Annotated in this window: 46 protein-coding genes and 1 pseudogene (2 of these 47 cut by a window edge); 26 read left to right on the plus strand and 21 right to left on the minus strand. The window is 71.5% G+C overall.

Annotated elements, in window-relative coordinates:
- From hydA to ACFWJX_RS01990, 3 genes are all read left to right on the plus strand, one after another.
- On the plus strand, positions 1-397 hold the 3' portion of the coding sequence (gene hydA, locus ACFWJX_RS01980) for a dihydropyrimidinase (protein WP_383235361.1). The gene continues 1,004 nt to the left of window position 1, outside the view; only the last 397 of its 1,401 coding nucleotides appear in the window; the start codon falls outside the window, past its left edge; the stop codon is at positions 395-397.
- 10 nt (positions 398-407) lie between these two features.
- Positions 408-1,427, plus strand: coding sequence for a TIGR03842 family LLM class F420-dependent oxidoreductase (locus tag ACFWJX_RS01985; protein WP_383235364.1), 1,020 nt, complete (start codon positions 408-410; stop codon positions 1,425-1,427).
- 155 nt (positions 1,428-1,582) lie between these two features.
- Positions 1,583-3,109, plus strand: a complete 1,527-nt coding sequence (locus ACFWJX_RS01990) for an NCS1 family nucleobase:cation symporter-1 (RefSeq protein WP_383235367.1) — start codon at positions 1,583-1,585, stop codon at positions 3,107-3,109.
- A gap of 96 nt (positions 3,110-3,205) precedes the next feature.
- Here the strand turns inward: ACFWJX_RS01990 and ACFWJX_RS01995 are convergent, their stop codons facing one another.
- From ACFWJX_RS01995 to ACFWJX_RS02005, 3 genes are all read right to left on the minus strand, one after another.
- Complete coding sequence (locus tag ACFWJX_RS01995) at positions 3,206-3,871, minus strand: hypothetical protein (RefSeq protein WP_383235370.1); 666 nt, start codon at positions 3,869-3,871, stop codon at positions 3,206-3,208.
- A gap of 198 nt (positions 3,872-4,069) precedes the next feature.
- The gene (locus ACFWJX_RS02000; protein WP_383235373.1) at positions 4,070-4,483 is read right to left on the minus strand and encodes an SRPBCC family protein; all 414 of its coding nucleotides are present in this window, start codon (positions 4,481-4,483) and stop codon (positions 4,070-4,072) included.
- A gap of 149 nt (positions 4,484-4,632) precedes the next feature.
- Positions 4,633-4,827: a DUF2795 domain-containing protein gene (locus ACFWJX_RS02005; RefSeq protein ID WP_383235376.1), complete on the minus strand. Its 195-nt coding sequence runs from the start codon at positions 4,825-4,827 to the stop codon at positions 4,633-4,635.
- Positions 4,828-5,063: 236 nt separating this feature from the next.
- Between ACFWJX_RS02005 and ACFWJX_RS02010 the strand changes: the two genes are divergently transcribed.
- From ACFWJX_RS02010 to ACFWJX_RS02045, 8 genes are all read left to right on the plus strand, one after another.
- A complete protein-coding gene (locus ACFWJX_RS02010) occupies positions 5,064-6,851 on the plus strand; it encodes a gamma-glutamyltransferase family protein (protein WP_383235917.1) in 1,788 nt (595 codons plus the stop codon).
- A gap of 118 nt (positions 6,852-6,969) precedes the next feature.
- Positions 6,970-7,818 (plus strand): inositol monophosphatase family protein, encoded by an 849-nt coding sequence (locus tag ACFWJX_RS02015; RefSeq protein ID WP_383235379.1) that lies wholly within the window; start codon positions 6,970-6,972, stop codon positions 7,816-7,818.
- Positions 7,819-7,959: 141 nt separating this feature from the next.
- On the plus strand, positions 7,960-9,372 hold the full coding sequence (locus tag ACFWJX_RS02020; RefSeq protein WP_383235382.1) for a phytoene desaturase family protein: 1,413 nt from the start codon (positions 7,960-7,962) through the stop codon (positions 9,370-9,372).
- A 74-nt stretch (positions 9,373-9,446) separates the two neighbouring features.
- Positions 9,447-9,956: an O-acetyl-ADP-ribose deacetylase gene (locus ACFWJX_RS02025; protein WP_383235385.1), complete on the plus strand. Its 510-nt coding sequence runs from the start codon at positions 9,447-9,449 to the stop codon at positions 9,954-9,956.
- Positions 9,957-10,394: 438 nt separating this feature from the next.
- On the plus strand, positions 10,395-14,612 hold the full coding sequence (locus ACFWJX_RS02030) for a molybdopterin-dependent oxidoreductase (protein ID WP_383235388.1): 4,218 nt from the start codon (positions 10,395-10,397) through the stop codon (positions 14,610-14,612).
- Between the two features lie 161 nt (positions 14,613-14,773).
- Positions 14,774-18,676, plus strand: coding sequence for a glycoside hydrolase family 2 TIM barrel-domain containing protein (locus ACFWJX_RS02035; protein WP_383235391.1), 3,903 nt, complete (start codon positions 14,774-14,776; stop codon positions 18,674-18,676).
- 155 nt (positions 18,677-18,831) lie between these two features.
- Positions 18,832-20,244, plus strand: coding sequence for a dihydrolipoyl dehydrogenase (gene lpdA / locus ACFWJX_RS02040; protein ID WP_383235394.1), 1,413 nt, complete (start codon positions 18,832-18,834; stop codon positions 20,242-20,244).
- A 112-nt stretch (positions 20,245-20,356) separates the two neighbouring features.
- On the plus strand, positions 20,357-20,974 hold the full coding sequence (locus tag ACFWJX_RS02045; RefSeq protein ID WP_383235397.1) for a hypothetical protein: 618 nt from the start codon (positions 20,357-20,359) through the stop codon (positions 20,972-20,974).
- Between the two features lie 50 nt (positions 20,975-21,024).
- Here ACFWJX_RS02045 and ACFWJX_RS02050 read toward each other — a convergent pair whose 3' ends face one another.
- Positions 21,025-21,381, minus strand: a complete 357-nt coding sequence (locus ACFWJX_RS02050) for an ArsR/SmtB family transcription factor (RefSeq protein ID WP_383235400.1) — start codon at positions 21,379-21,381, stop codon at positions 21,025-21,027.
- Between the two features lie 56 nt (positions 21,382-21,437).
- On the opposite strand from ACFWJX_RS02050, the gene ACFWJX_RS02055 reads away from it, so the two are divergent.
- The 4 genes from ACFWJX_RS02055 to ACFWJX_RS02070 all read left to right on the plus strand — a co-directional run bounded on the left by ACFWJX_RS02055 (position 21,438) and on the right by ACFWJX_RS02070 (position 27,564).
- Positions 21,438-23,609, plus strand: coding sequence for a heavy metal translocating P-type ATPase (locus ACFWJX_RS02055; RefSeq protein WP_383235919.1), 2,172 nt, complete (start codon positions 21,438-21,440; stop codon positions 23,607-23,609).
- Positions 23,610-23,689: 80 nt separating this feature from the next.
- The gene (locus tag ACFWJX_RS02060) at positions 23,690-25,255 is read left to right on the plus strand and encodes an AlkA N-terminal domain-containing protein (protein ID WP_383235403.1); all 1,566 of its coding nucleotides are present in this window, start codon (positions 23,690-23,692) and stop codon (positions 25,253-25,255) included.
- A 23-nt stretch (positions 25,256-25,278) separates the two neighbouring features.
- On the plus strand, positions 25,279-25,770 hold the full coding sequence (locus tag ACFWJX_RS02065; RefSeq protein ID WP_383235406.1) for a methylated-DNA--[protein]-cysteine S-methyltransferase: 492 nt from the start codon (positions 25,279-25,281) through the stop codon (positions 25,768-25,770).
- A gap of 231 nt (positions 25,771-26,001) precedes the next feature.
- A complete protein-coding gene (locus ACFWJX_RS02070; protein ID WP_383235409.1) occupies positions 26,002-27,564 on the plus strand; it encodes a carbohydrate-binding protein in 1,563 nt (520 codons plus the stop codon).
- Positions 27,565-27,650: 86 nt separating this feature from the next.
- Here the strand turns inward: ACFWJX_RS02070 and ACFWJX_RS02075 are convergent.
- Positions 27,651-27,948, minus strand: a pseudogene (locus tag ACFWJX_RS02075) (Sir2 family NAD-dependent protein deacetylase); the annotation flags it as partial.
- A 76-nt stretch (positions 27,949-28,024) separates the two neighbouring features.
- Between ACFWJX_RS02075 and ACFWJX_RS02080 the strand changes: the two are divergent.
- On the plus strand, positions 28,025-28,261 hold the full coding sequence (locus ACFWJX_RS02080; RefSeq protein ID WP_383235922.1) for a type II toxin-antitoxin system VapB family antitoxin: 237 nt from the start codon (positions 28,025-28,027) through the stop codon (positions 28,259-28,261).
- 31 nt (positions 28,262-28,292) lie between these two features.
- Here ACFWJX_RS02080 and ACFWJX_RS02085 read toward each other — a convergent pair whose 3' ends face one another.
- Together ACFWJX_RS02085 and ACFWJX_RS02090 are read right to left on the minus strand one after the other, a co-directional pair.
- Positions 28,293-28,784, minus strand: coding sequence for an NUDIX domain-containing protein (locus ACFWJX_RS02085; protein WP_383235412.1), 492 nt, complete (start codon positions 28,782-28,784; stop codon positions 28,293-28,295).
- Between the two features lie 92 nt (positions 28,785-28,876).
- Complete coding sequence (locus ACFWJX_RS02090) at positions 28,877-29,953, minus strand: ADP-ribosylglycohydrolase family protein (RefSeq protein ID WP_383235415.1); 1,077 nt, start codon at positions 29,951-29,953, stop codon at positions 28,877-28,879.
- Positions 29,954-30,351: 398 nt separating this feature from the next.
- Between ACFWJX_RS02090 and ACFWJX_RS02095 the strand changes: the two genes are divergently transcribed.
- Positions 30,352-31,470, plus strand: coding sequence for a glycerate kinase (locus ACFWJX_RS02095; protein WP_383235925.1), 1,119 nt, complete (start codon positions 30,352-30,354; stop codon positions 31,468-31,470).
- Between the two features lie 163 nt (positions 31,471-31,633).
- On the opposite strand, the gene pssA is transcribed toward ACFWJX_RS02095, so the two are convergent.
- The 9 genes from pssA to ACFWJX_RS02140 all read right to left on the minus strand — a co-directional run bounded on the left by pssA (position 31,634) and on the right by ACFWJX_RS02140 (position 42,562).
- Positions 31,634-32,452, minus strand: coding sequence for a CDP-diacylglycerol--serine O-phosphatidyltransferase (gene pssA, locus ACFWJX_RS02100; protein ID WP_383235928.1), 819 nt, complete (start codon positions 32,450-32,452; stop codon positions 31,634-31,636).
- Between the two features lie 22 nt (positions 32,453-32,474).
- Positions 32,475-33,131, minus strand: coding sequence for a phosphatidylserine decarboxylase (locus tag ACFWJX_RS02105; protein WP_073496205.1), 657 nt, complete (start codon positions 33,129-33,131; stop codon positions 32,475-32,477).
- A gap of 170 nt (positions 33,132-33,301) precedes the next feature.
- Positions 33,302-34,507, minus strand: coding sequence for an acyl-CoA dehydrogenase family protein (locus tag ACFWJX_RS02110; protein ID WP_383235418.1), 1,206 nt, complete (start codon positions 34,505-34,507; stop codon positions 33,302-33,304).
- Between the two features lie 2 nt (positions 34,508-34,509).
- Complete coding sequence (locus tag ACFWJX_RS02115; protein WP_383235421.1) at positions 34,510-35,022, minus strand: MaoC family dehydratase; 513 nt, start codon at positions 35,020-35,022, stop codon at positions 34,510-34,512.
- Between the two features lie 5 nt (positions 35,023-35,027).
- Complete coding sequence (locus ACFWJX_RS02120; RefSeq protein ID WP_383235424.1) at positions 35,028-35,987, minus strand: HpcH/HpaI aldolase/citrate lyase family protein; 960 nt, start codon at positions 35,985-35,987, stop codon at positions 35,028-35,030.
- Positions 35,984-38,032, minus strand: coding sequence for a protein meaA (locus ACFWJX_RS02125; RefSeq protein WP_383235427.1), 2,049 nt, complete (start codon positions 38,030-38,032; stop codon positions 35,984-35,986). Before ACFWJX_RS02125 ends, ACFWJX_RS02120 begins: the two co-directional genes overlap by 4 nt.
- Before the next feature lie 8 nt (positions 38,033-38,040).
- Complete coding sequence (ccrA, locus tag ACFWJX_RS02130) at positions 38,041-39,384, minus strand: crotonyl-CoA carboxylase/reductase (RefSeq protein WP_383235430.1); 1,344 nt, start codon at positions 39,382-39,384, stop codon at positions 38,041-38,043.
- A 423-nt stretch (positions 39,385-39,807) separates the two neighbouring features.
- Entirely contained in the window at positions 39,808-40,620 is an 813-nt protein-coding gene (locus ACFWJX_RS02135; RefSeq protein WP_383235432.1) for a TetR family transcriptional regulator, read from the minus strand.
- Positions 40,621-40,756: 136 nt separating this feature from the next.
- Positions 40,757-42,562: a 3-hydroxyacyl-CoA dehydrogenase family protein gene (locus ACFWJX_RS02140; protein WP_383235435.1), complete on the minus strand. Its 1,806-nt coding sequence runs from the start codon at positions 42,560-42,562 to the stop codon at positions 40,757-40,759.
- A 400-nt stretch (positions 42,563-42,962) separates the two neighbouring features.
- Here ACFWJX_RS02140 and ACFWJX_RS02145 point away from each other — a divergent pair, with 400 nt between their 5' ends.
- The gene (locus ACFWJX_RS02145; protein WP_383235438.1) at positions 42,963-43,538 is read left to right on the plus strand and encodes an adenylosuccinate lyase; all 576 of its coding nucleotides are present in this window, start codon (positions 42,963-42,965) and stop codon (positions 43,536-43,538) included.
- Between the two features lie 25 nt (positions 43,539-43,563).
- On the opposite strand, the gene ACFWJX_RS02150 is transcribed toward ACFWJX_RS02145, so the two are convergent.
- The 4 genes from ACFWJX_RS02150 to ACFWJX_RS02165 all read right to left on the minus strand — a co-directional run bounded on the left by ACFWJX_RS02150 (position 43,564) and on the right by ACFWJX_RS02165 (position 47,325).
- Complete coding sequence (locus ACFWJX_RS02150) at positions 43,564-44,088, minus strand: GNAT family N-acetyltransferase (RefSeq protein ID WP_383235440.1); 525 nt, start codon at positions 44,086-44,088, stop codon at positions 43,564-43,566.
- Positions 44,085-44,483, minus strand: coding sequence for a RidA family protein (locus ACFWJX_RS02155; RefSeq protein ID WP_383235443.1), 399 nt, complete (start codon positions 44,481-44,483; stop codon positions 44,085-44,087). The genes ACFWJX_RS02150 and ACFWJX_RS02155 overlap by 4 nt, the downstream gene beginning before the upstream one ends.
- Positions 44,484-44,556: 73 nt before the next feature.
- Positions 44,557-46,134, minus strand: coding sequence for an alpha/beta hydrolase (locus ACFWJX_RS02160; protein WP_383235446.1), 1,578 nt, complete (start codon positions 46,132-46,134; stop codon positions 44,557-44,559).
- 135 nt (positions 46,135-46,269) lie between these two features.
- Positions 46,270-47,325, minus strand: coding sequence for an Rv2578c family radical SAM protein (locus ACFWJX_RS02165; protein ID WP_383235449.1), 1,056 nt, complete (start codon positions 47,323-47,325; stop codon positions 46,270-46,272).
- Positions 47,326-47,504: 179 nt separating this feature from the next.
- Between ACFWJX_RS02165 and ACFWJX_RS02170 the strand changes: the two genes are divergently transcribed.
- The 5 genes from ACFWJX_RS02170 (at position 47,505) to ACFWJX_RS02190 (ending at position 54,521) form a co-directional block, all read left to right on the plus strand.
- Positions 47,505-47,948 carry an SRPBCC family protein gene (locus ACFWJX_RS02170; RefSeq protein ID WP_383235453.1) on the plus strand — a complete coding sequence of 148 codons (444 nt, stop codon included), beginning with the start codon at positions 47,505-47,507 and terminating at the stop codon, positions 47,946-47,948.
- Between the two features lie 196 nt (positions 47,949-48,144).
- Positions 48,145-50,550, plus strand: a complete 2,406-nt coding sequence (locus ACFWJX_RS02175; protein ID WP_383235455.1) for an MFS transporter — start codon at positions 48,145-48,147, stop codon at positions 50,548-50,550.
- A 142-nt stretch (positions 50,551-50,692) separates the two neighbouring features.
- Complete coding sequence (locus ACFWJX_RS02180) at positions 50,693-53,194, plus strand: SpoIIE family protein phosphatase (protein WP_383235458.1); 2,502 nt, start codon at positions 50,693-50,695, stop codon at positions 53,192-53,194.
- A 157-nt stretch (positions 53,195-53,351) separates the two neighbouring features.
- Positions 53,352-54,077, plus strand: a complete 726-nt coding sequence (locus tag ACFWJX_RS02185) for a class I SAM-dependent methyltransferase (protein ID WP_383235461.1) — start codon at positions 53,352-53,354, stop codon at positions 54,075-54,077.
- Positions 54,078-54,179: 102 nt separating this feature from the next.
- On the plus strand, positions 54,180-54,521 hold the full coding sequence (locus tag ACFWJX_RS02190) for a DoxX family protein (RefSeq protein WP_383235464.1): 342 nt from the start codon (positions 54,180-54,182) through the stop codon (positions 54,519-54,521).
- A 67-nt stretch (positions 54,522-54,588) separates the two neighbouring features.
- Here the strand turns inward: ACFWJX_RS02190 and ACFWJX_RS02195 are convergent, their stop codons facing one another.
- The gene (locus ACFWJX_RS02195; RefSeq protein WP_383235466.1) at positions 54,589-55,473 is read right to left on the minus strand and encodes a sigma-70 family RNA polymerase sigma factor; all 885 of its coding nucleotides are present in this window, start codon (positions 55,471-55,473) and stop codon (positions 54,589-54,591) included.
- A gap of 185 nt (positions 55,474-55,658) precedes the next feature.
- On the opposite strand from ACFWJX_RS02195, the gene ACFWJX_RS02200 reads away from it, so the two are divergent.
- The 3 genes from ACFWJX_RS02200 to ACFWJX_RS02210 all read left to right on the plus strand — a co-directional run.
- Positions 55,659-56,318, plus strand: a complete 660-nt coding sequence (locus ACFWJX_RS02200; RefSeq protein ID WP_383235469.1) for a hypothetical protein — start codon at positions 55,659-55,661, stop codon at positions 56,316-56,318.
- A 173-nt stretch (positions 56,319-56,491) separates the two neighbouring features.
- The gene (locus tag ACFWJX_RS02205; protein WP_383235472.1) at positions 56,492-57,124 is read left to right on the plus strand and encodes a sigma-70 family RNA polymerase sigma factor; all 633 of its coding nucleotides are present in this window, start codon (positions 56,492-56,494) and stop codon (positions 57,122-57,124) included.
- Positions 57,125-57,253: 129 nt separating this feature from the next.
- Positions 57,254-57,671 carry the 5' portion of a M55 family metallopeptidase gene (locus ACFWJX_RS02210; protein WP_383235475.1) on the plus strand. The gene runs 416 nt beyond the window's last position, so 418 of the gene's 834 nt are visible here — the first part of the coding sequence; the start codon lies at positions 57,254-57,256; its stop codon lies off the right edge, out of view.

Consider the following 57,671-nt stretch of genomic DNA (forward strand, 5'->3'; position numbering starts at 1 on the left):
CGACTTCTCCAAGATCCCCAACGGTCTGCCGGGCGTCGAGAACCGTATGGACCTGCTCCACCAGGCCGTCGTCGACGGACACATCTCGCGACGCCGCTGGATCGAGATCGCCTGCGCCACCCCGGCGCGCATGTTCGGCATGTACCCGAAGAAGGGCACCATCGCCCCGGGCGCCGACGCGGACGTCGTCATCTACGACCCGCACGCCGAGCAGACCGTCTCCGCCGAGACCCACCACATGAACGTCGACTACTCGGCGTACGAGGGCAAGCGCATCACCGGCCGCGTCGAGACGGTCCTCTCGCGCGGCGAGCCCGTCATCACCGAGCGGGAGTACACCGGTCGCGCCGGTCACGGTGTCTACACCCCGCGCTCCACCTGTCAGTACCTCACCTAGGAGTGGCGCCATGGACTTCGGACTCGTCCTGCAGACCGACCCGCCGGCCTCGAAGGTCATCAGCCTGATGCAACGGGCCGAGCACAACGGCTTCACCTACGGATGGACCTTCGACTCGGCCGTGCTCTGGCAGGAGCCGTTCGTGATCTACAGTCAGATCCTCTCGAACACCAGCAGGTTGACGGTCGGACCGATGGTCACCAACCCGGGCACCCGCACCTGGGAGGTCACCGCCTCCACCTTCGCCACCCTCAACGACATGTTCGGCAACCGCACCGTGTGCGGCATCGGCCGCGGCGACTCCGCGATGCGCGTCGCGGGCCGCAAACCCAACACCCTGGCCCGGATCAGCGAGGCCATGAAGGTCATCCGCGCCCTCGGCCGCGGCGACGAGGCCGACCTCGGCGGCACGGTGATCAGGTTCCCGTGGATCAAGCCGGGCGCCGAACTCCCCGTCTGGATGGCCGCGTACGGGCCCAAGGCGTTGAAGATGACCGGCGAGGAGGCCGACGGGTTCATCCTCCAGCTCGCCGACCTGTACCTCACCGAGTACATGGTCAAGGCCGTGAAGGACGCCGCCGTCGCCGCCGGCCGCGACCCCGCCGAGGTGAAGATCTGCGTCGCCGCCCCGGCGTACGTCACCGAGGACGACTCGCCCGAGGCGCTCGCCCACGCCCGTGACCAGTGCCGCTGGTTCGGCGGCATGGTCGGCAACCATGTGGCCGACCTGGTCTCCAAGTACGGCGAGCACTCCGCCGCCGTACCCGACGAACTCACCGACTACATCAAGGCACGCGAGGGCTACGACTACTCGCACCACGGCCGCGCCGACAACCCGGACACCCAGTTCGTGCCCGACGATATCGTCGACCGGTTCTGCCTCATCGGCCCGGTCGAGAAGCACATCGAGAAGCTGAACGCGCTGCGCGAGCTGGGCGTCGACCAGTTCGCCGTCTACGACATGCACGACGCGCAGGAGGCCACCATCGACGCCTACGGCACCCAGGTGATCCCCGCCCTCAACAGCTGAACCGCAGCCGGTAGTTGATGTCCGGTCAGTTACCGGCTCCCCCAGACCCCCCTTCCCGCCGTTCCGGGGAGGGGGCCCAGGGCGCCTTCCCGCGCACCCCCCTCGGTACCGCCCGCACGGCCTCTCCCGTCCCACCTCGTTCGATTGGCCTGCCCATGACCGACACCGCTCCCACGGCCATACCGCCGACCTCACAAGTCACCCTCGCCGACGGCCGGGTGGAGATCGCCCCTGGTTCGCCGCCGCCCAGTGGCCCCTACGCCAACGAGGACCTGCTGCCGGTCCCCGTCGAGAAGCGCACCTGGACCACGTACAACTTCTCCGCGCTCTGGGTCGGCATGGCCCACAACACGGCCTCGTGGACCCTCGCCTCCGGCCTGATCGCCGTCGGCATGGACTGGAAGCAGGCGGTGTTCACCATCGCCCTCGCCAACCTGATCGTGCTGGTGCCGATGCTGCTCACCGGGCACGCGGGACCGAAGTACGGCATCCCCTTCCCGGTCTTCGCCCGCGCCTCCTTCGGCATCCGCGGCGCCAACCTCCCCGCTGTCGTACGGGCGTTGGTGGCGTGCGGCTGGTTCGGCATCCAGACCTGGATCGGCGGCGAGGCGATCTACTTCCTGGCCGGAAAGCTGATCGGCAACGGCTGGAGCGAGGCCGGTCGGTTCGGCGGCCACCCCTGGACCATGTGGCTGTCGTTCGCGATCTTCTGGGCGCTCCAGGTCGCGATCATCTACCGGGGCATGGAGACGATCCGCCGCTTCGAGAACTGGGCGGCGCCCTTCGTCCTCGTCGGCGCGCTCGTGATGCTGATCTGGATGAGCAACAAGGCAGGCGGTTTCGGCCCGCTGCTCGACCAGCCCTCCAAGCTCGGCTGGGGCGCCGACTTCTGGAAGCTGTTCTGGCCGTCCCTCATGGGCATGATCGGCTTCTGGTCGACGCTGTCGCTGAACATCCCCGACTTCACGCGGTACGGAAAGTCGCAGAAAGCGCAGACCTGGGGACAGGCCCTCGGCCTGCCCACGACGATGACGCTCTTCGCGCTCCTGTCGGTGATGGTCACCTCCGGTTCACAGGCCGTGTACGGCGAGACGATCTGGGATCCGGTACAGCTCGCCGCGAAGACGGACAACGTCGTGGGCCTGCTGTTCGCGCTGGTGACCGTGCTGGTGGCGACCCTGTCCGTGAACATCGCGGCCAACCTGGTCTCGCCGGCCTTCGACTTCTCCAACATCGCGCCCCGGAGAATCAGTTTCCGCACCGGTGCGCTCGTCACCTGCGTGCTCGGTGTGCTGATCTTCCCCTGGAAGCTGTACTCCGACCCGGAGGGCTACATCTTCACCTGGCTCGGCCTGGTCGGCGGTCTGCTCGGCACGGTCGCCGGCATCCTCATCGCCGACTACTGGATCCTGCGCCGCGGCAAGCTCGACCTGACCGACCTGTACCGGACGGGCGGCCGTTACTGGTACACCGCCGGCTGGAACTGGCGGGCTGTCGTCGCCTTCGTGGTGGGCGGTGTCCTCGCCGTCGGCGGCGCGAGCTTCGCGCCGCTGATCGACGGCCGTCCCGTCGAGGCGCTGGAGCCGCTGGCCGACTACGGCTGGGCGGTGGGTCTGGGCACCTCGATGGCGCTCTACCTGGCGCTGATGCTGCTGAGAGGACGTGACGAGGCCACCGTGTGACACAGGAGGAACGACGGCAGGGCGGTGGCGGGTGAGAGAACCCCGCCACCGCCCTGTTCCGGTTCCGGTTCCGGGGCAGCCTGCTCCCGGGCAGCCTCAGTTCACCGCGGCGGCCTTCAACGAAGCAACCGCTTCCTTCGCCGCCTTGATCGCACCCTTGTTGATCTCGTCCGTGCTCGGAGCCTTCTTCGACTCGAAGTCGCTGCCGTTGTAGGTAACGACGACAAGCGCATTCGAAACGCGCGCGATCACGGTGCCCTCACGGGTCTGCTGCTTGTCCTCCGTGGTCAGGTTCACCACCGAGTAGCCCTCGTCCCCGAGCCCCGGAACGGCCCCGCCGCCGCCCTTCTCCGTGGTGCGCTCCTTGTACGAGGTGGCGGCGGCCTCGTCGGACTCCGTCAGCTCGAAAGAGACGTCCAGCCAGCGGTACTCGTACCCCTTGAGGGCGTTCCAGGAGCAGGTGCGGCGCAGGGAGGTGTCCGTCGACGGAATCTCCTTGCCCGCCGTCTTCGCCGCCGGCACCAGCGAACTCACCGTCTTGGCGGCCACACTCGTGCAGGGCGCGGGCGCGGCGCCGTACGTCTTCGTCACCGCCGTCGAGGACGGCGCGGACGACTCGGAGCGGGGCTTCTGCGTGTCCTTGGCCGCGGTGTCCTTCGCTGAGTCGGTCGGACCGGACGACATCGCCCAGCCCGCGCAGGCGAGCACGATGACCGGGGTCAGTCGCGCGGTGAGGGCGAGCGGCAGTGGCAGAGAACGCACGGCGCACTTTCGTGGGGGACGGTGCGGACGAGGTCCACGATGCGGACGGGGACGCCAGTTTCACACGACTGCCTGTGGGGCGAAAGGCCGAACTCGCTCCGTGGTGGCGCGGTGACAGGGGAGCGCGGATTTCCCGCCACGGCGGGCGGCACGCCCTGCCCTGGATGCTCCCCAGGCGTCGGCAGGCCCGCTCCCCGGTCAGCCGGCCGTACGGTCCGTAGGCCGCCGCACCTGCTCCTCGAGACGCCGCAGGCTGGTGTCCAGGGCCTCGCTCACGGCCTTCTCGCCCGGATCGTGCCCGGCGTCGAAGAACGACAGATGCACCGTCACCTCGCTGGTGTCGCTGCCGATGCCGGCCACCTGGAGCCAACCCGTGTAGCTGCCCTGGTCGCGGGTGCCCCATTCCAGCCGCATCTGCTCGCGCCGCGCGCGCAACAGGGCCGAGGTGTCCTCGTCGGTACGGTCCTCGTGCACCGTGACGGCGGGCAGGTCCCCGGCTTCGACGTGCAGGGCGTCCGGCAGCCAGGCGTCCATCCGGCCGAAGTCGGCGGCCCGGTCGAAGACGCGCTCGGGCGGTGCGGGCATGGTGCGTGAACGTTCGTACTCGGTCATCGTCGGTACCGTCCTCGGCTCGGGTACGTACAGCGGATCGCGCGTCCGGCCGGCCCGGACGCGAGGTCGGGCCGCACCGTCCGCCGGGGCCGCGCGGCGAGCCACTGGGCCGGCCCGCGACCTCGGCGGGCGTGTCGACGCGGTGGCCCCTAGTCGTTGCCGAAGATGGCCTTCTGCACGTCGTTAGGACCGTCGAACTTCTTCGTCCCCGCGTGCGACAGCTTGTCGACGACCTTCTCGTCGGCGCCGTTGTCGCGGGCCAGGGAGACGAGGTCGTCGCGGCTGGCGGGGTATTCGGCGCCCTTCAGTGCCTTCTGCACATCGATCGGGCTCATGTCGGCCATGGCAGCCTCCTGACGTACGTCGGCGCAGGCGGACCCGCGCGTGGATGCTCCCGGGTACCCAGCGCCGGGAGCGGAAATCGGCCGGCGAGATCGACGGCCGGACCGAAGCGCGCGGGCGGTTCGCGCCGCGGCGGCCGGGGGTACGATCCGGGGCGCTGATCCGACCGGCTGTCACGTCGACGAAGAGGTGAGAAGTGCCGTTCACCACCCGGCCCACGCTCCAGGGCACCTTCGGCATGGTGTCCTCCACCCACTGGCTGGCCTCCCAGTCGGCGATGGCCGTCCTGGAGGACGGCGGCAACGCCTACGACGCCGCCGTGGCCGGAGCCTTCGTGCTGCACGTCGTCGAACCCCACCTCAACGGCCCCGCCGGCGAGGTCCCCGTCCTGCTCGCCCCCGCGGGCGGCGCGGTGCGCGTGCTGTGCGGGCAGGGCGTCGCCCCGGCCGGCGCGACCGTCGCCCACTACCGGGGCCTCGGACTGGACCTCGTCCCCGGCACCGGCCCCCTCGCGGCAGCCGTCCCCGGCGCCTTCGACGCCTGGATGCTCCTGCTGCGCGACCACGGCACCAAGTCCCTCGACGACGTCCTCACGTACGCCATCGGGTACGCCGAGCACGGGCACGCGCCTGTGGAGAACGTCGGCGCGACCGTCGAGACCGTACGCGCGCTGTTCGAGACCGAGTGGACCTCCTCGGCGGACGTCTACCTGCCCGGCGGCGAGGCGCCCCGCCCCGGCCGCCTGCTGCGCAACCCCGCTCTCGCCGCCACCTGGAAGCGGCTCCTCGCCGAGACCGCCGGCGCGGGCGGACGGGAGGCCCGTATCGAGGCGGCGCGGGAGGTCTGGCGGACCGGATTCATCGCCGAGGCCCTCGTCCGCCAGGCACAGCGCCCCACCCTGGACACCAGCGGCGCGCACCACACCGGCACGCTCACGGCCGCCGACCTCGCCGGCTGGTCCGCGACCTACGAGGCGCCGGCGACGTACGACTGGAACGGCTGGACCGTCTGCAAGGCAGGCCCCTGGAGCCAGGGCCCGGTCCTCCTCCAGCAGCTCGCCCTCCTCCCGCCCGAGCTGCCCGCCCACGGCTCCGCCGACTACGTCCACCTCCTCGTCGAGGGCTGCAAGCTCGCCATGGCCGACCGGGAGGCCTGGTACGGCGACGCGGCCGAGGTCCCGCTCGGCGAGCTGCTCTCGGCGCCGTACAACGCCGGCCGGCGCGCGCTGATCGGCGACAAGGCGTCGTACGAGCTGCGGCCGGGCAGCCCCGGCGGACGCGAGCCCCGGCTGAGCGCCCACGCGCGCGTGGTGGCCACGGACGAGCCCGGCTTCAGCCCCATGGGCGCCGGTGAGCCGACCGTCGCGAAGCGTCCGACGTCGCCGGTGCCGGGGGAGCCGGAGACCGCCGCGGACGGGGCCACCCGCGGCGACACCTGCCACCTCGACGTCGTCGACCGCTGGGGCAACATGGTCGCGGCCACACCCAGCGGCGGCTGGCTCCAGTCCAACCCGGTCGTGCCCGAGCTGGGCTTCCCGCTCGGCACCCGGCTGCAGATGACCTGGCTGGAGGAGGGCCTGCCGAACTCCCTCACCCCCGGCCGCCGCCCCCGCACGACCCTCACGCCCTCGCTCGCCCTGCGCCACGGCGTCCCGGTCCTCGCCTTCGGCACCCCCGGCGGCGACCAGCAGGACCAGTGGCAGCTGCACTTCCTCCTCGCCGTCGCCCTTCGCGCGCGCGTGCGCGGCGGCCTCGACCTCCAAGGCGCGATCGACGCCCCGAACTGGCACAACGACGCCTTCCCCGGCTCCTTCTACCCGCGCGGCATGCGGCCGGGCAGCGTGACCGTGGAGTCCCGCATGCCGCACCCCGTCGTCGAGGACCTGCGCGGGCGCGGCCATGACGTGGCCGTCGCCGACGCGTGGTCCGAGGGCCGCCTGTGTGCGGTCGCCCGCGATCCGGAGACCGGAATCCTGTCGGCGGCGGCGAACCCACGGGGGATGCAGGGGTACGCGGTGGGGCGCTGAGGAAGGGGGTGGGGAAGGGGGGAAGGGTGCTTCCGTCTCCTCTTCATCTTCATCCCGATTCCACCCGGTGTGCACCGGCGGGGCGGGAATTGTCAGTGGGGCGTGTTCTCATGGAGACATGATCGGAGACACGGAAACCATCGACGAGTTTCTCGCCCGCCACGCCGGTGATGTGGAGGAAGCGGTCCGCAAGGCCGCCGCCGCGGAGATCATGCCGCGCTTCCGGCAGCTCGCCGCGCACGAGGTGGATCAGAAGGCCGGGCCGCACGACCTGGTCACGGATGCCGACCGCAACGCGGAGCTGTATCTCACCGAGGCCCTCGCCGCCCTGCTGCCCGGCTCGGTCGTCGTCGGCGAGGAGGCGGTGCACGCCAACCCGGCCAGTTACGAGGCGATACAGGGCGACGCCCCGGTGTGGATCGTGGACCCGGTCGACGGCACACGGCAGTTCGTCCACGGCGACGACGGCTTCTGCACCCTGGTCGCGCTCGCCCTGCACGGCGTCGTGCTGGCCTCCTGGACGTACGCCCCCGTCCGCGACCAACTGGCCACCGCCGTGCGCGGCGGCGGCGCCTTCCTGGACGGCGAGCGGCTGTTCGCCGGTCCGCCCGCTCCCGGCCGCGACCTCATGGTGGCGACCTCCCACCCCGACTACACCACCGACGACCAGAAGCGCGCCCTGCTCGGCCTGCGGACGGACGGCGTCGCCCCACGCCCGTGCGGCTCGGCCGGTCTGGAGTATCTCGCCATAGCCCGGGGCGAGTTGGACGCCACGGCCTTCTCCTGGGAGGCCGCCTGGGACCACGCGGCGGGCCTGCTGCTGGTCGAGGAGGCGGGCGGCGCCCATCTCACCGTCACCGGCGAGCCGTTCAGGATCACGGGCGGCAACACCCTGCCGTTCACGGCAGCCCGGGACGCGGCGACGGCACGGCGGGTGACGGGCCTGCTGTCCGGCACACGCCCCTGACCCCTGCCCGCGTTCACGCCCGCACCCATGCCCCGCGCGCACGTCCCACGCCCAGTTCCACCGCGCCGCCGACGCTGTCGTACCCCCGGCATATCCTGAGCCCGGAGGCCGCCGGCCGACGAAGGGGTCCAGGTGTCGTCGATGCTCGATGTCGTCGTGGTGGGAGCGGGGCCGAACGGCCTGACCGCCGCCGTGGAGCTGGCCCGGCGCGGCTTCTCCGTGGCCCTCTTCGAGGCCAGGGACACGGTGGGCGGGGGCGCCCGCACCGAGGAGCTCACCCTCCCCGGCTTCCGCCACGACCCGTGCTCCGCCGCGCACCCCCTGGGCATCAACTCACCCGCGTTCCGCGCTCTGCCCCTCGAGCGGTACGGCCTCGAATGGCTGCACTCCGAGCTGGCCATGGCACACCCCTTCCCCGACGGCAGCGCGGCCGTGCTGTCCCGTTCGGTCGCCGAGACGGCCGCCTCCTTCGGCCCCCGTGACGCGGGCGCGTACCGCAGGCTCGTCGAACCGTTCCTGCCCAGGTGGGACGCACTGGCCCGGGACTTCATGTCCCTGCCGCTGACGGCCCTGCCGCGCGACCCGGTCACCCTCGCCCGCTTCGGCCTGGTCGGCCTGCCCCCGTCCACCTGGCTGACCCGCCGCTTCCGCGACGAGAAGGCCAAGACCCTCTTCGCCGGACTCGTCGCCCACGTCATGGCCCCCCTCGGCGGCTTCGCCACCGGCGCGGTCGGCCTGGTCTTCGCGCTCGCCGGGCACGCCCGCGGCTGGCCGGTGGCCCGCGGCGGCTCCCAGGCCGTCTCGGACGCCCTGGCCGGCTATCTGAAGGACCTCGGCGGCGCCATCCACACCGACTACGAGGTCAAGCGCCTCGACGACCTTCCCCCGGCCCGCGCCTATGTCTTCGACACCTCGCCCACCGCCCTCGCCCGCATCGCCGGCCTCGGCCGCTATTACGAGCGCTACAGGTACGGCGCCGGCGTCTACAAGATCGACTACGCGCTCGACGGCCCGGTCCCCTGGACCGCCGAGGAGGCCCGTCGCGCCACCACGGTCCAGGTCGGCGCGGACAGCGCGGAGATCGGCGCCGCCCTGCGCGCCGCCTCCCGGCAGGGCCGCCCACCGGAGAAGCCGTTCATGATCACGGTGCAGCCCGGGGTCGTCGACCCCACCCGCGCCCCGGCCGGCAAGCACGTCTTCTGGGCGTACGCCCATGTACCCAACGGCTGGACCGGCGACCTCACCGACACCATGGAACGCCAACTGGAGCGCTTCGCGCCGGGGTTCCGCGACCGCGTCCTCGCCCGCGCCGTCGCCGGCCCCGCCGAACTCGCCGCCCGCAACGCCAACTACGTCGGCGGCGACATCGGCACCGGCGCGGCCTCCGGCCTCCAGCTCCTGCTGCGCCCCAGGCTCTCCCTGTTCCCGTACTCCACCCCGCACCCGGCCGTCTTCATCTGCTCCTCGGCCACCCCGCCCGGCCCCGGCGTCCACGGCATGTCGGGACACAACGCGGCCAAGGCGGTCTGGCGGAAGTTGCGGCAGCAGCCATAGCAGCCATAGCGGCCATAGCAGCCGCAGCGCCGTCGTCACAGGGCCACAGGGTTCGCTGAGAGAGGGCAACCGTCATGACCGCCATCACCTTCGTGCGGGGCGACATCACCGCGCAGGCCGTGGACGCCGTCGTCAACGCCGCGAACTCCTCACTGCTGGGCGGCGGCGGCGTCGACGGCGCCATCCACCGCCGCGGCGGACCCGCCATCCTCGAGGACTGCCGCAAACTGCGCGCCTCCCACTACGGCAGAGGCCTGCGCACCGGCCAGGCGGTCGCCACCACCGCCGGCCGGCTCCCCGCCCGCTGGGTGATCCACACCGTCGGCCCCCGCTACAGCACCGAGGAGGACCGCTCGGAGCTGCTGGCCTCCTGCTACCGCGAGTCGCTGCGCGTCGCCGACGAGCTGGGCGCCCGCACGGTCGCCTTCCCCGCCGTGTCCGCCGGCATCTACGGCTGGCCCCTGGACGACGCCGCACGGATCGCCGTGGAGACCGTACGGGCGACGCCGACCGCCGTCGAGGAGATCAGGTTCGTCCTCTTCGACGAGCAGGCGTACACGGCGTTCGCCGCACGACCGGTCTGAGGGAGAACCGCCGGCTCCTCGAACCGTTCCAGGGGACCGCACCCCGACGCCACCACACCCACCACCGCCGGTGACGGCCGCCACGAGCTCGTTGCCGGGGGCTCGCCTGCCGCGGCCGGCCTCGCTCTTCGTGCGCGCGGGCCGTGATCGGTCGGGGCCGAGGGCTCCCCGCGGGCCGCGGCGCGTACCCTGGCGGTGACTCGGCAGGACGCCCCGAACGCGGCTCAGGCTGCCGCGGACCGCGTCCGGTGCCCGGCGGGGACCCTCGTACAGGCCGCCGTACGGCAACCCGCTCACATTCGCCCTCCGACTGCTGTGCGCCGGGATTAACCCCCGGCGGCCGGTCCGGGAGACACCTGTGTAATGCACGGTTCGTACCGTCGCAGAAGGCTCGCAGCGGCTCTCACCAGGCCGATCGTCAGAAAGAAGGGGGCGCCCGTGGCCCTGCCGGACCCGCGGACCGACAGCACGACGAAGGTGCGCACGGTCTGCTCGTACTGCGGTGTCGGCTGCGGCCTGGTCCTCGACGTCGGCCGCGGCCCGGACGGACGCCGTACGGTCCTGAAGGCGTCCGGCGACAAGGAGCACCCGGCGAACCTCGGCCGGCTGTGCACCAAGGGCGCGACCACCGCAGACCTGCTCGCCGCACCGGGCCGGCTCATCACCGCCCTGGTCCGCCCGGACCGCGGCGAGGAACCCGAGCCGACACCCGTCGACGCGGCCGTTGCCGAGACCGCCCGCCGGCTACGGGCGATCGTCGACGAGCACGGCCCCGACGCGGTCGCCCTCTACGTCTCCGGCCAGATGAGCCTCGAAGCGCAGTACCTCGCGAACAAGCTGGTAAAGGGTTACCTACGCAGCAACCAGATCGAGTCCAACTCGCGGCTGTGCATGGCGAGCGCGGGAACCGGTTACAAACTGTCTCTGGGCGCGGACGGGCCGCCGGGCTCGTACGAGGACCTCGACCGGGCGGACGTCTTTCTCGTCATCGGTTCCAACATGGCCGACTGCCATCCGATCCTCTTCCTGCGGATGATGGACCGGGTCAAGGCGGGCGCCAAACTGATCGTCGTCGACCCGCGCCGCACCGCCACCGCCGCCAAGGCCGACCTGTTCCTGCAGGTCAGGCCGGGCACCGACCTCGCCCTGCTCAACGGCCTCCTCCACCTCCTGCACGAGAACGGGCACACCGACCCCGCCTTCATGGCCGCGTACACCGAGGGCTGGGAGGCGATGCCGGAGTTCCTCGCCGACTACCCGCCGGCAACCGTTTCCCACATCACCGGCATCCCCGAGGCCGACCTGCGCGAGGCGGCCCGGCTGATCGGCGAGGCCGGGGAGTGGACCAGTTGCTGGACGATGGGCCTGAACCAGTCCACGCACGGCACCTGGAACACCAACGCGCTGGTCAACCTCCACCTCGCCACCGGCAAGATCTGCCGCCCCGGCAGCGGCCCCTTCTCCCTCACCGGCCAGCCCAACGCGATGGGCGGCCGTGAGATGGGTTACATGGGACCCGGCCTGCCCGGACAGCGGTCCGTGCTCGTCGACGCCGACCGGGCCTTCGTCGAGGACCAGTGGGGGCTGGAGCCCGGCACGATCCGCGCCGACGGCGTCGGCAAGGGAACCGTCGAGATGTTCCAGAAGATGGCCGACGGCGACATCAAGGCCTGCTGGATCATCTGCACCAACCCCGTCGCCTCCGTGGCCAACCGCCGCACGGTCATCGAGGGCCTGGAGGCCGCCGAGTTCGTCGTCGCGCAGGACGTCTTCTCGGAAACCGAGACAAACGCTTACGCCGACGTTGTCCTGCCCGCCGCGCTGTGGACCGAGTCCGAGGGCGTCCTCGTCAACAGCGAGCGCAACCTCACCCTCGCCCGGCCCGCCGCCGACCCGCCCGGCGAGGCCACGGCCGACTGGCGGCTGATCGCGGCCGTCGCCCGCGCGATGGGTTACGAGAACGGTTTCTCGTACGACAGCGCCGAGCAGATCTTCGAGGAGATCAAGCGCTTCCACAACCCGCAGACCGGCTACGACCTGCGCGGAGTGACCTACGAGCGGCTGCGCGCCACCCCTGTTCAGTGGCCGGCCGCCACCGCCGACGGCCCCGACCGCAACCCCGTCCGGTACGTCGAAGAGGACGGCTCGCTCACCTTCCCCACCCCGAGCGGCCGTGCCGTCTTCCACCCCCGGCCGCATGTCCCGCCCGCCGAGATGCCGGACGACGACTACCCGTTCGTGCTCAACACCGGCCGGCTCCAGCACCAGTGGCACACGCTGACCAAGACGGCGAAGGTGGCCAAGCTCAACAAGCTCGATCCGGGCCCCTTCGTCGAGGTGCACCCCGAGGACGCGGCCGGGCTCGGCATCGCCGACGGCGACTCGGTGGAGGTCGCCTCGCGGCGCGGCCGGGCGGTGCTGCCCGCCGTCGTCACCGACCGGGTCCTGCCCGGTTCCTGCTTCGCGCCCTTCCACTGGAACGACCTGTTCGGCGAGTACCTCAGCGTCAACGCCGTGACCAGCGACGCCGTCGACCCGCTGTCCTTCCAGCCGGAGCTGAAGGTGTGCGCGGTGTCGCTGAGCAAGGTGTCCACGCCGGTGAGCGTGCAGATACCCGGCACCTCCCCGGCGCGGACTCCGGCCGTCGAACCGACCGCGGTCCACCCCGCTGCCGCGACCTCGCCTCTCTCCGTCTCCGACCCCGCTGCTTCCACGGCCGCCGCCGTGTTCGGTCTGGAACCCGCCCCGCCGCCCGTCCTGACCGAGCGGGAACGGCAGTATCTGGTCGGGTTCCTCGCCGGGATCCCGGCCGGTGCGCCCGGCGTGCCGGTCCTGCCGCCGGACGCGCCCTTCAGCACCGAGCACGCCCTCTGGGTCAACGGCACCCTCGCCGGGATGTACTCCCGTGCCGACACCGGTGCGGGTACCGGTACCCGCAGCGCGCCGCAGCGGCCCGCTGGACGCCGGGTGGTGATCCTGTGGGCCTCCCAGACCGGCAACGCCGAGGAGGTCGCCGCCGCCACCGCCGACCGGGTCGTGGCGGGCGGTCACACCGCCTCCCTCGTCGCCATGGACGAGGCCGACCCCGCCGCGCTGCCCTCCGACGCCGATCTCCTGCTGATCACCAGCACCTTCGGCGACGGCGACGCCCCCGACAACGGCGCCGGTTTCTGGGACGGCCTGGCCGACCTGGACGCCGGACGCCTGACCGGCCGCCGCTACGCCGTCCTCGCCCTCGGCGACTCCTCCTACGACGACTTCTGCGGACACGGACGCCGACTGGACCACCGCATGGACGAGCTGGGCGCCGTACGGCTGGCGCCCCGCACGGACTGCGAACCGGACTACGAGCCGCAGGCGGACGCCTGGCTGGACCAGGTGCTCACCGCGCTCAAGGAGGCGGAGCCCGAGGCGGGCGGGGGAGCGGCGGGAGCCGGGGAGACGGTACGACCCGTGTCGGCGGCCGTGCAGCTCGCGCCCGCCGCACCGGCCGCGCCTTCGCCGTCCGTCGTCGCAGGCACGCGGCGGTCGGGGCGCCCCGCTGCCGTCACCGCCCGCCTGGTCGGCAACCGGTTGCTGAGTCTGCCGGGTTCCGGCAAGGAGGTACGCCGCTTCACCTTCGACACCCGCGACAGCGAGACCCCGCTCGTCTACGAGGCCGGCGACGCCCTCGGCGTACGTCCTCTCAACTCGCCTGAGCTGGTGGCGGAATGGCTGGTAGCAACCGGTCTCGACGCGCCTGCGCGGGTGCGGCTGAACGGTGTCGGCGAGGTCGGCCTCGACGAGGCACTGCTGCGCCACCTCGACATCACCCGGATCACCCCCGCCCTGCTGCGTTTCACCGCCGACCGCATCCGCGACCCGCGTGAACTGCGCAAGCTGCTGCGCCCGGACAACAAGGGCGAGCTGGCGAAATGGTCCTGGGGGCGGCAGGCCGTGGACGTGGCCGCCGAGTTCGGGGTGCGGGCCGGGGCGCAGGAGTGGGTCGAGGTGCTCGGACGGCTCCAGCCGCGCCTGTACTCCATATCGTCGAGCCCGCTCACCGACCCCCACCTCGTTTCGCTCACCGTTTCCGTAGTGCGTTACGAGAACCTGGCCGGCCGCCCCCGGCAGGGCGTCTGTTCGCCCTTCCTCGCCGACGCCGGGCCGGGCACCGAGGTGCCGGTGCACGTGCAGCGCTCGCCGCACTTCCGGCCGCCCGCCGATCCGGCGACGCCGATGGTGATGGTGGGGCCCGGCACCGGGGTGGCGCCCTTCGTCGGCTTCCTGGAGGAGCGGCGGGCCCGCGGCCACCGGGGACCGAACTGGCTGTTCTTCGGTGAGCAGCAGCGGGCAACCGACTTCTACTACGAGGAGGAACTGACCGCCCTGCTCGCCGACGGCACCCTGGAACGCCTGGACACCGCTTTCTCCCGCGACCAGCGCGCCAAGATCTATGTGCAGGACAGGATGCGGGAGCACGGCTCCCAACTGTGGTCCTGGCTGCGGGACGGCGCCCACTTCTACGTCTGCGGGGATGCCTCCCGCATGGCCAGGGACGTCGACCAGGCCCTGCGCGACATCGCCGTCGTCCACGGCGGTCTGGGGGAGGCGGAGGCGGCGGCGTACGTCAAGCAGTTGGCCGCCGACAAACGGTATGTACGGGACGTCTACTGACGGTCGTCACCCACGGTGATCCTCGTCAAGTCACGTTGCGCCGAGTTGAGTTGATATTCGGCCAACTTCGGCGCGCCCCTGTTCGGTTTCTCAACAGTAACGGACAAGATCTGACGCACCCTCTGTCCCGTGCAGCCGCACGGTTCGCCCCGAGGAAGGTCATGGTCATGTCGCACCCGCACGTGTCGTCCATGGACCGGCCGGACCGCCCCCAGCGGGTGGTCGTCAGCCGTCGTCGTCTCCTCGAGGGATCGGCCGCCGTGGTCGGCGCGCTCACCCTCTCCACCTCCGTCACCGGCCGCCGCGCCGCCGCCGCGGAGACGACCCCGGAATGGAACGGTCACCTCGACGTCTTCCGGCTCGGCACCGAACCACCCCACACCACCCTCACGCCGTACGCGAACGTCGCCCAGGCCCTCGCCGCCGACCGCACCCGCTCCCCGTACCGGCTCAGCCTGGACGGAACCTGGAAGTTCGCGCACGCCGACCGCCCCGACGACCGCGACGCCGACTTCCACCGCACCGACCTCGACGACAGCGCCTGGGAGACCCTCCCCGTGCCGTCCGTCTGGCAGATGCACGGCTACGACCGCCCGATCTACCTCAACATCACCTACCCGTACTGGGGTCCCAACGGTCAGGGCGAGGACCCGCAGCCGCCGGCCGCGCCCACCCGGTACAACCCCGTCGGCCAGTACCGGCGTACCTTCACCGTGCCGGGGAACTGGGCCGGGCGACGGACGTTCCTGCACTTCGAGGGCGTCAAGTCGGCGCACTACGTGTGGATCAACGGTCATCTCGTGGGCTACCACGAGGACTCCTTCACCCCCGCCGAGTACGACATCACCGAGCATCTGAAGCCCGGCACCAACCAGATCGCCGTGGAGGTCTACCGCTACTCGGACGGCGACTGGCTGGAGGACCAGGACATGATCCGGCTGAGCGGCATCTTCCGCTCGGTCCACCTGTTCTCCACCCCCGCCGTCCACCTGCGCGACTTCAAGCTGGACACCCCGCTCGGCGCCGACCACACCACCGCGGAGCTGGCGGTGACGGCGAGCGTGCGGGACTACGCGGGCGGATCCGGTGGGCGGTATACCGTCGACACCCTTCTGTATGACGCCGACGGGCATCCCGTCTGGCGCCGGCCGCTCCGGCAGAGCGTCGATCTCGCCTCCGGCGGAGAGGTGTCCGTACGGGCCGCGAAGGCCGTTCCCTCACCCCGCCTCTGGTCCGCCGAGGACCCCTACCTCTACACCGCCGTCCTGCAACTGCGCGACCCCGCCGGAAAGGTGATCGAAACCCTTTCCCACCGCGTCGGACTGCGCGAGTTCGCTCTCAAGGACGGGCTGATGCGCATCAACGGCCGCCCCGTCTCCTTCCGCGGCACCAACCGGCACGAGATGCACCCCGCCCGCGGCACCGCCCTCACCCGCGCCGACATGATCCAGGACATCGAGATCATCAAGCGGCTGAACATGAACTCCGTCCGCACCTCGCACTACCCCAACAACACGCAGTGGTACGAACTCGCCGACGAGTACGGCCTCTACCTCGTCGACGAGACCAACCTCGAGACCCACGGCATCCGCTCCGAGTATCCCGGCGACCACCCCGACTGGACGGCCGCCTGCGTGGCCCGCGCCAAGAACATGGTCCACCGCGACAAGAACCACGCATCGGTGGTCATCTGGTCCCTCGGCAACGAGGCCGGCGGCGGCAGCACCTTCACCGCCATGTACGACTGGATCCGCTCCTACGACCCCACCCGCGTCATCCAGTACGAGGGCGACGACCGGCCCGGCATCAGCGACATCCGCTCCGAGATGTACGACAGCCCCCAACGTGTCGAGCAGCGGGCGAAGGACACCGCCGACACCCGGCCGTACGTCATGATCGAATACAGCCACGCGATGGGGAACTCCACCGGCAACTTCAAGAAGTACTGGGACCTCGTCCGCCGCTACGACGTCCTCCAGGGCGGCTGGATCTGGGACTTCGTCGACCAGTCCCTCAACTGGCCGACCTCCGCGCGCACGTTGTTCACCGAGACCGGGCCCGCCCGGCTGCGGGGTGAACTCATGGCGTCCAGCGGCACCTTCGACCGAGAGCAGGGCGTCTCCGGCGCCACCGTCTTCGCCCGCGACCCCCGCCTCGACCTGACCGGCTCCCTCACCCTGGAAGCCTGGGTAACCCCCCGCTACACCGGTTACCACCAGCCGATCATCGCCAAGGGCGACACCCAGTACGCCCTGAAGCAGAGCGACCGGACGCTGGAGTTCTTCATCTACGGCGGCGGCCAGTGGATCACCACGACCTGGACCGTCCCCGAGGACTGGACCGGCCGCGAACACCACATCGCGGGCGTCTTCGACGCGGACGCCGGCTCCCTCACCCTGTACGTCGACGGCGTGCCGCGGGCCACCCGCACCACCACCCGCCGCCCCAGCAACAACACCGCGCCCCTCGCGCTCGGCAACGACACCGACAACCACACCCGCGAGTTCAGCGGCAGCATCCGCCGTGCCCGCGTCTACGCCCGCGCACTGACCGCGGCCGAACTCGCCGCGGACGGCCGCGGTCCCGGCGACGACGGCGTGCGCTTCTGGTTCGACGCGGCGACCGTCGCCGTCGACGAGAAGCAGCCGCGCGAGGAGACCTTCCTCGCCTACGGCGGCGACTGGGGCGACCTCCCCAACGACGGCAGCTTCGTCGCCGACGGTCTCCTCACCGCGGACCGCGGCCTCACCGGAAAGGCCGCCGAGGTCAAGCGCGTCCACCAGGCCGTCAACGCCGCACCGGTGTCCGGCGGCACACCCGGCGCGGTCACGCTGACCAACGAATATCTCTTCACCAACCTCCGTCAGTTCAACGGCAGTTGGTCGCTCGTCGCCGACGGCAAGGTCACCCAGAAGGGCAAGCTGACCCGCGGCCAGCTCGACGTCCCGCCGCTCTCCCGCAAGGACATCACCGTCCCCCTGAAGCTGCCCACCGCACCGGCACCCGGCAGCGAGTACTTCCTCGAACTGTCCTTCACCCTCAAGGAGTCCACCCTCTGGGCCAGGGCGGGTTTCGAGGTGGCGCGGCAGCAGCTCCCGATCGACGCGGGCAGCCGGGCCGTGACTCCCGTGCCCCTCGAGGACGTTCCCGCCCTCACCCACGAGGAAGGCGACACCACCGTCACCGTCACCGGCCGGGACTTCTCCGTCACCGTCGACAAACGCACCGGCGTCATCACCTCCTTCGAGGCCGACGGCACCCGCCTCATCACCTCGGGCCCCGCGCCCAACTTCTGGCGGGCGCCCACCGACAACGACCACGGAAACGGCCAGCACACCCGCAACCAGACCTGGCGCGACGCGGGCACCCTGCGCACGGTCAACGGTGTGAGCGTGCGGGCGCTGCGCGACCGGGCCGTCGAGATCAAGGTCACCGGCACACTGCCGACCACGTCACCGTCGACGTACTCCACCACCTACACCGTTTTCGGAAACGCCGAGATCAAGGTCGACCACACACTGCACCCGGGCGCCGCGAACCTGCCGTACATCCCGGAGGTCGGGAGCATCCTGTTTCTGCCGTCCCGCCTGGAGCACGTGCACTACTACGGGCGCGGGCCCGAGGAGAACCACTGGGACCGCAACAACGGCACCGACGTGGGCCTCCACTCGGGGACGGTCAGCGGGCAGTGGACGCCGTACATCCGCCCGCAGGAGAACGGCAACAGGACCGACGTGCGCTGGGTCGCCCTCACCGACCGCGACGGCGTAGGCCTGCTCGCCACCGGTGAATCCCTGCTGGAGGTCAACGCCTCCCACTTCACGCCCGAGGACCTGTCGGTCGGCGCCCGCCACGACTACCAGCTCACCCCGCGCCCCGAGGTCGTACTGCGGCTGAACCACCGGCAGATGGGCGTCGGCGGTGACAACAGCTGGGGCGCGCACACCCACGACGAGTACAAGCTGTTCGCCGACCGGGACTACGCCTACAGCTACCGGCTGCGTCCGCTGAAGGGCGTCACGCGGGCGATGGCGGCCTCGCGAAGGCCGACGGCGACGGAGTAGCCGTAGCGGGGAGGGGCCCGTCGGAGCCGCCGCCGACGGGCCCCTCCCCATGGCGATCTCGGACACACCGTGATGATCTCTGTGGCGGTGGGCGCGGTGGAGCGGAACAATCCACCACGGAACGGGTAACGCCAACCGAGGAAGAGGAACGTCCCATGGTGGAGCAGGACGAGCGCTTCGATGTCGTCGTACTCGGCGCCGGGCCCGGCGGCTACGTCGCCGCGGTGCGCGCCGCCCAGCTGGGAAAACGCGTCGCCGTCGTGGAGGAGAAGTACTGGGGCGGCGTCTGCCTGAACGTGGGCTGCATCCCGACCAAGGCGCTCCTGCGCAACGCCGAACTCGCGCACATCTTCACCCGTGAGGCGAAGACGTTCGGGATCAAGGTCGACGGGGAGGTCTCCTTCGACTACGGCGAGGCCTACCGCCGCAGCCGCAAGGTCGCCGACGGCCGCGTCAAGGGCGTCCACTTCCTGATGAAGAAGAACAAGATCACCGAGTACGACGGCCGCGGCACGTTCCTCGATGCGCACAACCTTCAGGTAACCGGTTACGACGGGGAGACCCGCACCATCGGGTTCGAACACTGCATCATCGCCACCGGCGCCACACCCAGGCTGCTGCCCGGCACCAAGCGCAGCGCACGCGTGGTGACGTACGAGGAGCAGATCCTCGCCGAGGACCTGCCGAGGTCGATCGTCGTCGCGGGGGCCGGCGCGATCGGCATCGAGTTCGCCTACATCCTGCACAACTACGGCGTGAAGGTCACGATCGTCGAGTTCCTGGACCGGATGGCGCCGCTGGAGGACGCCGAGGTCTCCGCCGAACTGGCGAAGCAGTACCGCCGGCTGGGCATCGACGTGCTCACCTCCACCCGGGTCGAGGCGATCGACGAGTCCGGCCCGCAGGTCCGGGTCACCGTCACCGGCAAGGACGGCTCCCAGCAGGTCCTGGAGGCCGACAAGGTGCTCCAGGCCATCGGCTTCGCACCGAACGTCACCGGATACGGCCTGGAGAACACCGGGGTGACGGTCACCGAGCGCGGTGCCATCGACGTGGACGGCCACTGCCGCACCTCCGTCCCGCACATCTATGCCATCGGCGACGTCACCGCCAAGCTGATGCTCGCGCACGCCGCCGAGGCGATGGGCATCATCGCCGCCGAGACCCTCGCCGACGCGGAAACCATGGAACTCGATTACGCGATGATTCCGCGCGCCACCTTCTGCCAGCCCCAGATCGCCAGCTTCGGCTACACCGAGGCCCAGGCCCGCGACCTCGGGCATGACGTCAAGGTCGCCAAGTTCCCCTTCACCGCCAACGGCAAGTCGCACGGTCTCGGCGACACCACCGGCTTCGTGAAACTGATCAGCGACGCCAAGTACGGCGAGCTGCTCGGCGGCCACCTCATCGGGCCCGACGTCACCGAGCTGCTGCCCGAGCTGACCCTGGCCCAGCAGTGGGACCTCACCGTCCACGAGGTCGCCCGCAACGTCCACGCCCACCCGACCCTGAGCGAGGCCGTCAAGGAGGCCGTGCACGGCCTGGCCGGACACATGATCAACATGTGAGACGCCGGCGGCGGGACCGTTCACCCGGACGGCCCCGTCGCGCTCGCCCTCCCCGTACGGCCGGGATGTCCTGACATCCGGAGGACCCCGCCGGCGGACGAGGGAGAGCACCATGGCGGACGGTGGCACCCCCACGGGCGGCACGGGCGGCACGGACGCCGGGCGTGCCCGTCGTGAACGGTTACCGCACGGATGGCCTGCGGATCGGCGTCCCCGGGGCAACCCGCAGGGGGAGATCGGCACCGCCTGGTCCGTGCCGCCCGGCGGACCGCGCCCGCCGACCGTGTCCGCCCGGATCACCGGTGGTGTCGCCTTCGCCGGCACCCTGATGCTGTGCAGCGGTTTCCTCGCTTTTCTCCAGGGCATCGCGGCGATCGCGGAGGACGACATCTACGCCCGTGTCGGCTCGTACGTCTACGGGCTGAGCCTCGTCGGCTGGGGCTGGATCCACCTGGTCCTCGGCGTCCTGGTCGCCGTCACCGGCGCGGGCCTCCTCAGGGGCATGGCCCCGGCCCGCCCACCGGGCATACTCCTCGCCTCGCTCAGCCTCGTCACCCAGTTCCTGTTCCTGCCGTACGAGCCGGTGTGGTCGGTGGTGGTGATGGCGATCGACGTGCTCGTCATCCGGGCCCTGGCGTCGTGGCAGCCGAGGGCCGGACGACAGAGGAGGGATACCGCCGACCCGGGTTCGCGTTCGCGGCGATGCCATGTGCTCCGGACGCGGTGGTGAAACCGGCCGCGTACCGCGGCCACCTCTGGCCGGGTGAGGCGGTTCCCCCGTTACTCGGAGGTGTCACTGACACCCAACCGCAGGTGTTCGACGTGGTAGACGGCCTGGTCGAGGAGTTCCGCGACGTGGTGGTCGTGCAGGGCGTAGACGACCGAACGGCCGCGCCGCTCGCCGACCACCAGGCCCAGGTTGCGCAGCAGCCGCAGCTGGTGCGAGCACGCGGACTGTTCCATGCCGACCGCGGCGGCCAACTCCGTCGCGGGGAGCGGCCCTTCGCGCAGGCGGGCGAGGATCAGCAGCCGGGATGGGGTGGATAGGGCCTGGAGGGTGGTGGCCACCTTGGCCACATTGTCCGCGTCCAGGCGCACGCGGTCGGTGGCTGTGGTGGTGACGGCTCCATGACCCATGGGGGCATCTTACCCAGTGGGAATGAACAAATGAACGAGTCTTCATGCGTTCCTGTATGGTGGGGCGAGTGTCCACCACCCTCGTCTCCCCCTCCACCGCCGCGGACCCGACGCCACCCCGCCGCCGCACCCGTCTCCTCGCCCTTCCGGAGGCCCGCTGGGCCCTCGTGGCGACCGTCTCCTTCCTGGCCGGCCTCGGGTTCGACGTCGGCGGCGCACCGTCGTGGACGTACGGGATCCTGTATGCGGTCGCCTATCTGGCCGGCGGCTGGGAACCGGCACGCGAAGGTCTGCGTGCGCTGCGCGAGAAGACCCTCGACGTCGACCTGCTGATGATCGTCGCCGCGCTGGGCGCGGCCGCGATCGGCCAGGTGCTCGACGGCGCCCTGCTGATCGTCATCTTCGCCACCTCGGGCGCCCTGGAAGCACTGGCCACCGCCCGAACCGCCGACTCCGTCCGCGGCCTCCTCGACCTCGCCCCCGACACCGCGACCCGCCTCACCGACCACGGCGAGGAAACCGTCCCGGCCACCGAACTCGGCGTCGGCGACCTGCTGCTGGTCCGTCCGGGCGAACGTATCGGCGCCGACGGCCGCGTCGTCGACGGTGTCAGCGAGGCCGACCAGGCGACCATCACCGGCGAACCCCTCCCTGTCGTCAAGCGCCCCGGCGACGACGTCTTCGCCGGCACGCTCAACGGCACGGGCGCCCTCCGTGTCCGCGTCGAACGCGACCCCGCCGACTCCGTCATCGCCCGCATCGTCACCCTCGTCGAGGAGGCCTCCCGCACCAAGGCGCCGACCCAGCTGTTCATCGAGAAGATCGAACAGCGCTACGCCGTCGGGATGGTGGCCGCCACCCTCGCCGTGTTCGCCGTGCCGCTCGCCTTCGGCGCGAACCTCACGGACGCCCTGCTCCGCGCGATGACCTTCATGATCGTCGCGTCCCCGTGCGCGGTCGTCCTCGCCACCATGCCGCCGCTCCTGTCCGCCATCGCCACCGCCGGCCGGCACGGCGTCCTCGTCAAGTCGGCCGTCGCGATGGAACGCCTCGGCGAGATCGACACCGCCGCCCTCGACAAGACGGGCACCCTCACCGAGGGCACCCCCGAGGTCACCGACGTGAGCCCGCTGCCGGGCTCCGGCCTCGACGCCGACGCCCTCCTCGCCCTGGCGGCGGCCGCCGAGCATCCCAGCGAACATCCGCTGGCGCGAGCGGTCGTGGCGGCGGCACGGGCCCGCGGGCTGCGGATCGCCACGGCGAAGCGGTTCGTGGCGACGCCGGGGCGGGGGGTCAGCGCGGTGGTCGAGGGGTGTGCGGTGGAGGTCGGCAGGATGGGGGATTCCGCCGACCGTATGCGCCAGGTCGACGATGTGCGGGATCTCGACGACCGTATGCACGAGGTCGACGGTATGCAGAATGAGGTCGACCGTCCGTCGGCCGCCCACGACGGTATGCAGAATGAGGTCGACCGTCCGTCGGCCGCCGACGACGGTATGCAGGATGCGGTCGACCGCCCGTCGCCCGCCACCGGTATGCGGAATCCGCCCCGCCCCAGCCCTCACCTCCGTTCCCCCTCCCCCTCCCACGCCCACGCCCACTCCCACCCCGGCCCCTCGGCCGGTACCACCGTCCTCGTCACCCGGGACTCCACCCCCGTCGGCACCCTCACCCTCACCGACCGTCTCCGTCCCGCCGCCCGGGCCGCCACCGCCGCCCTGGCCGGGCTGACCGGCGCCACCCCCGTCCTCCTCACCGGCGACAACGCGTACGCCGCTGCCCGGGTCGCCGAGGCCACCGGCATCACGGACGTCCGCGCGGATCTGCTCCCCGAGGACAAGGTGAACGCCGTCCGGGATCTCCAACTCGGGGGCCGCAAGGTGCTGTTCGTCGGTGACGGGGTCAATGACGCGCCCGCGCTCGCCGCGGCGCACTCGGGTCTCGCGATGGGCCGGGCGGGTTCCGACCTGGCGCTGGAGACGGCGGACGCCGTCGTGGTGCGCGACGACCTCACGGCCGTACCGGCGGTCGTACGGCTGTCGCGGACCGCGCGTCGGCTGGTGCTGCAGAACCTGGTGATCGCGGGTGCGTTCATCACCGGCCTCGTCCTCTGGGACCTGTTCGGCCATCTCCCGTTGCCGCTCGGTGTGGCCGGTCACGAGGGGTCGACCGTGCTGGTCGGGCTCAACGGGCTGCGGCTGCTGCGGGAGCGCGCCTGGCAGGGGTGACCGGCGTCACCGCTGGACAGGCGAGGTTGATGTCGGATTCTCGCCAGCGCTGGGACGGGCCGGTGGCGGATGCTGGACGCATGCTGAACGGGATGTACACCGACCGGGAGCGCTGTGTGCGCGCCGTGCAGTCCAAGGACGCGCGGTTCGACGGGTGGTTCTTCACAGCGGTCCTGACCACCGGCATCTACTGCCGGCCGAGCTGTCCGGTGGTGGCGCCGAAACCGGAGAACATGGTTTTCCACGCGAGCGCCGCCGCCTGCCAGCAGGCGGGGTTCCGGGCCTGCAAGCGCTGCCGGCCCGACACCAGCCCCGGCTCTCCGGAGTGGAACCGGCGCGCCGACCTCGTCGCCCGCGCCATGCGGCTGATCGCCGACGGTGTGGTCGACCGTGAGGGAGTGCCGGGCCTCGCCGGGCGCCTCGGCTACAGCACCCGCCAGGTCGAGCGCCAACTCCTCGCCGAACTGGGCGCGGGCCCGCTGGCGTTGGCCCGCGCCCAGCGGGCCCAGACCGCCCGGCTGCTGGTCGAGTCCACCGAACTGCCCATGGCGGACGTGGCGTTCGCGGCGGGGTTCGCCTCCGTCCGTACGTTCAACGACACCGTGCGCGAGGTCTTCGCCCTCTCCCCGACCGAGCTGCGCGCCCGCGTCCCGAAGCGGGACGACGCCACCACGGCGGCACTCCGCGCCGTGCCGCCGCGCGCCCCGACGTCCCGCACCCTGCCGCCCGGAACCACCGCGACACCGGCGGGCCCCGCCCCCGTCACCCTCCACCTCCGCCTGCCGTTCCGTGCCCCTCTCCACCCCGACAACCTCTTCGGGCACCTCGCGGCGACCGCCGTGCCGGGGGTGGAGGAGTGGCGGGACGGGGCGTACCGGCGCACGCTGCGGCTGCCGTACGGGCACGGGATCGTGGGGCTCGCTCCGCGCCCCGACCACATCGCCTGCCGGCTCACCCTCAGTGACCTGCGGGATCTCACCGTCGCCATCAGCCGCTGCCGGCGGCTGCTCGACCTGGACGCCGACCCCGTCGCCGTCGACGACCGGTTGCGCACGGACCCGCTGCTCGCCCCGCTGGTGGACAAGGCGCCGGGCCGCCGCGTCCCGCGCACCGTGGACGAGGCCGAGTTCGCCGTGCGTGCGGTCCTCGGGCAGCAGGTGTCCACGGCGGCGGCCCGTACCCACGCGGCCCGTCTGGTCGCCGCGCACGGGGACGCCGTGGACGACCCGGACGGCGGCCTCACCCACCTCTTCCCGACGTCCGAGGCGCTCGCCGCCCTCGATCCCGAGTCGCTGGCGATGCCCCGCACCCGCCGTACGACGTTCACCACCCTCGTGAGTCAACTGGCCGACAGCAGCCTGCACCTGGGGGTCGAGTCCGACTGGGCGCAGGCCCGCGCCCACCTGCTCGCGCTGCCCGGTTTCGGCCCCTGGACGGTAGACGTCATCGCGATGCGGGCCCTCGGCGACCCCGACGCGTTTCTCCCCACCGACCTCGGAGTCCGGCGTGCCGCCCAGGAGCTGGGCCTGCCCTCCACCCCGGCCGCGCTCACCGCCCACGCCGCGGCGTGGCGCCCCTGGCGGGCGTACGCCGTCCAGTACCTGTGGGCGACCGACAGTCACCCGATCAACTTCCTCCCGGCCTGAGCACGTTCACGAACGGACGCACCATGAAGCGGCACACCGTCATCGACAGCCCCTACGGACCTCTCACACTCGTCGCCGACGACGGTGACCTGTGCGGCCTCTACATGACCGAACAGCGCCACCGCCCACCGGAGGAGAGCTTCGACCCCCGTGACGACACCCTTTTCGGCGAGACCGAGGAACAGTTGGAGGCCTATTTCGCGGGGGAGTCCAAGGAGTTCACGCTCCCGATCCGCCTGCACGGCACGCCGTTCCAGCGCACGGTCTGGGAGGCACTGCGGCAGATCCCCTACGGAGAGACCCGCACCTACGGCGAACTCGCCGAGGTCCTCGGCAACCCGACCGCCTCCCGTGCCGTGGGTCTCGCCAACGGCCGGAACCCGGTCGGCATCATCGTCCCCTGCCACCGTGTCGTCGGCGCTAACGGCAGCCTCACCGGCTACGGCGGCGGCCTGGAGCGCAAGCAGCGACTGCTGGACTTCGAGAGCGGACGGGGTGCGGCAGCACTGTTCTAGCATGCACTGCCGTTCATGAGTCTGAACGGCAACCATATGCACGACCGTTGACGCGACCATGGCAAGCGCTTACCTTCCAGAAACAAGCGCTTTGGTCTTCTGCGCGTGCTGCCCGGTCGTCAGCCATGTTCACGTTGTCGAACCAGCCGTATGGTCGCACCGGGTCCGCCGCAGAGCAAAGGGGTCAGTGAACCCCCGTCGGACGAGCCGCAACCACCTGGAGAGAGAACGATGCAACGGAGACCCGTCATCGCGTGCGTCGGCCTGCTGGCCGGCACACTCGTCGCGTTGTCCGGCAACACGGCGCAGGCAGCGTCCACCCGCTACGAGGCCGAGAGTTCCCCGGCGGTCTGCACCGGCACCATCGACTCCGACTGGGCCGGCTACACCGGCAGCGGATTCTGCAACGCCACCAACGCGGTCGGCTCGTATGCGCAGTTCACCGTGAACGCCTCCGCCGCCGGGACGGCGACACTGAGCATCCGCTTCGCCAACGGGAGCACCGCCGCCCGCCCCGCGACCCTCACGGTGAACGGAGCGTCGGCCACGGCCGTCTCCTTCGAGAGCACCGGCGCCTGGGGCACCTGGTCGACGAAGACGCTGTCGGTGCCGGTGAGTTCGGGCAGCAACACCGTCCGGCTGAGCCCCACCGCCGCCGCCGGGCTGCCCAACATCGACCATCTCGACGCGGAAGTGGGCGGCACCACCACCCCGCCGCCCTCGGCAACCGCTCTCTACGTGGCGCCGAACGGCACCGACGGCGCGGCCGGCACCCAGGCGGCGCCCACCACGCTCACCTCGGCGATCAGCCGCATCACCCCCGGCGGCACGATCTACCTGCGCGGCGGGACGTACAGTCACGCGCAGACGGTCACCATCCCGGCGGGCAACAACGGCACCGCCGCCGACCGCACCGAACTCCTCGCCTACCCCGGTGAGACGCCGGTCCTGAACTTCTCGGCCCAGGCCGAGGACCCCGCCAACCGCGGCCTCGCCGTCAACGGGTCGTACTGGCACGTCAAGGGGATCGTCGTCGAGCGCGCCGGGGACAACGGGATCTTCGTCGGCGGAAGCAACAACGTCTTCGAGCGCACGGTGACGCGCTTCAACCGCGACACCGGCCTCCAGCTCTCGCGGATGCTGTCCAGCACCCCCAGCAGCCAGTGGCCGTCGAACAACCTCGTCCTGAGCGCGGAGTCGCACGACAACGCCGACTCCGACGGTGAGGACGCCGACGGCTTCGCCGCCAAACTCACCACCGGTCCCGGAAACGTTTTCCGATACGCCGTGTCCCACAACAACATCGACGACGGCTGGGACCTCTACACCAAGACGGACACCGGCCCGATCGGCCCGGTGACCATCGAGGACTCCCTCGCCTACGACAACGGCACCCTCAGCGACGGCTCCCAGGCCGGTAACGGTGACCGAAACGGCTACAAGCTCGGCGGCGAGGACATCGGGGTCAACCACATCGTCCGGCGCAGCATCGCCTACCACAACGGCAAGCACGGCTTCACCTACAACAGCAACCCCGGCTCCATGAAGGTGTCGGACAACATCAGCATCGACAACGCCCAGCGCAACTTCAACTTCGACGCCGGCACCTCGGTGTTCAGCAACAACACCTCCTGCCGCAGCGGCAGCGGCACCAACGACCGGATCATCGGCAGCGCCGACAGCACCAACCAGTTCTGGTCCGGCACGAACGGCTCCCGCTGCTCGTCCTACGCCGGAGCCCTGCACTGGTCCTACGCCTCGGACGGCCGCCTGGTCGTCACCTTCGGCGGCTAGGCCGTAGCGCAGCGGCAACCCGGCCGCGAATGCGGCCCGCTTCGACGCCCCGACGGCCCTCACCGGCCGCCGGGGCGTCACCGTCTCTCGACGCCCTTGCGGGGCGGCGGCCCGGCCAGCTGGTGCAGCCCGTCCACGTTCTGGGTGATGACCCGCACCGGCACCCCGGAGCGCTCCAGCTCGACGAACCGGCCGGTGCGCGGCGTTCGGCTCGGCCGTCAGCGTCCGGTTCTGCCGCCGCATCTGCCAGGACCGCCGACGGATCTCCGGATCGCCCATGTAGTACTCGTGGGTGACCAGCTTCTCCCGTTGTAACGCGCGGCGAGTTCCTGGTACCGGGCCGGTGTCATCTCCTCGGCCGGCACATCGGCGAACTCGCTCTCCGCCTTGAGCAAAGCCCTTCCGTCACTTCCCGAAGCCGTGCCGAGGGCGGGTCGGGAAATCCCGTACCCGCGAACGGATATCGAGCGGCCTCGGCCGGTGCTACCGTCCCCGCACGGCCAAGGTCAACATCTCGCTCGATGCCGATCTCGTCGTCGAGGTCATGGTGCTCACCGGTGTGGGCAGCCCTCAGGACGCCGTCGAACTCGTGGTGCGCGACTACATCGAGCGTGGTCACCGCACCGAGGCGCGGACCGCCACCCGTGACGAGGCACTGCGCACGGTGGACATCAAACCGCGTGATGTGGAGGGATGAGCCAGGCCCTCTCACCGACCCGCGTCCCCGGTCACGCCACCCGGTGACCGTTCTCCAGCTCCGCCGTCCCCGAGCCGTCCGCCAGGGCGTCCAGCGCGGCCAGCACCCGGTGGCCGAGGGAGCCCAGGAGGTGGTCGGTGATCTCCTCGCGCGGCACCAGCCGCCAGGACAGCAGCTCCTCCTCCTGCAGGCGGATCGACTTGAGGTCCTCCTCGCCGAGGACTCCGCCGTCGTAGACGTACGCCACCAGCGGCGGCCGGTTCGGGCCCTGCACCCAGTCGACGGCGAGCAGCCGACCGAGTTCCCGGTCGAGGCCGATCTCCTCGAGCGTCTCACGGCGCGCGCCCTGTCGCGGGGTCTCGCCGTCGTCGGACTCGATCGTGCCGCCCGGAAGCGCCCACCCCGCCCGGTAGTTGGGCTCGACCAGCAGCACCCGCCCCCGCTCGTCGCGGAAGAGCGCGGCGGCGCCGGCCAGGACGCGGGGCAGCGAGGCGATGTATGTGGCGAAGTCAGCAGTGGTCACCCTCGAAGGGTATCCAGCGCCCGCGTCCGCCCGTGCCACGCGCGGACGCGGGCGGAGGCGGGTGGAAGCAGGTGGCAGCGTGACCGGCTCGCTCACGGGGCGTCCGTACCCACCAGCCGCAGCGTGCGCTCCGCCAGCTCGCTGATCCGCACCCCGTCGAATCCGAAGACGGCACTGCGCACGGTGTCCTCCAGTGGCTCCGTCCACTGCGCGGGGATCGCCGCCGCACCGGTCAGCACCCCGGCCACGGAACCGGCCGTCGCCCCGTTGGAGTCGGTGTCCAGGCCGCCGCGCACGGTGAGGGCGATGGTGCGGCTGAAGTCCCCGTCGCCGTACAGCAGCCCGGCGGTGAGGACGGCGGCGTTCGGGACGGTGTGGATCCATCCCAGGCCCGCGGTCTCCTCCGCCATGGTGCTGAGGGTGTCCTCCCAGCTCAGGCGGGTGCCGTGGAGGGAGGTGACCCGGCGTACGGTCCGGGCGAGGCGGCTGCTCGCCGGGATCACCGCCAGCGCCTCGTCCACCGCGTGCCGCACCGTCGGCGCGGTGAACGCGGCCGACACCAGCGCCGCCGCCCACATCGCGCCGTAGACCCCGTTGCCGGTGTGCGACAGCACCGCGTCCCGGCGGGCCAGCGCGGCGGCGCGGCGGGGGCGACCGGGACTGGTCCAGCCGTGGATGTCGGCGCGGATCAGGGCGCCGATCCACTCCTGGTAGGGGTTGTCGTACGTCGCCGTCAGCGGCGGCTTCAGCCCGTTCGCGAGATTGCGGTACGCCGCGCGCTCCGCGGTGAACGTCTGGAGATACGGCAGCCGCAGCAGCCACAGGTCGCCGACCTGCTCGGTGCTGAAGCCGAAGCCGTGGGTCTCCAGGAGGTCCAGGCCGAGGATGGCGTAGTCGATGTCGTCGTCGCGGCAGCTGCCGTGGATGCGGCCGCGTACGCACTGGCGCCACTCGGGGCGCAGCGGCGGCCCGTCGTCGTCGGCGGCCGGTTCGGGCAGGTAGTCGGTGAGCGGCAGGGCGCCGGCCCGTCGCAGGTAGCGGTCGATGCGGTCGCGCTTCCACAGGTCGCCCTGCTCGACCGGCTTGCCCAGCATGTTGCCGGCGATCCGGCCCAGCCAGCCTCCTAGGACGCGGTCGGCGAGTCCCGGCTCGTTGTCCACAGGGGTCATGCTTCCGGTCTACCCGATTCCGAGACGGCCCGCGCCACGCGCAGCCGCCGGCGCCTCGTGCAGTCGCCCCTCGCCCTGCCGCTCGCCCTTCCCCTGCCGCCCGCCTCGCGCCCTGCTTCCGCGGCGGCCGGCCCCGCGCGCCGGACCCAGCCCCCGCCCACCCCCCCCGGCCCAGCCCTCGCTCCCCCCCCCCCCCCGCCCAGCCTCCGCCCGCCCCCGCCCCGGGCGCGCTCACGTCCGTAGGCAGCGCCTTTGCCGCTGTTCACGGCGCGGACAGGGCATGACGGCGGGGGCGTCCTCCGGTTAAGGTCACAGCGGCGCGACTGGCCCCGATGTGCGTGGGCCCGGAGAGCAAGGGGATGCAAGTGGCGGACGCTGGAGCGCAGGGCACTCGCAGGGTGCTCGTGGCCGCGGACAAGTTCAAGGGCTCGCTGACGGCCGTGGAGGTCGCCGAGCGGGTGACGGCCGGACTGCGCCGGGCCCTGCCGGAGGTCGAGGTGGAGGCCCTGCCGGTCGCCGACGGCGGTGACGGCACCGTGGCCGCGGCGGTCGCGGCCGGATTCGAGCGCCGGGAGGTACGGGTCGCCGGTCCCCTCGGGCAGGAGGTCACCGCCGCGTTCGCGCTGCGCGGCGACACCGCCGTCGTGGAGATGGCCGAGGCCAGCGGACTGCAACGGCTGCCGGCCGGCGTGTTCGCCCCGCTGACGGCCTCCACGTACGGCTCCGGGGAACTGCTGCGGGCGGCGCTGGACGCGGGCGTCCGGACGATCGTGTTCGGGGTCGGCGGCAGCGCCACCACGGACGGCGGTGCGGGCATGCTGTCCGCGCTGGGCGCCCGCTTCCTCGACGCGGACGGCGAGCCCGTCACGCCGGGCGGCGGCGGCCTCGCCGACCTGGCGAGCGCGGACCTCACCGGCCTCGACCCCCGCCTCGCCTCCGTCGAACTCGTCCTGGCCAGCGACGTCGACAACCCGCTGACCGGTCCGAAGGGCGCACCGGCGGTCTACGGCCCGCAGAAGGGCGCCTCCCCGGACGACGTGGCGGCGCTGGACGCGGCGCTCGCGCACTTCGCCAAGGTGCTGGAGACCTCGGTCGGCCCGCGGGCCGCCGAGTACGCCGCCGCGCCCGGAGCGGGTGCCGCGGGCGGCATCGGGTACGGCGCTCTGCTGCTCGGCGCGCGGTTCCGCGCCGGCATCGAGGTCATGCTCGACGTGCTGGGGTTCGCGCCCGCGCTGGAGCGGGCCGAGCTGGTGATCACCGGTGAGGGTTCCCTCGACGAGCAGACCCTGCACGGCAAGGCGCCCGCGGGCGTCGCCGCGGCCGCGCGCGCGGCCGGCAAGGAGGTCGTCGCGGTGTGCGGCCGTCTCGCGCTGCCGCCGGAGGCCCTGGGCCGGGCCGGGATCCGGCGGGCCTATCCGCTCACGGACGCCGAGCCGGACATCGCGAAGTGCATCGCCGAGGCGGGCCCGATCCTGGAGCGGGTCGCGGAGCGGATCGGGCGCGACTTCCTGACGTGACCGGACCGGACCGGACCGGACCGGACCGGACCAGACCGGACCGGACCGGAGGACCTGGCTGACCTGACCTGGGCAGAGGTGCCCCGACCGGACGTCGGTCCGTCCGAAACGGGTGTGGCCCGAGCCGCGAGGGCTCGGGCCACACCCGTCGGTGGTGCGAGGGCTACGGCAGCTGCGCCGCCCGCGCCTCACGCCGGTTGTCGCGGAAGTTGTTCACCCGGCGGGCCGTGGCGAACAGCGGGATGACCGCGCCCATGACCAGCTGGAGCGCGCAGCCCGTCTGGAGGAGCAGCTGGCCGCCGGGGGCGTCGAAGGCCCAGGCGGTCAGCAGTCCCATCGACAGCACGATCCAGCCGAGCATCGCGCCGGCCAGGCGGCCCCGCGGCTTCGGGTACTCGACCCGGCTCACCATCAGCCAGGCGGTGCCCAGGATGGCGAGGAGCGTCGCCACGAAGGGCAGCTCCAGCAGCACGATCGAGACGACCGTCAGCGCGCCGAACGGGGACGGCATGCCCTGGAACATGCCGTTCGTCGGTGTCACACAGGAGAAGCGCGCGAGTCTCAGCACGACCGCCAACAGGACGACGATCGCCCCGACCGCGGCCACTCGCTGGTAGGCGTCGTCCGCCACCATGCCGTAGACGAGGACGAAGTACGCCGGTGCCAGGCCGAAGCTGATCAGGTCGGAGAGGTTGTCCAGCTCCGCGCCCATCGGCGACGAGCGCAGCTTGCGCGCGACCAGGCCGTCGAACAGGTCGAAGACCGCCGCGCACAGCATCAGGATGACCGCCGTGGCCGCGCTGTTGCGCGCCATGCCGGATTCCTGGCTGTCGGTGAGGTGCGGGATGAGGATGCCGGTGGTGGTGAAGTACACCGCCATGAAGCCGCACGTGGCGTTGCCGAGGGTGAGGGTGTCCGCTATCGACAGGCGGAGCGAGAGAGGCATCTCCTCCTCTTCGTCCACCTCGTCGGCCTCGGGCACCCAGCCCGTCTGGGTCTCCGGGTCAATCACGGTCAATGCGAGTCACCCCTGCCACAGTCTTCTGCCCCACCTCGACCGCGACGTCCACGCCCTCGGGCAGGTAGATGTCGACACGTGAACCGAAGCGGATCAGGCCGATCCGCTCGCCCTGCTCGACCTTCGTGCCCTCGGGGATGTAGGGGACGATGCGGCGGGCGACGGCGCCGGCGATCTGGATCATCTCGATGTCACCGAGTTCGGTGTCGAAGTGCCAGACGACGCGCTCGTTGTTCTCGCTCTCCTTGTTGAAGGCCGGCACGAACCCGCCCGGGATGTGCTCGACCGACGTCACCGTGCCGGCCAGTGGGGCGCGGTTGACGTGGACGTTGAGCGGACTCATGAAGATCGCGACGCGGGTCCGTCCGTCCTTCCACGGCATGATGCTCTGCACCACACCGTCGGCGGGGGAGATGACCCTGCCGGACGCGATCTCTCGCTCGGGGTCGCGGAAGAACCACAGCATGCCCGCCGCGAGAGCGGTGGCGGGCACGGCGACGGCCTTGGCGACACCCGAGCGGCGGGCGCGGACCAGGCTGACGGCGGCGGTGGCGACGGTCGGGAGGAGCCACGGCGATGCTCCGCGCGCAAGGCGTACGCCGGCCAGGCTGTCGCGAGGTGCAGAGGTTTGGCTGTGGGGCATGGATGACCTTCGTAGCGAATGATGCCGCGCTTCGACGGGGGGACGGCGGCTTTCCCGCGATCGTAGCGGTTCGGGGCCGCAACTGGGTAAGCCGGAAAGCCGAGTCGATGGCGGGAGCTGGTTGACGGGGTGTGATCTTCTTCTCGAAGAAAACACCCCCAACCGGATATCTAGCCCTGGAATCGATACTCTTCGAGCAGCCTGCGGCCGATGATCATCTTCTGGATCTCGGCGGTTCCTTCACCGATGAGCAGCATCGGGGCCTCGCGGTAGAGGCGCTCGATCTCGTACTCCTTGGAGAAGCCGTAGCCGCCGTGGATCCGGAAGGCGTCCTCCACGACCTCCTTGCAGTATTCGGAGGCGAGGTACTTCGCCATCCCTGCCTCAAGGTCGTTTCGTTCCCCCGAGTCCTTTTTGCGTGCGGCGTTCACCATCATGGCATGGGCGGCCTCGACCTTGGTAGCCATCTCGGCCAGCTTGAACTGGATCGCCTGGTGCTGGGCGATCGGCTTGCCGAAGGTGTGGCGCTGCTGGGCGTAGCTCACACCCAGCTCGAACGCGCGCTGGGCGACGCCGCAGCCACGCGCGGCGACGTTGACGCGGCCGACCTCCACACCGTCCATCATTTGGTAAAAACCGCGGCCGGTGACCCCGCCGAGCACGCGGTTCGCGGGAACGCGCAGGCCGTCCATGATCAGCTCGGTGGTGTCGACGCCCTTGTAGCCCATCTTGTCGATCTTGCCCGGAATGGTGAGGCCGGGGCGGACCTCGCCGAAGCCGGGCTCCTTCTCCACCAGGAAGGTCGTCATCGACTTGTGCGGCGCGGTCCCCTCCGGGTGTCCTTCGTCACTTCGCACCAGAACGGCCACCAGGGAGGACGTACCGCCGTTCGTCAGCCACATCTTCTGGCCGTTCAGGACGTACTCCTCGCCGTCCTTCACCGCCTTGGAGGTGATCGCCGAGACGTCGGAGCCCAGACCCGGCTCCGACATGGAGAACGCGCCCCGGATGTCGCCGGCCGCCATCCGCGGCAGGAAGTGGTCCCTCTGCTCCTGCGTGCCGTGCTGCTTGAGCATGTACGCCACGATGAAGTGCGTGTTGATGATGCCGGAGACGGACATCCAGCCGCGGGCGATCTCCTCGACGCACAGGGCGTACGTCAGGAGCGACTCGCCCAGACCCCCGTACTCCTCCGGGATCATGAGGCCGAACAGGCCCAGCTCCTTCAGGCCGTCGACGATCGCCTGGGGGTACTCGTCGCGGTGCTCCAGTTCGGTGGCGACCGGGAGGATCTCCTTGTCCACGAAGTCGCGAACCGTGGCGAGGATCTCCTGCTGGACGTCGGTCAGACCGGCGGTCTGGGCGAGTCGCGCCATGACTACTTCTCCTGCTCCCTGAGCTGGGGGCGGCCGGGCTGCTCGCCGCCGCGCTCCTTGATGTAGGTCTCCGTCGGCACCATGACCTTGCGGCGGAACACGCAGACCAGCGTGCCGTCCTGCTTGTAGCCCTTGGTCTCGACGTGGACGATGCCGCGGTCGTTCCTCGACTTGGACGGCCACTTGTCGAGCACGGTCGTCTCGCCGTAGATCGTGTCGCCGTGGAAGGTCGGCGCCACGTGCTTGAGCGACTCGATCTCCAGGTTGGCGATCGCCTTGCCGGAGACGTCCGGGACGGACATGCCGAGCAGCAGCGAGTAGACGTAGTTCCCGACGACGACGTTCTTGCCGAAGTCCGTGGTGTGCTCCGCGTAGTTGCTGTCCATGTGGAGCGGGTGGTGGTTCATGGTGAGGAGACAGAAGAGGTGGTCGTCGTACTCCGTGACCGTCTTCCCGGGCCAGTGCTTGTAGACGGCCCCGACCTCGAACTCCTCGTACGTACGTCCGAACTGCATGGCCGTCACGCCTCCGGGATCTCGAACTTGCCGGTGCGCTGCATGCCGGCCGCGCGGCCCTTGCCGGAGACGACCAGGGCCATCTTGCGGCTGGCCTCGTCGATCATCTCGTCGCCGAGCATCGCGGAGCCCTTCTTGCCGCCCGCCTCGGACGTGTAGTAGTCGTACGCGTCCAGGATCAGCTCGGCGTGGTCGTAGTCCTCCTGGGACGGCGAGAAGATCTCGTTGGAGGCCTCGACCTGGCCCGGGTGCAGCACCCACTTGCCGTCGAAGCCGAGCGCGGCGGCGCGCTGGGCGACCGCGCGGTAGCCGTCGACGTTGCGGATCTGGAGGTAGGGGCCGTCGATCGCCTGGAGGTCGTTGGCGCGTGCGGCCATCAGGATCTTCATCAGAATGTAGTGGTAGGCGTCCGCCGGGTAGCCGGGCGGCTGCTCGCCCACCACGAGCGACTTCATGTTGATCGACGCCATGAAGTCGGCCGGGCCGAAGATGATCGTCTCGATCCGCGGACTGGCCTGGGCGATCTCGTTGACGTTGTTGAGGCCCTGGGCGTTCTCGATCTGCGCCTCGATGCCGATCCGGCCGACCTCGAAGCCCATCGTCTTCTCGATCTGCGTCAGCAGCAGGTCGAGGGCGACGACCTGCTGGGCGTTCTGCACCTTCGGCAGCATGATGCAGTCGAGGTTGGGACCCGCGCCCTCGACGACCGTGACGACATCGCGGTAGGTCCACTCGGTCGTCCAGTCGTTGACGCGCACGACCCTCGTCTTGCCCGTCCAGTCACCCTCGTTGAGGAACTTGACGATGGTGTGCCGCGCCTCGGGCTTGGCGAGCGGGGCGCACGCGTCCTCCAGGTCGAGGAAGACCTGGTCGGCCGGGAGGCCCTGTGCCTTCTCCAGGAAGCGGGGGTTCGAGCCGGGTACGGCCAGGCAGGAGCGCCGCGGGCGGAGACGGTTGACGGTCATGCGGGGACCTCCAGGGGGTCGAGCTTGTTCGCTTTGCGGATCTCGTCGACGATGCGGCCGATGATTCCGGTGATGTCGAAGTCCTTCGGGGTGAACACGGCTGCCACTCCCGCGGCCCGCAGTTGTTCGGCGTCACCGCCTGGGATGATGCCACCGGCGATCACCGGAATGTCTGTGGCACCGGCCACACGCAGCCGTTCGAGGACGTCGGGCACCAGTTGGGCGTGCGATCCGGACAGGATCGACAGGCCGACCGCGTGCACGTCCTCGGCGACGGCCGCGTCCACGATCTGTTCGGGCGTCAGCCGGATGCCCTGGTAGACCACCTCGAAGCCGGCGTCACGCGCGCGTACGGCGATCTGCTCGGCGCCGTTGGAATGGCCGTCCAGGCCGGGCTTGCCGACGAGGAAGCGCAGCTTGCCGACGCCGAGGTCCTTGGCGGTCAGCCCGACCTTGTGGCGCACCTCGGCCATGGCCGAGCCCTCCTCGGCGGGGACCGCCACCGGCGCCGACGAGACGCCCGTCGGGGCGCGGAACTCGCCGAACACCTCGCGCAGGGCCCCTGCCCACTCGCCGGTGGTGGCACCGGCGCGGGCGCACTCCAGGGTGGCCTCCATGAGGTTGCCGGTGCCCTTGGCGGCCTCCTTCAGCTTCTCCAGCGCCTTGCAGGGGCGCGGGTGGTTGAAGGGCGGCTGGTAGCGGGTGTCGCGCCAGTGCTGGAGGGAGGCGATCACGCGGGCCTCGACGGCCGGGTCGACCGTCTGGATCGCCGTGTCGAGATCGGCGGTCAGCGGGTTCGGTTCGGTCGTCTCGAAGACGTTGACGCCGACGATCTTCTCCTGACCGGACTCGATACGGCCCCTGCGCTCCGCATGGGAGGACACCAGCTGCGACTTGAGGTAGCCGGACTCGACGGCGGCCATGGCGCCGCCCATCTCCTGGATCCGCTCGATCTCGGTGAGCGACTCCTCGACCAGTTCGCCCACCTTGGCCTCGATCACCTTCGAGCCCTCGAAGATGTCCTCGTACTCCAGCAGGTCGCTCTCGTACGCCAGCACCTGCTGCATGCGCAGCGACCACTGCTGGTCCCAGGGGCGGGGCAGGCCCAGGGCCTCGTTCCAGGCCGGCAGCTGCACGGCACGCGCGCGTGCGTCCTTGGAGAGGGTCACGGCCAGCATCTCCAGCACGATCCGCTGGACGTTGTTCTCCGGCTGGGCCTCGGTCAGTCCGAGAGAGTTGACCTGGACGCCGTAGCGGAAGCGGCGGTGCTTGGGGTTCTCGATGCCGTAGCGCTCCCGGGTGACGCGGTCCCAGATGCGGCCGAAGGCGCGCATCTTGCACATCTCCTCGACGAAGCGGACGCCCGCGTTGACGAAGAAGGAGATCCGGCCGACGACGTCGCCCATGCGTTCCTGCGGCACCTGGCCGCTGTCGCGGACCGCGTCCAGCACGGCGATCGCCGTGGACATCGCGTACGCGATCTCCTGGACCGGGGTGGCGCCCGCCTCCTGCAGGTGGTAGCTGCAGATGTTGATCGGGTTCCACTTGGGCATGTGGGAGACCGTGTACGCGATCATGTCGGTCGTCAGGCGGAGGCTGGGGCCGGGCGGGAACACATGGGTGCCGCGGGACAGGTACTCCTTGACGATGTCGTTCTGGGTCGTGCCCTGGAGCAGGGTGATGTCCGCACCCTGCTCCTCCGCGACGACCTGGTAGAGCGCCAGCAGCCACATGGCCGTGGCGTTGATCGTCATCGAGGTGTTCATCTGCTCCAGGGGGATGTCCTGGAACAGCCGGCGCATGTCACCGACGTGCGCGATCGGCACGCCGACCCGGCCGACCTCGCCGCGGGCGAGGACGTGGTCGGAGTCGTAGCCGGTCTGTGTCGGCAGGTCGAACGCCACCGACAGGCCCGTCTGGCCCTTGGCGAGGTTGCGCCGGTACAACTCGTTGGACGCCTCGGCCGTGGAGTGGCCGGCGTAGGTCCGCATCAACCACGGCCGGTCCTTTTCCCTCCGGGCACCGGAGGACTGACGCTCTGTCATCTATGACCTCAGATGTTCCGGAAGCGGTTGATGGCGTCGATGTGCTGCGCGCGCTTGGCCTCGTCGCGCACGCCCAGCCCCTCCTCGGGGGCCAGGCAGAGCACGCCGACCTTGCCCTGGTGGAGGTTGCGGTGCACGTCGTAGGCGGCCTGGCCGGTCTCCTCCAGGGAGTAGACCTTCGACAGCGTCGGGTGGATCTTGCCCTTCGCGACGAGCCGGTTGGCCTCCCAGGCCTCGCGGTAGTTGGCGAAGTGCGAGCCGACGATCTTCTTGAGGGACATCCACAGATAGCGGTTGTCGTACTCGTGGTGGTAGCCCGAGGTGGAGGCGCAGGTGACGATGGTGCCGCCCTTGCGCGTGACGTACACGGAGGCGCCGAAGGTCTCGCGGCCCGGGTGCTCGAAGACGATGTCCACGTCCTCGCCGCCGGTCAGTTCGCGGATGCGCTTGCCGAAACGCTTCCACTCCTTCGGGTCCTGGGTGTGCTCGTCCTTCCAGAACTTGTAGTCCTCGGCGGTGCGGTCGATGATCGCCTCGGCGCCCATGGCCCGGCAGATGTCCGCCTTCTGCTCGCTGGAGACGACACAGATGGGGTTGGCGCCGCCGGCCAGCGCGAACTGCGTGGCGTAGGAGCCGAGTCCGCCGCTGGCGCCCCAGATCAGGACGTTGTCGCCCTGCTTCATGCCGGCGCCGTTGCGGGAGACCAGCTGCCGGTAGGCGGTGGAGTTGACCAGGCCCGGGGCGGCGGCCTCCTCCCAGCTGAGGTGGCCCGGCTTGGGCATCAGCTGGTTGGACTTGACCAGCGCGATCTCGGCGAGGCCGCCGAAGTTGGTCTCGAAGCCCCAGATGCGCTGCTCGGGGTCGAGCATCGTGTCGTTGTGGCCGTCGCTGGACTCCAGCTCGACCGACAGGCAGTGCGCGACGACCTCGTCACCGGGCCGCCAGGCGTTGACGCCGGGGCCGGTGCGCAGGACGACGCCCGCGAGGTCGGAGCCGATGATGTGGTAGGGCAGGTCATGGCGCCTGGTCAGCTCGCTGAGCCTGCCGTAGCGCTCCAGGAAGCTGAACGTCGACACCGGCTCGAAGATCGAGGTCCACACCGAGTTGTAGTTGACCGAGGAGGCCATCACGGCCACCAGGGCCTCACCGGGGCCGAGTTCCGGCACCGGCACGTCGTCCAGGTGGATCGACTTGCGGGGGTCCTTGTCGCGGGTGGCGAGCCCGGCGAACATCTCCGTCTCGTCCTTGTGCACGGTGATCGCGCGGTACGACTCGGGGAGCGGCAGAGCGGCGAAGTCGTCCGGGGTCGAGTCCGGCGACTGGATCGCGTCCAGGATGTCCTTCACGGTCACGGTATTGCCTCCGGCGGTGAGCGCCCTGAGGGAGGGGCGCTGAGGGTTACGGCGGTGCTGCTGAGGGTGGATGGGGGTGTGCCGTCGGTTCGGCGGTGTGCTGTGTGGCAGCGCTTTGTGGCGCGGGAGGTTGCCTGTGACGCAGGCGTCCGGGCGCGCTAGCCATGAGCTTGCGGGGACAGCCGACGTACGAAAGGTCTCTGCACGCCGGCCGCCCGGACACCTTCAACGTATGACACCGCGTGTCACCCCGCAAGGCACTGAGTGCCAGAACTTCCCCTCAGATGAAATCTTTACGTAACAAATGAGCGATGATCGATCGAACGCGTCCCGAAATCCACGCGAAAAGGGGCTCTGACGTGCCAAAACGGCCACCCGGTGGGGTGGCCGTCGTCACAGCGTCCTGTGGTCGGGAGGGGCGGTTCAGCGCTCCTTGAGCGCCTGCTCGATGGTCCGCATGACCTCGTGCAGCGGGGCGTCGGTGCGGGCGACCGTCACCAGGACCTCACCGTGCGCGGAGACCGCCGCGGGAGCCGGACGCTCCGCGGCCATGCTCCGCCCGGCGCCGATGCCGTCCCCGAACGTCTTGCGCACGATCCCGAAGGCGTGGTCGAGCTGTGCCTCGACGTCGCCCTGGCCGCCGGCCCGCAGCCAGCGCCGCAGCACGTGGTTGTGGGCGGTGACCACGGCGGAGGCGGCGACCTCGGCCAGCAGCGGATCGTCGTTGGCGTCGTCGTCGTGCGCGTGCTCGTCGAAGTGGCCGAGCAGATAGCGGGTGAAGAGCCGCTCGTAACGGGCCACCGACGCGATCTCCGCCTCGCGCAGGGTCGGCACCTCGCGGGTGAGCTTGTAGCGGGCGACCGAGATCTCCGGCCGCGCCGCGTACATCTTCATGACTTCCTTGATGCCGCGGCACACCGTGTCGAGCGGGTGCTCGTGCGCGGGGGCGGCGTTCAGCACCGCCTCGGCCCGGATCAGGGTGTCGTCGTGATCGGGGAAGATCGCCTCTTCCTTGGAACGGAAGTGGCGGAAGAAGGTCCGGCGGGCGACCCCGGCCGCGGCCGCGATCTCGTCGACGGTGGTGGCCTCGTACCCCTTGGTCGCGAACAGCTCCATCGCCGAGGCCGCCAGTTCGCGGCGCATCTTGAGGCGCTGGGCCGCCGCGCGGGAGCCCGCGGCACTCTCCGGCGCGTCGGGCGTGGCTGGTGTACGTGAGGACTTGGCGGGCTGGGGCATGCCCTGAACGTACTGCATGTGCGCAGCTCGGTGCGCCTGTCCGGCCCCTTCCCCGCCCCACGCGGGCAGGGAAGGGGCCGCCGTTCCGAGCAGCCCGCCCCAGTCCTCACCGGCCGTCGACCGGTCGCCGAAGCCGTCAGCGGCGGGCATGTTCGCGGAAGCCCCGACCGGTCTTGCGGCCGAGGCAGCCCGCGGCCACCAGGTGCTCCAGGAGCGGCGCCGGGGCCAGCCCCGGGTCGCGGAACTCGCGGTGCAGGACCTTCTCGATCGCCAGCGAGACGTCCAGTCCGACGACGTCCAGCAGCTCGAAGGGGCCCATCGGATAGCCACCGCCCAGCTTCATCGCCGCGTCGATGTCGTCGAGGGAGGCGTAGTGCTCCTGCACCATCTTGATCGCGTTGTTGAGGTAGGGGAACAGCAGGGCGTTCACGATGAAGCCCGCACGGTCACCGCAGTCCACCGCGTGCTTCCTGATCCTGCCGCAGACCTCGTAGACCGTCGCGTGGACGTCCTCGGCCGTCAGCACCGTGCGGACGACCTCGACCAGCTTCATCGCGGGCGCCGGGTTGAAGAAGTGCATGCCGATGACGTCCTGCGGACGCGAGGTGGCGCGGGCCAGCGCGACGACCGGCAGCGAGGAGGTGGTCGTGGCCAGCACCGCACCCGTCTTGCACACCTTGTCCAGCGCCGCGAACAACTGCCGCTTCACGTCCAGGTCCTCGGCGACCGCCTCGACGGCCAGATCGACGTCCGCGAAGGCGTCGTAGGAGCCGGCCGGGGTGATCCGCTCCAGCGTCTGCGCGGCGGCCTCGGCGGTGAGCCGGCCCTTGTCGACGGAACGCGCGAGGGACGTGCCGATCCGCGCCTTGGCGGTCTGCGCCTTCTCCTCGCTGCGGGCGGCCAGGACGACGTCGTAGCCCGCCTTGGCGAACACCTCGGCGATGCCGGAGGCCATCGTGCCCGAGCCGGCCACGCCGACGCTGCGCACCGGACGGCCGGGGGTCCCGGACGTACCGGCCGCGGGCGTCAGGGCGTCCGGCACGACCGTCGCGCCGCCGGGGGCGTCGTAGGTGTAGAAGCCGCGGCCCGACTTGCGGCCGGTCAGGCCCGCCTCGCCGAGTTGCTTGAGGATCGGAGCGGGGGCGTGCAGCCGGTCGTGGGACTCGGCGTACATGGCCTCCAGGACCGTCCGGGCGGTGTCGACGCCGATCAGGTCGAGCAGCGCGAGCGGGCCCATCGGCAGGCCGCAGCCCAGCCGCATCGCCGCGTCGATGTCCTCGCGGGAGGCGTACTTCGCCTCGTACATCGCGGCGGCCTGGTTGAGGTAGCCGAACAGCAGCCCGTCCGCGACGAAACCGGGGCGGTCGCCGACCGCGACCGGCTCCTTGCCCAGTTCGAGGGCGAGGTCGGTGACCGCGGCGACGGCGGCCGGGGCGGTCAGCACCGAGGAGACGACCTCGACCAGCTTCATCGCCGGCGCCGGGTTGAAGAAGTGCAGGCCCAGCACCCGCTCGGGGCGCGCCGAGTCGGCGGCGAGCCGGGTGACGGACAGCGCGTTGGTGCCGGTCGCCAGGATCGCCTCGGGCCGCACGATCCCGTCCAGCTCCCGGAAGATCTGCTGTTTGATCTCGTACGACTCCGGCGCCACCTCGATGACCAGGTCGGCGCCGGCCGCGGCCGAGAGGTCGGTGGAGGTGCGGACCCGGGCGAGGGCGTCGGCGCGCTCCCGCCCGGTGATCCGGCCGCGCTCCACGGCGCGGGCGGTGGAGGCCTCCAGGGCGGCGAGCGACCGCGCGGCCTGGGCCTCGCTGATGTCGATGCCGATCACCTCGCGGCCGGCCTTGGCCAGGACCTCGGTGATGCCGGTGCCCATGGTGCCGAGACCGACCACGGCGATCGTCCGGAGGGCGGAGGAAGGGGCGGGGGACAGGGGAGCGGCCATCGCGGGACTCCAGGAATGAGGGTGACGACTGGAAGCGGCCCCGGGTGCGCCCGGCGGCCCCCAAGGGCGGCCAGGACGCACCGGGGGTGCGTGAAGAGGAGTGCTCGGTGCGGGTGTTGCCGGGCTGCGAGCGCACACGCCCGGGGCCGTCGCTGCGGACGTGCACACGTCCGAGGAACGGTGGGAACCGACCGGCCCTGTCCCGTGGCCGGGTCGTACGAGCGGTACCTGAAGTACCGAACCGACTCCGTCGCGGCGGCTGCGTCACCAGGCCGTCACGAACGGGGGTGCGAGTGGGTAACTCGCTCGTATGAGCTTAACCGGTGGGTAACGAGCGCGCCAGCCCCCGGGTTTGTGATGTAGCTCCCGACGCCGTCACCACCGCTCTAGGCTCGCCTTCATGGACGAAGAGTTGCGATCGCTCACGGAGCGCTTACGGCAGGAGTCGGGAGGAACCCCCGCCTTCGAGAACCTGGCGGCCACCGGGGACCAGGACGCGCTCGCCGAGGTGCTCACCGCCGCGGGGCAGCCCCTGTGGGCCAGGGAACTGGCCGCGTTCCGCCTCGGGCTGGCGGGGGACCGGCGCGCCTTCGAGGCCCTCGTCCTGTTCCTCAACCACCGCGACCCGCCCCGCTGTGCCTCCGCCGCCCACGCCCTGGCCCGCCTCGACGATCCCCGGACCGCACGGGCGGCGGCCGCCCTGGCCACCAACGAACTGCGCGTCGCCTACGCCCTGCACCCCGTCCGGCTCCTGGTGGAGCTGCGCGCGCCCGAGGCGGTACCCGCGCTGATCACGACCCTGCGGCGACGGCTGCGCCCGCACGACCCCTACCGGCGGGTCGCGCTCGCGTGCGTGGACGGTCTCGGCAGTCTCGGCGACGGCCGCGCCAGGCCCGTGCTGAACGACGCCCTCGCCCACCCGGTCCTCGCGGAGGCGGCGGTGCGGGCGCTGGCGCGGATTCCCCGGCAGCGGTGAACCGGCGGGGCGACCGCTTGCCGGGTCAGGGCATGAGACGCCGGGCGTACCGCACCTCCGGCACCTTCGTCCCGTCCACCTCGAAGGGCTCCTCCGTGCCGTCCGCGTGGAAGCCCGCGCGCTCGTAGAAACGGCGGGCCGCCGTGTTGCCCGCGACCACCCACAGGTACATGCGGCCGCGGCCGGCTGCCGTGCACTGCCGGACCGACTCGGCGAGGAGAGCCTGGCCGATGCCACCGCCGAGACGGGCGGGGTCGACGTAGATCGCGTACAACTCGGCGTCCCCGGTGCGCACTTCGCCGTCGCGGTAGGCGCCGTGGGCGGCCCAGCCCACCACCTCGCCGCCGCTCTCCGCGACCAGGTTCACCACGCTGCCGTCGCCGCGCGCGAACCAGCCCCGGCGCCGCTCGGCGTCCTCGGACACGCTGAGCGCGTCGAGGTGGGACTGCGGCATCAGGCCCGGGTAGGCGCTCTGCCAGCCGCGGACGCGGATCTCCGACACGCGGTCGCAGTCGGCGAGGGTCATCTCGCGCACCCGGAGCGCCGTCATGCGGCGATCACCGCGAACGCCTCGATCTCCATCAGGAACTCCGGCCGGACCAGCGCGGCGACCTGCACGGCCGAGGAGGCCGGCAGCCGGTCGTCGGGTATGTGGGCGGCGCGGGCCGTCCGGATCGCCGGCATGTGCGCCATGTCCGTGACGAAGTAGGTGAGTTTGACGACGTCGTCGAAGGTCGCTCCGGCGGCGGCCAGGCAGCGCCGCAGATTCTCGAAGACCTGACGGGCCTGGGCCTGCGGATCGCCCTCGCCGACCAGACGGCGGTTCTCGTCCAGGGGGAGCTGACCGGAGACGGCCACGAAACGGCCTGTGCCCAGCACGACGTGCGTGTACTGAGCGGCGGCGGCGACGCCGTCGGGGGCGGGAATCCTGGTCAGTTCACTCATGGGTCCATCGTGGACCATGGGTCTGACAACGCCCCCGACGGGTCGCGGCGTGCGGTGCGTCGGCTCCGGTGCGTCAGCCGCGGAAGCCGAGCAGCCCGTGCAGTGTCGAACCGTGCGCGGTACCGGTGCCGACCTTCGCGCTCAGCGGCTTCGGGTCGGGCAGCGCCGGGCACACCGCGTCGACCGCACCGGTCCCGCGCGGCACCGTCCCGTCGGACAGGTAGGCCGCCAGATGCCCGTCCAGGCAGGTGCTCCCGCTCAGCGTGATGCCGTGGTTGCCGCCGCCCTCCTCGACGACCAGGCTGGAGCCGCCGAGCAGGGCGTGCATCATCGCGCCGCCCTCGTACGGGGTGGCCGCGTCGTCCGTCGCCTGGAACAGCAGGACCGGCGGCAGCTGCCCGTTGGCGACGTTCACCGGACCCCGCGAGCGAGTCGGCCAGAACGCGCACGGCGCGTTGTACCAGGCGTTGCTCCAGGTCATGAACGGCGCCTTCCGGTACGCCGACCAGTGGTCGGAGCGCCACTCGTGCCAGTCGCGCGGCCAGTGGGCGTCCCGGCACTGCACCGCGGTGTAGACGCTGTAGCCGTTGCCCCCGGCGGCGTCGACCGCGCCGAGGTTCTCGTACGTCTCGACCAGGGGATCGGCGTCGCGGTCATTGACGTACGCGGCGAACGCCTTGGCCAGATAGGGCCAGTAACCGTTGTAGTAACCGCCCGGCACGAAGGTGTCCTCCAGCTCGGAGGGGCCCACCCTGCCGCCCGCCGGCTTCTTCGCCAGCTCGGCCCGCATCGCGTACCACCGCTCCTCGATGCGGTCGGGGTCGGTGCCCAGCCGGTAGGCGGCGTCGTGCTTCGCGATCCATGCCATCAGGGCGCGGTGGCGGTCGTTGAAGGCGTGGTCCTGCGTGAGGTTGTTGTCGTACCAGACGCCGGTGGGGTCGACGATCGAGTCGAGCACCAGGCGCCGCACCCGCTCCGGGTACAGCTTGGCGTAGACCGCGCCGAGATAGGTGCCGTACGAGTAACCGAAGTAGTTCAGTTCCGGCGCGCCGACGGCCCGGCGGATCGCTTCCATGTCCCGGACCGCGCTGAGGGTGTCGATGTACGGCAGCACGCTCGCGTACTTCTTGCCGCAGTTCTCGGCGAAGGCCTTGACCCGGGCGAGGTTGGCGCGCTCGATCTCGCCGGTGGAGGGGACGGAGTCCGGGCGGACCGGGGCGAAGTGGTCCGGCCGGCAGTTCAGGGCGGGCGTGCTCCGGCCCACCCCGCGCGGGTCGAAGCCGATGACGTCGTACTGCGCGGCCACCTTTTCCGGCAGCGACGACGCGACGAACCCGGCGAGGGTCAGTCCGCTGCCCCCGGGTCCGCCCGGGTTGACCAGCAGTGGCCCCTGGTAGGTCTTCGCGGTGTGCGGGACGCGGGACAGCGCGAGCGTGATCTGCTTCCCGCCCGGGTCCCCGTGGTCGAGCGGCACCTTCAAAGACGCGCACTGGAGCGTCGGGTGGTCGGTGGTGGCGCACTTCTTCCAGGCGGGCTTCGCGGCCGGTACGGCCTCGGCGGCGGGCGACGGGCTCGCGCCGGCGGGCACGGCGGTCAACGCCCCGGCCACGACGACGGCGGCACCGCACAGCACGGCTGCGCGTTTCCTCATGGGGTCCTCCCAGGACGGAGGTCGACGGACCGCGTGGATCACGGTCCTCGGCGCATCGTCCCGGAATCGGGGCCCGGAAGAACCTGTTCTGCTGATACTTGACCCGATTGGGCCGCCGGTTGCCCTCGAACGCGCTCAGAGCAGCGTGAGTTGGGTCGGTCCGGCCTCGGCGGGCTCCGCCGCAGGCTCGGGCGGCCGGATCCGGCGGGGCATCCCCGCGCGCGTGGGGCCGATGCCGTACTCCTCGGCGAGGTCGTGGACCTGACGGGTGATCCGGCGCTGGTACCACTTCGGCGCGTAGGAGCCGTCCGCGTACAGCCGCTCGTAGCGGCGCACCAGATGCGGGTGGTGCTGTCCGAGCCAGGCCATGAACCACTCGCGGGCGCCGGGCCGCAGATGCAGCACCAGCGGGGTGACGGAGGTGGCTCCGGAGGCCGCGATCGCCCGCACGGTGGCCCGCAGTTGGGCCGGCTGGTCGCCGAGGAAGGGGATCACCGGCGCCATCAGCACCCCGCAGCCGATGCCGTGCTCGGTGAGCGTCCGTACGACGTCCAGGCGCCGCTGCGGGGCCGGTGTGCCCGGCTCGACGGTGCGCCACAGCTCGGTGTCGGTGAAGCCGACCGACACCGAGATGCCGACGTCGGTCACCTCGGCGGACTGCTTCAGCAGGTCGAGGTCGCGCAGGATCAGGGTGCCCTTGGTCAGGATCGAGAAGGGGTTCGCCCGGTCGCGCAGGGCGGTCAGGATGCCCGGCATCAGCCGGTAGCGGCCCTCCGCGCGCTGGTAGCAGTCGACGTTGGTGCCCATCGCGACGTGCTCGCCGTGCCAGCGGGGCGAGGCCAGCTGGCGGCGCAGCAGCTCCGGCGCGTTCACCTTCACGACGATCTGGGTGTCGAAGCCGATGCCGGTGTCGAGGTCGAGATAGCCGTGCGTCTTGCGGGCGAAGCAGTACACGCACGCGTGCGTGCAGCCCCGGTAGGGGTTCACCGTCCACTCGAACGGCATCCGGGAGGCGCCCGGCACCCGGTTGAGGATCGTGCGGGCCCGGATCTCGTGGAAGGTGATTCCGGCGAACTCGGGTGTGTCGAAAGTCCTGGTGGTGACCGCGTCCGCGCCGAACAGCGCGGCGTCGGCCGGCCGGTCGTGGCGGGGTTCCGCGGCGGGTTCCGCGGTGAGGTTCTCCCAGCGCATGGCGCCTCCTCGGTAGCACTGGACCCATAATAGAACACTTGTTCCCATGATCGTGCGGGGATCCTTTCCGACCACGCCGCGACCGCTTCGGCAGCCCCGATTTGGGTGGCCGGGGACCGGGGTGGTTGGCTTGCCCCGATCCGAGGAACCCCCGAGCAACAAGGACCTGGAGGAACCCCATGGCGCAGGTCGAGGCCACCACCGAGCGGGTCGTCGCGGCGGCCCCGGACACGGTGTTCGACGCGATCGCCGACTACAGCGGCACGCGCGCGAAGCTGCTGCCGGAGCAGTTCAGCGAGTACGAGGTGCGCGAGGGCGGCGACGGCGAGGGCACCCTCGTCCACTGGAAGCTCCAGGCCACCAGCAAGCGCGTCCGCGACTGCCTCCTGGAGGTCACCGAGCCCACCGACGGCGAGCTGGTCGAGAAGGACCGCAACTCCTCGATGGTCACCGTCTGGCGGGTCACCCCGGCCGGTGAGGGGAAGTCGCGCGTCGTCGTGACCACGACCTGGACCGGCGCGGGCGGCATCGGCGGGTTCTTCGAGAAGACCTTCGCCCCCAAGGGCCTCGGCCGGATCTACGACGTGATCCTCGCCAACCTCGCCACCGAGGTCGAGAAGTAGCTCGGTCGAGCAGTGGCCCACGTCGAGAGGCAGCCCACGAACGGTCAAGAGCCCGACGACTCCTGACCGTTGCTCCACCTCACCGGTTCGAGTGGTTCTCCCTTCGGACCGGGTTGGCGCCGTAACTCGTCGCGCTTGCTCGGAGTTGTCGCTTTACGCGGGACTTGTGCGGCAGGCGCGACGAGGGGAGCGGTAGGTGGGCGGGACCACTCTGGTGCAGAAAGACCTGCACGGATCGCGGAGCGCACCGACGGCGGCACCTCCACCGCCCCCCGCGCCCAAGGCGGCCCAGAGCACCGAACTCAGCCCGCGCCGGGTGCGGTTGGTCTTTCTCAGCCTCATGCTCGCGCTGCTCCTCGCGGCGCTGGAGCAGATGATCGTCGCCACCGCACTGCCGAAGATCGTCGGCGAACTCCACGGCCTGGACAAGATGTCCTGGGCGATCACCGCCTACCTCCTCACCGCCACCGTCGGACTGCCCGTCTACGGCAAGCTCGGCGACCTCCTCGGCCGCAAGTGCGTCTTCCAGTTCGCGATCGTCGTCTTCGTCGTCGGCTCCGCGCTCGCCGGACGGGCGCGGACCATGGACCAGCTGATCGCCTTCCGCGCGGTCCAGGGCGTCGGCGCGGGCGGGCTCATGATCGGCGTCCAGGCGATCATCGCGGACATCGTGCCGCCCCGGCAGCGGGCCCGCTTCATGGGCCTCATCGGCGCCGCCTTCGGCCTCGCCTCCGTCGCCGGACCCCTGCTCGGCGGCTACTTCACCGACCACCTGTCCTGGCGCTGGTGCTTCTACATCAACGTCCCCTTCGGCCTGCTCACCCTCGCCGTCGTCGCCGTCGTCCTCAAACTGCCCAAGCCGCGCGCCAGGCCCCGCTTCGACGTGCTCGGCACCCTGCTGCTCACCGCCGCCTCGACCTGCCTGGTCCTGCTGACCAGTTGGGGCGGCACCGAGCACGCCTGGGGATCGCGCGTCATCCTCTCCCTCGCCGCGGGCGCCGCCCTGTCCACCGTCCTCTTCCTGGTCGCCGAGCGTTTCGCCGCCGAACCCCTCATCCCGCTGCGGCTGTTCCGCGACTCCGTCTTCACGATCACCAGCCTGGTCGGGCTGGTGATCGGCGTCGCCCTCTTCGGCGCCGCCAGCTATCTGCCGACCTTCCTGCAGATGGTCGACGGCGCCTCCGCCACCGAGTCCGGGCTGCTCATGCTGCCCATGATGGGCGGCATCGTCGTCACCTCCGTGGTCTCCGGACAGCTCATCACCCACACCGGCCGCTACCGGATCTACCCCGTCCTCGGCGGCGCCCTCGCCGTGCTCGGCATGTGGCTGCTGTCCCGGCTCGAGACGGACACGCCCCGGCTGCACCACAGCCTCTGGATGGCCGTCCTCGGCGCCGGCATCGGCCTGGTGATGCCCGTCCTCGTCCTCGCCGTGCAGAACTCCGTGCGCCCCGCCGACCTCGGCACCGCCACCAGCGCCCACAACTACTTCCGCCAGATCGGCGGCAGCGTCGGCGCCGCGATCTTCGGCACCCTCTTCGCGAACCGGCTCGCCGACTCCCTGCGCGAACGCCTCCCCGAGGGGACGGGCGCCGGCCTGCCCGACCCCGAGTCGATCACCCCGCAGCTCGTGCACACCCTGCCCCCGGCGCTGCGCGACGCCTACATCGGCGCGTACGCCGACGCCATGCCGCGGATCTTCCTGTACCTGGTACCGGTGCTCGTCCTCGGCCTGGTCCTCGCCTTCTTCCTCAAGGAGAAACCACTGGTGTCCCACCACGCCACCGAAACGGAGCCCGCGTCCGTGACCACCCCCATCCCGCGGGCCCGTGCCGCGTACACCGCCGGCATCCCCGTCTGCGGCACGGTGCAGCACCCCGACGGGACCGCCGTGCCCCGCGCCGCGCTCACGCTCATCGACGTCGCCGGACAGCAGATCGGGCGCGGCGCCAGCGGCGAGGACGGGCGGTACGCGCTGGCCACCCCCGGCTCCGGCTCGTACGTCCTCATCGCCGCCGCCGGCGGGCACCAGCCACAGGCCGTCTCCGTGACCGTCGGTGAGCGCCCCGTCGAGCTGGACGTCGTCCTCGGCGGCGCCGGACGCCTCGCCGGGGCCGTCCGCACCGCCGACGGCACGCCCGTCCGGGACGCGGCCGTCACCCTCACCAACGTCCACGGCGAGGTCGTCGCCGGCACCCGCAGCGGACGTGAGGGCGGGTACGTCATCAGCGAGCTGGTGGCGGGCGAGTACACCCTCGCCGCCAGCGCCCCCGCCTTCCGCCCGGCCGCGCTGCCGGTCTCCGTACAGGCCTCGCGGGAGACCCGCCAGGACGTCGAACTCGCCGGCGGCGCCGTCCTGCGCGGCACCGTCCGGGCCACCGGCGGGAGGCCCGTCGAGGAGGCGCGCGTGACGCTCCTGGACGCCGCGGGCAATGTGGTGGACACCCTCACCACCGGCCCGGACGGCACCTTCCGCTTCATCGACCTGTCCTCCGGCGAGTACACCGTCATCGCCGCGGGTTACCCGCCGGTCGCCACCGTGCTGCACATGGCCGGCGGAGGGCGCACGGAGCGAGATCTGCAACTCGGCCACGAGGACTGAGGAAACACCGGGGAAGGCCGTTACCCAGCACTTCCCCGGTGAAACCAATTCCAGAATTGCCGCACATCCCGAGTGGCGGGCGCCGTACGGTGGTGGCTGCGGGGCAGATCTTGTGCAGCTCTGGGGAGAGAGGGTCTGGGCCATGGACCGTGGCACCGAGAGGGACACGCCTCCCAGCCGCGGAGCCGGGAGCGGTACGGCACCCGAGCCCGCGGACACCGGGCGCATCCCGCTCGCCGTGGTCGTCGTCGACCGGGCCGGCCTCATCTCCCACTGGAGCAGCGGCGCCCGCCGGCTGTTCGGCGTCGCCAAGGACGAGGCGATCGGCCGGCACGCCATCGACCTGCTCCCCGTCTCCGGCGCCCTCCCCGACATCGACGACGGTCTGCCGTACGCGGAGTACGCGCCCTACGACGGCCTCGGACCCGGGCTCGGGAACTCCCTCGACGGCGGGCTCGGCTACCCGGCCGCCGGCCGGGCCCGGCTGACCGTGCCCGAGCGGAGCGAGACGGGGATCCCTCCGGCCGAAGGGTGGGGGAGGGACCGCGTCGACGTGCTGTGGTGGGCGTACCCCCTCGTGGGACCCGGCAGCGAGCGGCTGCTCGTGCTGGCCGCCGACGCGGAGGCCCTGCACCGGCCCGACACGGAGGACGGGCCGCTCGTCGAGCGCATCGCGCCCGGCTTCGCCCTGCACACCGACTTCCCCGGCGCCGAGGACCTGGCCCGCAGGCTCCCCGAGATCCTGCCCAGCATGAGCGTCGGCGAGAGCGCCCGCATCGTCGCGCAGGTCCTCGAACTGGGCTATCCCGTCCTGGAGTTCAGCCAGAGCGACCGGGTTCCCGTCACCCCCGACTGGGGTGTAGCCCGGCGCGTCGAGCGCAGAGCCCGCCGTGAGCGGGCCGCCCGCGCCGCGGCCGCCGGCCGGCCCCTGCCCGAGGAACCCGACGACGAGGGCGAGGACCTCGAGTACGTCGCCGTCCGCGAGCGTCTGGAGTTCCTCAACGAGGTCAGCGGGAAGATCGGCACCTCCCTCGACCTGGCCCGCACCATCGGCGAGGTCAGCAGGGCCGTCGTACCGCGCTTCACCGACGTCGCCGGCACCTACCTGCGCGAACAGGTCGTCGCCGGCGAGGGGTTCCCCGACGGCGTGCCGGACACCAGGACCATGTGGCACCGGGTCGCCCTGGAGCACACCGACGAACCCGGCCGCTGGGACGACGTGGTGCCCGTCGGCGAGGCCATGCCCTTTCCGGCGCACACCCCGTTCTTCCAGTGCATGACCAGCGGCGAACCCGTCCTCGTGCCGCGCATCAGCGAGCAGATGGGGCACGCCATCGCCTCGCAGTTCGACAAGCGCGACATCCGGCCCCTGATCACCGGCCGTTCGATGCTCGTCGTCCCGCTGAAGGCGCGCCAGGTCGTCCTCGGCTTCATGATCCTGCTGCGTCACCCCGAGCGCACCGAGTTCAACGACATGGACCGGGCCACCGGCGCCGAACTCGCCGCCCGCGCGGGCCTGGTGCTCGACAACGCGCGCATGTACACCTATCAGGAGAGCGTCGCCGAGACCCTCCAGGACAGCATGCTGCCGCACATACCGCCGCGGATGGCGGGCTGCGACATCGCCACCCGCTATCTGCCCGGCACCCTGCTGGGGCGTATCGGCGGCGACTGGTTCGACTCCGTGAAACTGCCCGGCGCCCGCACCGCGCTCGTCGTCGGTGACGTCATGGGCCACGGCCTCAACTCGGCCGCGATGATGGGGCAGTTGCGCACCGCCGTGCAGACCATGGCCGCCCTCGACCTGCCGCCCGCGCAACTCCTGCGCAACCTCGACGACCTGGCCCAGCGCCTCGGCGAGACCTACCTCGCCACCTGCCTGTACGCCGTCTACGACCCGATCGCGAGCGAGTTGCACCTCGCCAACGCGGGCCACATACCGCCCGTGCTGGTGCGCGCCGACGACGGCCGCAGCGAACTCCTCGACCTGCCCACCGGCGCGCCCATCGGCGTCGGCGGAGTGCCCTTCGAGGCGGTACGCGTACGCGTGGCGCCCGGCGACCGGCTCGTGATGTGCACCGACGGACTCGTCGAGATGCGCGGCGAGGACATCGGGGTGGGTCTCGCGACCCTGTGCGAGTCGGCCGCCCACCCGGCGGCCTCCATGGACGACGCCTGCGACACCATCATCCGCGCCCTCAACACGCGTGGTGGCCGCAAGGACGACGTGGCCCTGCTGCTGGCCCGCCTCAACGGCATCGAACCCGACGACGTCGCCGAGTGGATCTTCCCCCTCGACCCCGCCCAGGTCGGCCGGGCCCGCGCCGTGGTCCGCGAGCAGCTCCACGACTGGAGGCTCGCCAAGCTGGCCGGCCCGGCCGAGCTGATGGTCAGCGAGGTGGTCACCAACGCCGTACGGCACTCGCACGGCCGGCCGGTGACGCTGCGGCTGGTGCGCGGGGACGCGCTGCTGTGCGAGGTGGACGACGACGACCACGAGCTGCCGACCCTGCTGAGCGCCGGACCCGACGACGAGTCCGGGCGCGGGCTGCGCGTGGTGAGCACGCTGGCCCGGGAGTGGGGCACCAGCCGTACCGCCGCGGGCAAGTCCGTGTGGTTCGAACTGACCCTCCCCAAGCACTGACCGGCGTTTTCGCGGTTCTGAGGGGCGCACGACGGCGTACACCCGTCGAACGAGGCGTGAAGGAATGCGTACGGCGCTTGTCCGCGCCACCGGGGAGCGATACACCGTACTGGCCCGTCACTTACGGCGGATCGGCGTCACACCTGGGGAGTTGGGCATGAGCGTGACGAGTCGGTACCGGGCGGCCTGGGAGGGCTTCTGGCGCGAGGCCCCCGCGGAGACGGGGGCGGTGTTCTGGGACGCGGACCCGGCGGTGACCGCCGCCCGCCACCTCGCCTTCTTCGAGCCGCGGCTGCTCGACCCCGGGTTGCCGCTGGTGGACCTCGGCTGTGGAAACGGCACGCAGACCCGTTTCCTCGCCGACCGCTTCCCGCAGGTGATAGGCGCCGACCTGTCCGTCGCGGCCCTCGACCACGCCCGCCGCGCCGACCCCTGTGGGCAGGCCGCGTACCGGCTGCTGGACGCGGCCGAGAGGGACGAGGCGCAGACGCTGCATGCCGAACTCGGCGACACCAACGTCTATATGCGGGGCGTCCTGCACCAGTGCGAGCCCGACGACCGGCAGCCGCTGGTCGACGGGATCGCCGCGCTGCTGGGGGAGCGCGGCCGGGCCTTCCTGGTCGAGCTGTCGGAGGCCGCCCGGCCCGTCCTGGGCGGCCTGGCGCAGAGCCCCGACGGCCCGCCGCCCAAGCTCGCGCCGGTCTTCCGGCACGGCATCGCACCCGGCGAGGTCGCCGACGCCGCGGTACCGGTGTATCTGGCGGCGGCCGGGCTCACCGTCCTGGCCTCCGGCGAACTCCCGCTCACCACCACCGAGTTCGCGTCCGACGGCACCCGGATCGAGCTGCCGTCGAAGTGGATCCTGGCGGGCCGGGAGATGTGACCACGGTCACACATCGGCAGCTCCTCCGTCCGTCACACTCGCGCGACGCCGCGTGTCGAGGGGGTGAAGGAAGCCGGAAGAACCTCATGAGGAGCTGCTGACATGTCCACTGCCTACGTCGTCGTCACCGTGCTGGGAGCCGTTCTGGCGGGCTTCTCGGCCGCTTCGCTCCTCCTCGGCGCGGAGTGGACCGTGAAGCCGCTCGCCGACTACGGCGTGCCCCGCTCGTGGTGGCCGTGGCTCGGCGCGGCCAAGGCCGCCGGAGCGGCCGGTCTCCTCGTCGGCCTGCTCGTGCCGGTGATCGGCGCGCTGGCCGCTGCCGGGCTGGTGCTGTACTTCCTCGGGGCCGTGGCCACCGTGGTGCGCGCCCGCTGGTTCTCGCACGTGGCGTTCCCGCTGGTGTACGCGGCGCCGGCGGCGGCCTCGCTCGTGCTGTGGTTCTGACGCCGTAAGGGTTCTGAGAACGCTTTCAGGGGGTGACCGCAGACAGCCCGGTCACCCCCTCGCGTGGTCAGGCGTCGGGTACCGCCACCTCCATCGCGGCCAGCCGCTCGCGGTCCGCGACGATCTCGATCCGGGTGATCCCCTCGTCGGTGACCGTGAACAGGAGCGCCAGCCGCAGCCGGCCCAGCGGAGCCATCACCAGGCCGACGCGGCCGTCGAGCAGGGCCGGACCGGTGAACATGGCGCGGCCGGCCGCCGTCATCGCGCTCTCGGCGACGGACCGGCCGCCACTGAGCGAGGCCGGCTCCGGCGTCGGGAGGACGAACCGGTCGGCGGTCAGCACCACGTCCGGATGCAGCAGCGCCAGCAGCGCGTCGAAGTCCCCGCCGCGCGTGGCGGCCAGGAACGCCTCGACGACCTCCCGCTGCCGGGCCGCGTCGGCGGCCGGAGCGGTGCCGCCCCTGACCCGGCGCCGGGCGCGGCTCGCGAGCTGGCGGGTCGTGGCCGGCGTCCGCTCGATCAGCGGGGCGATGGCGTCGAACGGCACCGCGAACAGGTCGTGCAGGACGAACGCCAGCCGCTCGTCCGGGCCCAGCGTGTCCAGGACGACCAGCAGCGCCACGCCGACCTCGTCGGCCAGCAGCGCCTCCGCCGCGGGATCGCCGCCCCCGCCCGACGCTCCCTCCTCGCCGCTCTGCAGCTCCAGGGGCTCCTCGCGCCGGGTCCGGCGGGAGCGCAGCATGTTCAGGCTGACCCGGCCCACCACCGTGGTCAGCCAGGCGGTGAGGTTCTCCACCTCGCCGACGTCGGCCCGGGAGGCCCGCAGCCAGGTCTCCTGCACCGCGTCGTCGGCCTCGCTGAGCGACCCCAGCAGCCGGTGGGCGACGGCCCGCAGCCGGGGACGGTCGGCCTCGAAACGGTCCGCTGTGAGGATGCGTGGGTGTGCGGTCATGGTGGGCCCCGTTCGCGTCGGTCAGGCGTCGATCCTGCGCTGCGGGAGATCAGAGCAGAAAAGGGTTTCCCGCCGCTCGTCGGGTGCGGCGTGACGCGTGCCACACGGCGCGGACCGAGTGCCGGGGTGGGCGGTTTCCGTACCCGGAGGCGAGGCGGAGACCCCTGATGCGAGGATGAGGCGCCATGACAGCAGGGCGGTGTTCTCGCACGGTACGGGCCGCGGTGTTCGCCGCCGTCTGCGTGCTGCTCGCCGCCCTCGGCCACGTCCTGATGTCCGGCGACCGGGTGCCCTGGTGGGCGCTGGGCGCGGGCGCCGCCGCGACGGGTGCCGCCGGCTGGGGACTGGCCGGCCGTGAGCGCGGGATGCCGTTGATCGTCACCGTCGTCGTCACGGCACAGACGGCTCTGCACACGGCGTTCTCGCTCGCACAGCCGGGGACGCGGGCCGCGGGCACGGCCGCCATGGACCCCCACGCCGGCATGGACATGGGCATGGGCGCGCCTCCCGGGCACGCCCCGCACACCATGGGCCTCGTGGGCCGCACCGGTGCCGTCGCGGGCGGGGTCGAGCCGTCGTCGTACGGCATGCTTGCCGCGCATCTGCTCGCGGCGCTGCTGTGCGGGCTGTGGCTGGCCCACGGGGAGCGGGCCGCCTTCCGCGTCCTGCGGGCCGTCGCCGGACGGCTGGCGGCGCCGCTGCGGATGCTGTTCGCCGTGCCGCTCGCCCCGGAGCGGCCGCGCCCGCGGGTGCGGCGCCGTGGCACCGACCGGGCGCCGCGGTTGCTGCTCCTCGTCCACGCGATCACCTCCCGGGGTCCGCCCGCGGGGACCGCTGTCGCCTGACGACAGCCGGTGCCCCGAGGCCGCCCCTGTGCGCCTCGGGCCACGGCCCCACGCCGGCGCGGACGTCCCAGGGACGCCCGTCGCCGCCGTGGGGCCGTCTCCCCGTTCACCGGACCGCTCGCGCTCTCGTGCGCCGCCGGCCCGGGATCCGACCTCGCGAAGGACACCAGGTCATGGACCCCTCCCTGCCCTCCTCCCTGCCCACTCCCCGCCGTCCCGCCTCCGGGAGGCCGACGGCGGCCGACGCCTCGACGACCGCGCTGGCGCTGGCCGCGCGCGCGGGCGACGCGGACGCCGTCGAACGGTTCGTGCGCGCCCTGCACCGTGACGTCCTGCGGTACGTCGCCCATCTGGGCGCCGACCCGCAGACGGTCGACGACCTCGCGCAGGACACGTTCCTGCGGGCCCTCGGCAGCCTGCACCGGTTCGAGGGCCGCTCCTCGGCGCGGACCTGGCTGCTGGCGATCGCCCGGCGCGCGGTGATGGACAGCCACCGGTACGCCGCGACCCGGCCGCGCCCGGCGTACGTACCGGACTGGCGGCCGGCCGCCGAACTCGCCCAGCCGCGCGGACTGCCCGGCTTCGACGACGGCGTCGTCCTGATGGACCTGCTGGCCGCACTGCCCGCGGACCGGCGCGAGGCGTTCGTCCTGACCCAACTCCTCGGTCTGCCCTACGAGGAGGCGGCGCGACGTGTCGGCTGCCCCGTCGGCACGGTCCGCTCCCGCGTGGCCCGTGCCCGCGCCACCCTGACGGGCCTGCTGGCCGAGGCGGAGCGGCGGGCCGCTGCCGTGGCGGCGGCCTGAAGGGGCGGGCGGTGGTGGACCGCGCGGGCGGAGCGCGGACCCCCGTCGGTCACGCGGGGGCGGTCCCTCGGTGGTGGTGAAGGGGCCCGTTAAGCTCAGGGGGTTTTCCCGGAGAGGACGGTCGTGGGCATGAAGATCCTGATCAGCGCGGACATGGAGGGCGCCACCGGTGTCACCTGGCCGGCCGATGTGCTGCCGGGGACGCCGCAGTGGGAGCGGTGCCGGGAGTTCTTCACCTCCGATGTCAACGCCGCCGTTCTCGGGTTCTTCGACGGCGGTGCCGACGAGGTGCTGATCAACGAGGCGCACTGGACGATGCGCAACCTGCTCCTGGAGCGGCTCGACGAGCGCGCGCAGATGCTGACCGGGCGGCACAAGTCGCTGTCCATGGTGGAGGGCGTCCAGCACGGTGACGTCGACGGCATCGCGTTCGTCGGCTATCACGCGGGCGCCGGCGCGGAGGGCGTCCTCGCCCACACCTACCTCGCCAACTCCATCACCGGGGTGTGGCTGAACGGCGTGCGGGCCAGCGAGGGGCTGCTCAACG

Origin of the sequence: Streptomyces sp. NPDC058335 (genome assembly GCF_042723915.1) — a bacterium.
Lineage (GTDB): Bacteria > Actinomycetota > Actinomycetes > Streptomycetales > Streptomycetaceae > Streptomyces.

Coding starts and splice junctions, on each gene's coding strand:
- ACFWJX_RS02145 (WP_383235438.1), top strand. CDS start 42,963: ATGGACGAAGAGTTGCGATCGCTCACGGAGCGCTTACGGCAGGAGTCG.
- ACFWJX_RS02115 (WP_383235421.1), bottom strand. CDS start 35,022: ATGCAGTTCGGACGTACGTACGAGGAGTTCGAGGTCGGGGCCGTCTAC.
- ACFWJX_RS02195 (WP_383235466.1), bottom strand. CDS start 55,473: ATGACCGCACACCCACGCATCCTCACAGCGGACCGTTTCGAGGCCGAC.
- ACFWJX_RS02010 (WP_383235917.1), top strand. CDS start 5,064: ATGGTGTCCTCCACCCACTGGCTGGCCTCCCAGTCGGCGATGGCCGTC.
- ACFWJX_RS02150 (WP_383235440.1), bottom strand. CDS start 44,088: ATGACGGCGCTCCGGGTGCGCGAGATGACCCTCGCCGACTGCGACCGC.
- ACFWJX_RS02025 (WP_383235385.1), top strand. CDS start 9,447: ATGACCGCCATCACCTTCGTGCGGGGCGACATCACCGCGCAGGCCGTG.
- ACFWJX_RS02005 (WP_383235376.1), bottom strand. CDS start 4,827: ATGGCCGACATGAGCCCGATCGATGTGCAGAAGGCACTGAAGGGCGCC.
- ACFWJX_RS02165 (WP_383235449.1), bottom strand. CDS start 47,325: ATGCGCTGGGAGAACCTCACCGCGGAACCCGCCGCGGAACCCCGCCAC.
- ACFWJX_RS02135 (WP_383235432.1), bottom strand. CDS start 40,620: ATGCCCCAGCCCGCCAAGTCCTCACGTACACCAGCCACGCCCGACGCG.
- ACFWJX_RS02000 (WP_383235373.1), bottom strand. CDS start 4,483: ATGACCGAGTACGAACGTTCACGCACCATGCCCGCACCGCCCGAGCGC.
- ACFWJX_RS02090 (WP_383235415.1), bottom strand. CDS start 29,953: ATGACCCCTGTGGACAACGAGCCGGGACTCGCCGACCGCGTCCTAGGA.
- lpdA (WP_383235394.1), top strand. CDS start 18,832: ATGGTGGAGCAGGACGAGCGCTTCGATGTCGTCGTACTCGGCGCCGGG.
- ACFWJX_RS02125 (WP_383235427.1), bottom strand. CDS start 38,032: ATGACAGAGCGTCAGTCCTCCGGTGCCCGGAGGGAAAAGGACCGGCCG.
- ACFWJX_RS02050 (WP_383235400.1), bottom strand. CDS start 21,381: ATGGGTCATGGAGCCGTCACCACCACAGCCACCGACCGCGTGCGCCTG.
- ACFWJX_RS02160 (WP_383235446.1), bottom strand. CDS start 46,134: ATGAGGAAACGCGCAGCCGTGCTGTGCGGTGCCGCCGTCGTCGTGGCC.
- ACFWJX_RS02070 (WP_383235409.1), top strand. CDS start 26,002: ATGCAACGGAGACCCGTCATCGCGTGCGTCGGCCTGCTGGCCGGCACA.
- ACFWJX_RS01985 (WP_383235364.1), top strand. CDS start 408: ATGGACTTCGGACTCGTCCTGCAGACCGACCCGCCGGCCTCGAAGGTC.
- ACFWJX_RS02155 (WP_383235443.1), bottom strand. CDS start 44,483: ATGAGTGAACTGACCAGGATTCCCGCCCCCGACGGCGTCGCCGCCGCC.
- ACFWJX_RS02060 (WP_383235403.1), top strand. CDS start 23,690: ATGCTGAACGGGATGTACACCGACCGGGAGCGCTGTGTGCGCGCCGTG.
- ACFWJX_RS02055 (WP_383235919.1), top strand. CDS start 21,438: ATGGTGGGGCGAGTGTCCACCACCCTCGTCTCCCCCTCCACCGCCGCG.
- ACFWJX_RS02170 (WP_383235453.1), top strand. CDS start 47,505: ATGGCGCAGGTCGAGGCCACCACCGAGCGGGTCGTCGCGGCGGCCCCG.
- ACFWJX_RS02015 (WP_383235379.1), top strand. CDS start 6,970: ATGATCGGAGACACGGAAACCATCGACGAGTTTCTCGCCCGCCACGCC.
- ACFWJX_RS02190 (WP_383235464.1), top strand. CDS start 54,180: ATGTCCACTGCCTACGTCGTCGTCACCGTGCTGGGAGCCGTTCTGGCG.
- ACFWJX_RS02140 (WP_383235435.1), bottom strand. CDS start 42,562: ATGGCCGCTCCCCTGTCCCCCGCCCCTTCCTCCGCCCTCCGGACGATC.
- ACFWJX_RS02120 (WP_383235424.1), bottom strand. CDS start 35,987: ATGACCGTCAACCGTCTCCGCCCGCGGCGCTCCTGCCTGGCCGTACCC.
- ACFWJX_RS02045 (WP_383235397.1), top strand. CDS start 20,357: ATGGCGGACGGTGGCACCCCCACGGGCGGCACGGGCGGCACGGACGCC.
- ACFWJX_RS02105 (WP_073496205.1), bottom strand. CDS start 33,131: ATGCCCCACAGCCAAACCTCTGCACCTCGCGACAGCCTGGCCGGCGTA.
- ACFWJX_RS02020 (WP_383235382.1), top strand. CDS start 7,960: ATGCTCGATGTCGTCGTGGTGGGAGCGGGGCCGAACGGCCTGACCGCC.
- ACFWJX_RS02065 (WP_383235406.1), top strand. CDS start 25,279: ATGAAGCGGCACACCGTCATCGACAGCCCCTACGGACCTCTCACACTC.
- ACFWJX_RS02200 (WP_383235469.1), top strand. CDS start 55,659: ATGACAGCAGGGCGGTGTTCTCGCACGGTACGGGCCGCGGTGTTCGCC.
- ACFWJX_RS02185 (WP_383235461.1), top strand. CDS start 53,352: ATGAGCGTGACGAGTCGGTACCGGGCGGCCTGGGAGGGCTTCTGGCGC.
- ACFWJX_RS01990 (WP_383235367.1), top strand. CDS start 1,583: ATGACCGACACCGCTCCCACGGCCATACCGCCGACCTCACAAGTCACC.
- ACFWJX_RS02180 (WP_383235458.1), top strand. CDS start 50,693: ATGGACCGTGGCACCGAGAGGGACACGCCTCCCAGCCGCGGAGCCGGG.
- ACFWJX_RS02110 (WP_383235418.1), bottom strand. CDS start 34,507: ATGGCGCGACTCGCCCAGACCGCCGGTCTGACCGACGTCCAGCAGGAG.
- ACFWJX_RS02035 (WP_383235391.1), top strand. CDS start 14,774: ATGGTCATGTCGCACCCGCACGTGTCGTCCATGGACCGGCCGGACCGC.
- ACFWJX_RS02205 (WP_383235472.1), top strand. CDS start 56,492: ATGGACCCCTCCCTGCCCTCCTCCCTGCCCACTCCCCGCCGTCCCGCC.